We start from the raw sequence: 51,550 nt of genomic DNA on the forward strand, positions 1-51,550 counted from the left end.
AGGTCGAGACCGCGCTGCGTCACGCCGATCGGGCGCTTGAATATATGTGTGGTGGGCGTCAGGCCGCGCGGCTTCACCCAATCCTCTCCCTGCCGCATGTAGGTCGTCTTCTCCTGGGCCCCCGCGAGCGAGATGCGCAGCGGCTCCCCGCCTTGAACGATCCCGAGCGGATCGCGCGTCAGGTGGCGGAGCGTCTCGGCTATCTGCGCCTCGCTCTGCACCTCCCCCGTGATGACGAAGGGATTCCCCGCGTCCTGGCCGTGCGGCACGAACTGCATCGCCCCCACGCAATTATCGGCCGCATGACCTATCCAATTGAAAAACACAGCAAAATAATATCTTCAAAAAGCAATATACCGTCGCGCTTACCGTCGAAAGGCCACCGCTTATGAAAACATTGGGTTTTTCGGCTGATTGGAATGTGAAAAACTTCGCCATCTATCGCCGATGACGGCAAACACGATTTTTGAGCGTTCCAAGGCCGAAAGTCGCCGCCGCCACAGCATCCTATCGATTCTCGCCCCAATTGGCCATATGGAGCGAAAGATTTCCGCCGGTGGCATCCATCCGTCAACTCGTCGAAGGATGCCGGGCAGTCTCTAGTTTTACCAGTCGTTCCATTTGCCTGACATAGAGGGATGAGCCATCTGTTATGTTCAAAGGCTCAGCGCGGCTTCGGTCTGATCGTTTACAAAGGCAGGCTCGTAATCACGCACCAGCGCCCCCGACACGCCGACTTGCCGCAGCGCTTCACGCCAGCCATCAGAAATGCGTTGCGCCGTGTCACGGATCACCTGCCGCGCTTCATCTTCTGCAATTTCGAAAAACTCGCAGGCTTCGAGCGCGAGCGTGATCGACCGGTCATGGGCGCCGCCCTCGATGATCGCTGTCTCGAGATGCGGATTTCGGTCGGGCGCAGGGTTCACGTCAAAGACCGGCGACAATCGCCATTGCCCCCCACCCACATAGAGGAAGCCATGATTTTTCAGATGATCGTCCTTGTTGGACACGAGGATCGTGAAAATCAGACGCAGATAAAGTTCGCGGAAGTCGGCTTCCGGATCAGCGGCGCTGGCGCGGATGAAATCGACCATCTCCGTGTAGGAGCCGAGTTCCGTACCGGTCTTGCCAAGCGCGGTGCGAGCCGAGATATAGGGTATACGGGACGGCCCCCGTCGATCAAAGCGTTGCACAAGCGCCACCGGAAAGGGAGTATCGGCCAGTTCCAGTCTGGCGGTAGGTGTACGAATGCCGCAGGCTTCAGCCAGGCGAAGCGTCGCCACCTCGACCCGCTCTATCGGCTGCTGATCGTGGACCGAGGTGAACTTGGCCAGCCAGAGCGTATCGCCATCCCGCACATTGGCTTTCGGGCGTGCGCCGCCGGAGCCGCCCGCGCCCGCCAGAGCCTGCATCTCCTCGGAAGAGATTTCCTTGCCCTGCTCATAAGCGCGGGCGATGGCCGTGAAGGCTTCCAGTTCGACGAGGCGCGGCACCGCATCGGCCGCTTTGCCCCTGATGATCTCTCCATCCTCGTTCTGAAAGCGCAATGCGCCCTGACGGCAGGCGTCACCGGACAGTGTCAGATACTCGAACTCGCTGAGGCCGTTGCCGTAGGCGCGTTCCAGAAGCCTTCGCCCCCAGCTATCTGGAGCGGCATCAGCGAACACCCCCGCCAGCGCATCGCGCATATGTCCTGGCTGACCTGAAGTATGAAAGGGACCGCCTTCCAGCGATAAAGTCGGTTGCACGGCAAAGGCGCGCGGATTCTCGATCCACGCGGGACTATAAGCAAAGGTCGAGAACTGTCGCGGTCCTGCATGGGTAAAACGCAACTGACCAACCGTCGTGCGGCTTTCACCGAGAACGACATTGGCAAGATATTCCGCCATCAGAAGGAAGCCCCATCGGGGTCAACGATGTCCTTCCGGTCTTTCGCTGCCGCCGGTTTACCACTCTGCTTCCGAACCTTGGCGGTGAATGACTTGCCTCGTCGCGGCAGATGCTCAGTTGAGAGCGCGAGCCCCAGATCATCCTTGCGAACATCGATCAGATCGGCCAGCCGCTCCAACAGCCCGAGAACGACGAGCACGTCGGCGAGCGTGCCGATTCCGACGCCGGGATCGCCCTTTTCGAGTCGAGCGATAGAGCTCGGTGATGTTCCAGCCCGAACTGCGAGATCGGCGACAGCGACATTGCGCCGCAAGCGCGCATTCCGAATATCCTGGCCGAGCCGTTCAAGAGCCGGACCAACTTTGGGAGACCCCATGATAATACACCATATATGACCGAATACAGCGTATTATATGTCATATTTGCTGAGTTAAATCAAGATGCATGATAGCTGATGTGCAATAGTCTCGGCATCGACTCCCCACGCGGGCAGGAGCACGCGCATCTCATATGCACTCATAATGCGTCGTTTCTCCATGTTTTCAATCGGCGTGAATACTGCTCTCCAGGCTGTCGAGCCGGAAGAGCAAAATCAGGACCTGCATGATTCCCAAGGGCCAAAGAGCACATCCGCAGGGTAAGGGAGCGCCAGCCTTGGCATCTCGTCACGGCTCAGGAATTTGACGCGGCGGGTTTCCGGAGGCGTTGTTGCAGAACTCTCGTCGTGAAGGATTCACATCACGAATCCATGCGGTTAGACGGGCGGCATGAGCAAGCCCAAGCCCGCTCGCTACCGCACGACGAACTGGTCAGCCTATCGACCATTGATGCGCCATGATCCGAGCACAATGGCGTGGGCTGCGCTCCGCAAGCGCGGGTCGTTGCTGATCTGGCTGGACAAGGAGATGGGCTGGCACGCGCCGCATGAGGGGCGCCCAGGGCGCCCGCCGGTCTTCTCCAATGCAGCGATCCAGTTCTGCCTGTCGATCAAGGTGCTGTTCTAGCTGCCGCTCCGGCAGACAGCCGGGATGATCGCGAGCCTCCTACGGCTCGCAGGACTGGACTGGCCCGTTCCCGACTACTCGAGCCTGTGCCGCAGACAGAAGACCCTCAAGGTGCAGATCCCCTATCGCCGCGCCGACGGGCCACTGAATCTGCTGGTGGACAGCACCGGGATCAAGTTTCTCGGCGACGGCGAATGGCAGGCCCGCAAGCATGGCGTTCAGGGCCGCCGCCAATGGCGCAAGATGCATCTGGCCATGGACACCGCCACCTCGGACATCCGCGCCATCGAGTTCACGCCCAGTCGGGAAGGCGACAGCCCCGTCCTGCCCGGCCTGCTCGACCAGATCCCCCAGGGCGAAGACATCGGCACCGTGATCGCGGACGGCGCCTACGACACCAGCCGCTGCCACTGCGCCGTCATCTCGCGCGGTGGCACTGCGATCATCCCAATCCGCAAGAACGGTCGTCCGTGGAAAGAGGACTGCCCGGCCGCCAGGGCGCGCAACGAAACCCTCCGGGCCACGCGCCATTATGGACGCGCGTTCTGGAAGCGCCTGACCGGATACCATGCCCACAGCCGCGTCGCATTGATCAACCGCTTTAACGCCCTCGGAACCGCAAAGATCGTCCGTGTGGCCTGAGCCTGAAGGGGAAAGGGGAAGTCACGCCTCAGCCCGCATTTCTGCACTGCCGTACGAGAGGGCCATTTCGACATGGCGACCTCGGTCTTCGAATTCGGTTGTGGCACCGGGCGGCTGGCTACCCGTCTGCTCGAGACGACCCTGCCGGACGCGAGGCGGGGCCCGCCGATACTGCGTGACGGCGCGATAGACCCATCCCTTCTGAGACGACTTGTTGGCATTCGACCTGCTGCGATAGGTCATGCCGATGCTCTCCGAATCCAGCGGGCGGACGAGCACTGTGCTTGTGCCCACGACGGCGGGCGAGGCGGCCTGGACGGGATCTCGGATTAGAGGTTCTTCGATTTGCGAGGCGTGGGCTTTCTCAGGGCGCTCAATGCCCATCTGGTCAGCCTGAAGGCGCTCGACCGTCGGAAACGAGAGCGGCCGGCGGTGATAGAGAAAGCCGCCGCCTGATCCCGGCGGCGCCTCCTTGAGCGATAGGAGAAAGGTGAGGCGGCGGTGCCGCCCCGTCCTCAGTGACGGCCCCCGGCCGCGACCCTGCGGCGGCCGTAATAGCCCGCCGCGCCATTGTCCATCGGGGCCTCCTGGGCCGCCCGCGTCGCGCTGCGGATGGCAAGGTTGAGCGAGTGCAGCGCCGTCCGGCCGGAGCGGACCTGACCGACCCGGATCGGGTGACCGACGCAGATAGTCACCTCCAGGTCATGTGGCACGTCGGCCGCGTCGCGCGCCTCGGCGAAGCGAGCATTGGCGTCCTCGGCAATTTTCTCCAGTTCGATATCCCCGGTCGAGCGCGCCACGCAGAGCAGCACCCCATCGCCGGCATGAGCCAGAAACAGGTCTCGCGGTGCGAGGCTAGCGATAATCGCCCGTGCGCCGGCATCGACGATGCGGTCGAACTGCGGCCCCGCATGGGGCAAGCCGCGATGGTTCAACGCCACGATCTTGAAGGCGAAAATCTGCCGCGTGAAGAGTCCGGCAAGCGAGAGCCGCTTCACATAGTTCTCCAGCGCCAGGTAGTCGATCATTCCAGCAGGGCGCGGCGCCTCAGCTAACGCGGGCACGGCCTGCGGGCCGAGGGTCTTCTGCCCCTCGATGAGGCGCCGGATCGTCGCCGCCTTCTCGTGGATCTGGCCCTTCACAATGGGCTTGGTTGCGTAGTCGAAGGCTCCGGCAGCAAAGGCGCGGTCGACATATGAGATGTCCGACAGAACCGTCAGCATCACCACCGGCGCTTTGGCATAGGCCGGCTGCGACTTGATCCAGCCGCAAAGCTCGATCCCGTCACGGCCCGGCATCTGGATGTCGAGGAAGAAGCAGTCGAAGGGAATCCTCGCCTGGCCTATCAGCTTCTCCGCCTCGTCGGCCGAGTCGGCCAACGCTACATTGCGATAGCCCTTCATGTGCAGGATGTCCCGGACCAGCTCGCGCACAAGCTCGTCGTCATCCACCACCATGATTTTCATCGCGTTCTCCTGTTCGAATCGCGTGGGGTGCAGCTTCTGCCACACCTTGGTTCCTGCCAAACCCGCGACTGCCCCCCAGGCGCGAGCACTGCACTGCCTTCAACCCCCACCCAATTCCCTTCCGGAAGCTCAGTGAGCCCCGGTCTTCGACGCTGTTGCCCGCGCCATTTCGTCCATCATCGCATCGACCAGTTCCGTCACCTTGCGCGGCAACGGCCCCTTGGTCTGGCGTCCGTTCATCGGCGTCAGCACCGCGTCGACCTCCTGGGCCGCCTTGCCCAGCGAGGCGAAGCCGAGCGTCGCCGCGATACCTGTGGTCTTGTGGGCATCGAAGCGGATCTCGGTCACCGCCGCCTCGATCTCGACCGCCCGGTCCAGATCGCTGCGGACAGCCCGGATCCGGCTCAGCCGCTCTGCTGTCTCGGCCACGAACCGCGGCCGGATGCTGTCAATCGTTGATGTGAGGCTTGCTGCCCTACGCATGAGGTCCCCCTAAATCGCCCTGAGAAAACTGCCGAAAACGCCCATGCTCCAGCGCGCCGCCAGGGCGGCGGGCGTGGCCCGATGCGGCTGCGGCTGCAGCCGGTCGATCGCCACGCGCAGCGCGCTCACCGCCCCGCGTCCGGTCGTCTCGCCGCCAAGATGCGCGGGCGCGCCGGCGGTCAGCCGGATCCCCATACCCTCGCCGGCGCCGTAGTCCAGCCAAAGCTCTTCCGCCGCCTGGTTGACCGCCAGCTCGACCTCCGCAAGGTCAAGCGTATGGCCGCCCGAGACCACCGCCGCGAACACCCCCGACCCGGCATAGGAGACCAGCGGCCGATGGCCGAGAAGGGCCTCCAGCAGTGCTTCTGCCACGTCCGCCAGCATGTCGTTATACAGCGCCGGATGGCAACGAGCGAAGAAGGTCTCGATCCGGTCGATCCGGAAGGTGAAGAGGCTGGCACCGGCCAGGTCGCCGCGGTCGAGCCGCTGCAGATAGGTCTCCAGCGCGAGGTAATCGATCCCGTTTTCCACCTCGCGCAGTGTCACCGGCGCATCGAATCCGACGCGGCGCGTCTGCGCCAGCTCCGCCTTCAGTGCGACGACCGAGGCCGCCGCCGCACGCATCCGCGCCTCGACATCCTCCTGGCGCGCGGCCTTGAGCACCCGGGCGGCGAGCGCTTTCGGATCGCAGGGCTTGGTGACATAGTCCGTAGCGCCGGCCGCGAAGGCCTTCAGCAGGGCTGGTTGGGACGAGAGTGAAGTGACCATGATCACCGGCGTGCTGGCATAGCCCGGCATCCGCCGCAGCATGCGGCAGAAGTCGAACCCGTCGGCGCCGGGCATCTGGATATCGACGAGGAAGCAACCGAAGAGGTCCGTCGACGCCAGAACGATCTCGCGCGCCTCCTCGGCGCTGGCCGCCGGCGTGACATCGCCGAAACCCGCCTCGCGGGCGGCCGCCTCGAGCATAGCGAGGCTCAGCGGATCATCATCGACAGCCAGGATCTTCATTCGAGTCCAGATTCTCCCTCAGGTTGCCACGAGCTTCCCGGCTCGCCGCATCCGGGCGCTTTGCCGAAACGGCGCTTTAGCGCTGATTTTCCTCAAATTACACGTGATTGAGGCAACAATTAGGCATACTTACCGGTCTCGGCCAATTCCTGCGCCACATTCGCTTTTGGTAATCTCAATGCCTTGGGCAAAAAAGTCACGTGCACCGGCACAGGGACTGGATTTGCAATCAACAGTGGCAATACAACATAGTTTGCTCGATCATTAGGGAAAGCGCCGATCACGAAGCGCGGAGCAGGTATGGGTTCCGACGGATGACAACCGCAGAGGACGCGCCGCAGGTCGCGCCCGTCTCGCCAGACATCGTCTGGTGGGAATGGTGTCTTTACGCTGTGGGGTTTCTTCTGTTTTGCACTGCCGGACTGGTGGCCAAGCCCGCCTACGCCGACGCGGTGGTGATGCCGCGCGGGGCTGGTATAGCGCTGGCGCTCCTGCTGGTGCTCGGCCGTCGCCACTGGCCAATGATCCTGGCAATCTCGCTGCTCGGCTGGCTGGCGGTGATGCGGGCGAGCGGCATCGCGTTCGACGCGGTCCACGTTCTGTCAGCCGTCGGGATCGCAGGCGTGCAAACGGCCCAAGCCTGGACCGGCGCCTTCGCTCTGCGTCGCCGCTTCGGCTTCCCAATGTGCTTGGACAGCGGGCGTGACGTGGCGCTGGCGGCTCTGGTGATTCTGCCGCCGATTTCGATGGCCGCAGCGGCGCTCGGGCTTCTGATCTTCCTGGCCTCCGGCGACGTTGCGCCGTCCGGCTTGCTGAGCAATTGGATAGTTTGGTGGGTCGGCGACCTGATCGGTATCTATATCGCATTGCCGCTGGCGCTCCTCTGGCCGTTCCGCGCGGCATCACATTTCTACTGGAAGGGCGGAGCGCTGCCGCGGTTCAAGACCTCTGCGATCTACTGGATCCTGCTCTCGCTCCTTGTCACCATGGCGGGCTGGCAGGCGGTGACTTCGCTCATCGTCAACTTCAACAAGGGCGAGTTCGAGACCCTCGTGCACGACAACCGCGGCGCGCTGGACAACAGACTGCAGAGCATCGCCTTCGCGCTGGATGGTGCAAAGGGGCTGATCGAGGGTTCGCAGTCGGTCAACGCGCAGGAATGGCGCAAGTACTGCCAGACCCTGAACGTGCAACGCCGCCTGCCCGGCGTGATGGGGATCGGGCTCGTAGTGCCGGTCGCCAACGCCGACCTGCCGGCCTTCGAGGCGAACGAGCAACATCTCGGAGCGGGTGATCTGAAGATACATCCGCCAAGCGACCGGCTTGAGCATTTCGTCGTGCAATATTTCGAGCCGCTCGCCATCAATCCCGGCGCGCTCGGGCTCGACATCGCGGCCAATCCCGACGGTCACGCCACTGCACTGGCCGCCCGCGACAGCGGGGATCCGCGCATTACCCGTGGCATGAGCCTGATCGGCGAGCCCGACGTCGGGCCTGGTTTCCTTCTGTTTGACCCGATCTACAAATCGACTATCGCCCCGACGACCCAGGCCGGTCGCATCGCTGGCTTCTACGGCTGGGTCTATGCCCCGATCCCGGCCGCCGCGCTGGTCAAAGACCTGTCTTCGAGCCAGCATAAGAACCTCGCCATCACGCTTTACGACAGTTCGACGATCGCACCCGAGCATCTGATCTACAGCGCTGCGAACGACCGCGCGCACCATCCGGCTTATCGCGTGGTGCAAAAACTGCCGGTCTTCGGCCGCACCTGGACCATTGTCTGGCAAAGCACACCTGCCTTCGAGAATTCGGTCAACCGGGCCACGGCCTCGGTCACGTTGGCCGGCGGACTCGCCTTCACCGCGCTGCTTGGCTTCTACCTGCTGACGCTGACCCGACGGGAGGACAAGATCAGCGCCGAGGTCGCCGCGCGTACCCGCGAGCTGGCTGCGCAGATCGAGGAGAACCGCGCTATCATTCAGACCCCCAACGCCAATATCGCGATGATGGACGCGCAGGGGAGGATCCTCTTCACGAACGAAGCCTTCACTCATCTCTTTGCAGCGCCTGGTACCGAGCTGCGCGGCCGACCGCTCGCCGCGCTTCTCGACGGGGCGACAGCGGATTACTTTGGCTGGTCCAGTCAACGCAGCGAGCCCACCAGCTTCCGCGCCGAGGTTCGTGCCACGGATGCCCGCGGCGAGCGAGTGATCCTCGATGTGCTGATCAACGCCTGGCTCTCGGCCGAAGGTGAGCGGCGCTACACAGCGCTGATCACCGACGTGACCGACAAACGCAGGGTGGAGCAGGAGTTGCGCCACGCTCAGCACCGGCTGGATGTCGCACTCACCGGCGCCAAGATCGGCGTGTTCGAGCTCGACCTGGCCACCAATGTCTCGATCGTCTCGCCCACATGGAAGCTGCTCTTCGGCTTCGCGTCGGATCAGGAGATCGATGCGCAGGCGGAATTCTTCGCCCGCATTCACCCCGACGACCGCCCCGCGCTGGAGGAGGCCGACCGCCAGTGCATTGAAGGCAAGACTGAACGTTCGATCTCCGAGATCCGGCTGCGCGTTGTCGACGGCAGCTGGCGTTGGTTCCGCTCGGAAGCGGTGGTGGGCGAGCGCGACGCCTCCGGCCGCGCTACTCGCCTGATCGGCGCGATGACCGACATCCAGGAGCTGGTTGCAAGCAAGGAGGCGCTACGCACCAGTGAGGAACGCTTCCGCTCTGCAATTGAGGCCGCACCGGTCGGCACAGCCCTGATCGCGCTAGATGGCCGCTTCCTGAAGGTCAACAACGCGCTAAGCGGCCTCGTCGGCATGCCCGAGGCGGAAATTCTGAAGATACCCTTCCACCAATTTCTGCATGCAGATGACCGCCCCGCCGTGCGAGAGCAGGTGGCAGAGCTTCTCGCCGGCAAGTGCGAAAACTTTGCCGCGGAAATCCGTTGCCTGCATGCCGAAGGCTACGAGGTCTGGGGCAATCTCTCGCTCGCGCTGGTCCGCGACGGCATGGGCCGACCGGACAATTTTGTGGCACAGGTCCAAGACATCACCGAGCAGAAGAAGGTGGAGCGGATCAAGAATGAATTCGTCGCCACCGTCAGCCACGAGTTGCGCACGCCGCTGACCTCGATCAACGGCTCGCTCGGACTCGTGCTGAACGGCGTCGCGGGCACGGTGCCCGAGAAAGCACACAAGATGCTTTCCATCGCCCACAAGAACTGCAGCCGGCTGATCCTGCTGGTCAACGACATTCTCGATATGGAGAAACTTTCCTCCGGCAAGATGACCTTCGATCTCGTCGAGGCGCCGATCGGCCAGCTCGTCGCTCAATCGGCGGCCGACACCCGGCCCTATGCCGAGCCGGCCGGCGTCCGCTTCGTGCTGACAGAGCCGGAGGAGGAGCTCTACGCCCGTGTCGACACCAACCGCTTCCAGCAGATCATGGCTAACTTACTGTCGAACGCGGTGAAATTCTCGCCTCCGGGCGGCGCGGTGGAAATTGCCACCGAACGCCTCGGCGGGCTGGTTCGCGTCACTGTGACAGATCACGGCTCTGGCGTGCCGGTAGAGTTCCGCTCCAAGATCTTTGGGGCCTTCAGCCAGGCGGATTCCTCCTCCACGCGTAAGAAACCCGGCACCGGCCTTGGCCTTTCGATCACCCGCCAGATGGTGGAGCGGATGGGCGGCACCATCGGCTTCGATTCCGAGCCGGATGTGGAAACCACCTTCTGGTTTACGCTGCCGCTGTCTAACACTCACGAGGCCGCGACGACGCCGCTGGAGAAGACCGAACCGATCCCCGCCGTTGACCGCCCCCGCATTCTCCATGTCGACGAGGATTCGGACTTCTCGCATATCCTCGCCGCCTCCTTCGGCACCCGGGCAGAGATCGTCCATGCCCGCTCGCTGGTCGAAGCCCGGGGGCTGATCGAGGCCACGCCCTTCGACCTCGCCATTCTCGACGAGACCGGCCAAGACGGCGATTGTGGCCGAATTATTGCGCTTCTGTTGGAACGCAACCCCGACATTCCAGTGATCGCACTAACCGCCAACGATGTGCCCTGGCCTAGCCATCTGGTGCGCCGCACCTTCGTGAAAACGCGCACACCTGAGCAGAAGATCGTGGTGGCCTGCCTCAATTACATCCGCGCGCGGCCCAGGCAGACCAGACAAGCTGCGGAATAACCGTCAGGTGGCTGCTCAGCCTTAACGGCACATTTTGGATAAAAGTTGCCACAATTTCCGCATATTTGTGCGGGAAGGTTTCGGCTGGCGCAGGATATTTTCGGGGCCCCAACCCGTCAGCCGGGGCGCAAATAGGCGGAGAGGGCCGGGGAAACCGGCAACGAGGGAGTGACGATTATGAATGGGGGTCTCGCACATTTCGCGAGCACGCTGGGTAGTGACCTGACAACGCCTGTTGCAATTGCCGTTCTCGCCTGCTTCGTGGCAATTTGTGCCGTCGCAGCCGTCGTTTACCTGCTGATCAACCGCCCTCAGGTGGCTTCGCGCGCCGCCGAGGCCGAGCTAGAGATCCTCTGGCAGGCCATGGACGCCCATGCGATGGTCAATATTTCGGACCAGGACGGCCGCATCGTCTATGTCAATGAAACCTTCCTAACGCTGACAGGCTATCCGCGCGAGGAGCTGATCGGCCGCCGTATCCGCGACTTCCTGCTGAGCGCCGAATCGAATGATGCCGATGCCGTCGCCGGTGTCGTCAGCCGGGGCGCCACCTGGGTTGGCGAGACCAAGTTCCGCCGCAAGGATGGCAGCCTTTTCTGGACCCGAACCACCATCGTCGCGCTGCGCGACCGCAACGGAGGCATCGTCCGCACAGTCTCGATCCGCACCGACATCACGGAGAGCAAAATGCGCCAGGCCGAGGCGCACAGCCGCGCCTTGCTCGACGCACTCCATGACGAAGTCTATATGTTCTCGCCCGTCGACCTGCGATTAATCTACCTCAACCGTCACGCTCGCGCCTTCCAGGGGTGGACCGACGAGGAATGCCGAACAAAATCACTCTTCGACACCGACGACATGTTCGACGAGGGCGAGTTCCGCGCTCGTGTCCAGCCGCTTTTGAACGGCGACACCGAGGTGTTAACCTATGAAAGTGCTCATCGCGGCCGACCGGTGGAGATTAACCTTCAGCTTGAGGGCAGCTACGACGGAAAGGCATATTTCCTCGCAGTTGTGCGCGACATAACCCAGCGCAAGGAAGTGGAGGCTGCCCGCACTGCCTTCGTGGCCACCGTCAGCCACGAGCTGCGCTCGCCGCTGACCTCGGTTATGGGAGCGCTGAAGCTGATCACCGCCGGCGCCTTCGGCGCGCTGCCCGAAAAGCCCTCGGCGCTCCTGGATGTTGCACTGCGCAACGTCGACCGAGTGGTTTTGATGATCAACGACCTTCTAGACCTTGAGAAGCTCGACGCCGGCAAAATGGAGATCGAGCTGGAACCGACGGATCTCTCCGCCCTGGTCCAGGAAGCGATCGCCGGCAACACCGCCTATGCCGAAGAGCTTGGCGTCTCAATCACCAGCGAGGGACTGGAATGCCCCTGGATCTTCAATGGCAACCAACAGCGCATGATTCAGGTGATGAACAACCTTTTGAGCAACGCCGCGAAGTTCTCGCGCCCCGGCGGCGAGATTAAGGTGTCAGTCCGCGAGCGGGACGATTCCCTTCAGCTTCTTGTGCAAGACAGCGGCGTGGGCATCCCGAAGGAGGCCCAAGGGAATGTGTTCGAACGCTTTGCTCAAGCCGGCAGCAAAGATCAGGGCCGCCGTAGGGGAACCGGGCTTGGCCTTTCCATCTCAAAGGCGATTGTCGAGCATCATGGTGGCGTGATCCGCTTTACCAGCGAGGTCGGAGTCGGTACGACGTTCTGGATTGATCTGCCGAAGCGGGACGAGTTTCGGGGGGCTGCCTGAGCAACCGCCCATCCAAAGTCCCTCGCCGGCCGTCCCGGACCAAGACCGACAGAAGGGGGCTCCATGAGTTTGCCGAAGATCCTGCATGTTGAAGACGACCCCGACATCCGCGAGATCGCGCTGTTGGCCCTCGACACCGTTGGCGGGCTCGACGTGGTGCAGTGCCCTTCCGGCCAGGAAGCGCTCGACTGCGTCGCCGACGTGGCGCCGGATCTCTTCCTGCTTGACGTGATGATGCCCGGCATGAACGGCGAGGAGACCTTCCTCGCTCTACGCGCGATGCCTCAATTCGCGGGCACTCCGGCGGTCTTCATGACTGCAAAGGCCCAGCCCACGGAAGTGGCCCGGCTACGCGAGCTAGGCGCCGACGACGTGATCACCAAGCCCTTCGACCCGATGACGCTCGCTCAGCAGATCGTAGAGATCTGGAACCGCACCAAGACTAATTGAACCTCCCCGGCCGGGCGGCTGTGGCGCCCGGCCGAAGCGGCTGCGCCTCAGCGCAGGTCTTCGGGCAGCAGCGCCTCGGGGATCGCCTGGTAGCAGACCGGACGCAGGAAGCGCCGGATCGCCAGCGTCCCTACGCTCGTCGCGCCGAAGTTGGTCGAGGCCGGGTAGGGCCCGCCGTGAACCATCGCATCGGCGACTTCGACCCCGGTCGGGAAGCCGTTGGCGAGGATCCGACCCGCCTTGCGCTCCAGCACCGGCATCAGCCGCCCGGCGAGCGCCGTGTCCCCCGCATCCATATGCAGCGTGCAGGTGAGCTGTCCGGCGAGGCTTTTGGCCACCGCCACCATCTCGGCCTCATCGGCAACCCGCACAATCAAGCCGAGCGGCCCGAACACCTCCTCGCCCAGCTCCGCATTGGCGAGCCATTCGGCGCCGGTGGTCTGGTAGACATAAGGCGTCGCGTTGCGCCGGTCGCAGACCGAGGTCAGCACCTCCTGCACCCCGGCGGTCCCTGCCACCCGCTCCACGCCCGCGCGATAGGCCGCCGCGATCCCGTCGGTCAGCATGGTCTGCGCCGGCACCTTGGCAAGCGCTGCTTCCGCCGCCGCCACGAAGCGGTCGGCATCACCGCCGTCGATCGTCACCACCACGCCCGGGTTGGTGCAGAACTGCCCCGCGCCCATGCTGAGCGAGCCGGCCCAGCCGGTCCCGACCGCATCGGCCCGCGCCGCCATCGCCTCGGGCAGCAGGAACATCGGGTTGACCGAGCCCAGCTCGCCGAAGAACGGAATCGGCTCCGGCCGTTGCGCGCATAGGTCGAACAGGGCCCGCCCCGCGCCGAGCGAGCCGGTGAAGCCCACCGCCCGGATCAACGGATGCTGCACCAGCGCCGCGCCCAGATCCCGCGTCGAGCCCTGGATCAACGAGAACACACCCCCCGGCAGGCCGCAGGCAGCCACGGCCTCGGCAATCGCCTCGCCCACGATCTCGCCGGTGCCGGGATGGGCCGGATGGCCCTTCACCACCACCGGGCAGCCCGCCGCCAGCGCCGCAGCGGTATCCCCGCCCGCGGTGGAGAAGGCGAGCGGAAAATTCGACGCGCCGAAGACCGCGACCGGACCGATTGGCCGCTCGATCATCCTGAGGTCGGGGCGTGGCAGTGGCGCACGGTCCGGCAGCGCCTTGTCATGGCGGCGGTCAAGATAGGCGCCGTCGCGGATATGCGCCGCGAAAAGCCGAAGCTGCCCGGTGGTCCGCCCACGCTCGCCCTCAAGGCGTGCTGCGGGCAGGCCGGTCTCGGCCGTACCGATGGCGGTGATGTCCGCGCCGCGCGCCTCGATCGCATCTGCGATTTTTTCCAACAGCTGGGCCCGCGCCTCGCGGCTGGTCCAGCCAAAGGTCTCGAAGGCGACTTCTGCTGCCTCGACGGCGGCGGCCACCTCGGTCACGCCGCCCTCGGCGACGGAAAAGCCCGCCCCCTCGGCGGGCGAAGAGGTGAAGCGCTCATCCGAGGCGACGTGTGCCCCGGCGATCAGGTGGTTGCCATGGGGAACGAAAGTCATGCTGTCTTCCTCTCGAGATCTATTCGATGAAAGCCGCTACCGGCACACGGTCGCCCAGCAGGAAGGCATCCGCACAGATTCGCAGCGGCGCGATGTCGACATCGCTTTGGCGGGTCGCGATCAGCTCCGCGAAGCGCCGATAGATGCTCGGATATTCGCTCTTCCCGCCGACATCAACCGCTTGGCCGTCGATCTCCAGCGTCCCGCCGCCGTGGGAGAGCTTGAGGCTCCGTCCATCGGCTACCACCTCGATGTCCCAGGTCTGCGGCCCCTCCTGGCGCCAGTCGAAGACAGCGGAAACAGGCACGTTCTCCGGCCCCCGCATGGCGAGCTCGGCGCCGATCGGCATGGCGCAGTTCTCCGGCACCTCCAGCCGCGCCGCGGCAACATGCATCTGCCCCGGGAGGATCTCGGTGAGGATGGAAAGCGCGTTGATCCCGGGATCGAAGACCCCGAACCCGCCCGGCCGCCAGACCCAGTCCTGTCCAGGATGCCAGCGCCGCACATCTTCCTTCCAGGTGATCGCCACCCGCTCCACCGCGCGGCCCTTCAGCCAGTCGGCGGCGGGCGCGACACCCGGGGCGAAGCGCGAATGCCAGGTCGCGAACAGTACAACGCCCGCCGCCTCTGCCGCCCCTCGGATCGTCTCGATCTCGCCCAGCGTGGCCGCCGGGGGTTTCTCGATCAGCAGGTCCCGCCCTGCCGCGATAGCCTGAAGCGAGGCCTCGAGTCGCGCCGAAGGCGGGGTGCAGAGCGCGACCGCCGCCTTGGGCCCCGCCGCGAGGTAGGTCTCGAGATCGACGAAATTCGGCACCCCGTCGACGGAAGCGTTGCGCGAGACGGCAGCGGCCAGCCGCATCCGCGGCTCCCCGGCAATGGCGGGGAGGTGCTGGTCGCGGGCGATCTTGCCCACGCCCACCACGGCGACGGGGATCGGATCTACGGCCTCAGCCATGATGCATCCTTTCCTAGAGCGCGCGCACCGTGGCCGGCCGAGCCGGCGCCACCGCGAGCGGATTGACCAGCGGCAAGCCGAACTCGGGTGCCGAGATTTCGAAGGCGTCACCGGGCTCCGTCTTCACCCCGTCGGCGAAGCTCAGCGTAGCGGTGCCGAACATATGGATATGCACATCGCCCGGGCGGCGGAAGAGGTCGTATTTGAAATGGTGGTGTTCCAAGTTGGCGATCCAGTGGGACATGTTCGCCTCGCCCGACAGGAACGGCTTTTCCCAAATTACCTCGCCGCCGCGCCGGATGCGCGAGGTGCCGCGGATGTCCTGGGGCAGGGGGCCTGCGAGCAGCTCTGGCCCCACCGAGGCGGGGCGCAGCTTGGAATGGGCGAGCCAAAGGTAGTTGCCCTTCTCGGTCACATGGTCCGAGAATTCATTGGCCAGCGCGAAGCCGAGCCGCCAGGGCGTGCCATCTGGCCCGATGATGTAGAGCCCTGCGATCTCAGGCTCCTCGCCGCCGTCCTTGGCGAAGGAAGGAGAGGTGAGTGCCGCGCCCGGCGCCACCAGCCCGTCGCCATTGCCCTTGTAGAACCACTCCGGCTGCACGCCTTCCGCGCCGCCGACCTCGCCACCGGCCGGCTTACCGCCCTCGATGCCCATCTTGAACATCTTCATCGAGTCGGTCAGCTCCGTCGCCCCGTGCATCGCGTCCCGCGCCGAGGCGGAGCCGAGATGGGTGAGGCCAGTCCCGGTCAGATGCAGATGCGCCGGATCGGGATGGCGTAACGGCGTGTCGATCTTTCCCGCGGCCAGCAGCGCCGCAGGATCCTCTGCCGGGCCGTCGCCATGGGCCGTGACGACCTCGGCAAGGGACCGGCCCGCGCCGATCGCCTCCATGGCCAGCGCATAGACCGTCTGGGCGCCCAAGACGCGATGCGCCGTGCCGTCCCGACGGCAGATCACGCCGCCATCCTTCAACTGAATGAGATGCATTCGATCCTCCCCGGAGCCGCGCGCGTCCCCGCCGCGGGCGGGCGCAGAGTAGACAGGAGACGGTATACCATTCAAATTACAAGTCGGACGATCTTCATATCATTTCTGGTATACACATGCCCCAGAGTCTCTCCACCCGCCTGCAGATCAAGCACCTGCGCCTGATCACTGCCGCTGCCGATCTCGGCCAGCTTTCGCTTGCTGCTGAGCGGGTCGGCATCACTCAGCCGGCGGCCTCACGGATGCTCTCGGCAATCGAGGACATGGCCGGCGCCCCTGCCTTCGAACGTCACCCGAAGGGCCTAACGCCCACACCGCTGGGCGAGGCGCTGCTGCGCCATGCCCGCAACGTTCTGGACGAGCTGAGCGAGGCTGCGCAGGAGATTGAAAAGCTCACTCAGGGCGGCGGCGGGTTGGTCCGCGTCGGCGCCGTCACCGGGGCTGCGGTCAGCGCCGCCGTCCCGGCCCTGCGCCGGCTGAAGGAGCTGGCACCCGAGGTGGAGTTGCACATCGACGTCGCGTCCAGCGAGGAGCTGGTGAAGGGTCTGGTCGAGCTGCGCCACGACATGGTCATAGGCCGCCTTCCACCCGACGCAGCACCCGCGGATTTCACGCTAATGCCCGGCGCGACGGAGCGGCTCAGCATCGTCACCAGCCGGCGCCACCGGCTTGGTGGCCGCAAGGTTCCGCTGGCCAATCTCTCGGGTGAGCCTTGGGTGATCCAGGGCCCCGGCGCGCCAATCCGACAGGCATTGGAACAGGCCTTCGTGGAGGCGGGCGCGCCGGTGCCTGGCAACGTTGTAAATACCGGATCGCTTCTCGTGACCCTTACCCTGCTGGCCGAGACGGCGGTTCTGGCCCCAATGGCCCGCGAAGTGGCAAACCTTCTGACCGCCCGCGAGCCGAGCCTGACGACCGTCCAGATCGATCGCGAGATCACAGTAAGCCCCTATGCGTTGATCACACTGCGCGGCCGCCGCCTGTCACCTGCCGCGATGCGCTGCCGGGGGCTTTTGTCGAACATGATGCAGGTCTGCCGACAGGCGGGTTGACCCTCTTGCCGCGGTCGCGCGGAAGGCGTACCGGCGGAGGGAAAGGAGTCCTCCCCATGTACAGCCATATCCTGATCGCGACGGATGGAACCGAGCTCGGCGAGCGCGGCCTCGACCAAGGGCTGAAGCTCGCCAAGGCGCTTGGCGCGAACGTCACAGTGCTGACCGTGGTAGAGCCGATCACCGGCCTCGCGATGGAGGCGCTGGTGCAGGGCGAGGCCTTCGACACCTACGAGACCCGGCTCAATGACGCGCTGGCCGAGATCGAGAACGCGGTGCAGGCGAAGGCATCCGAAGTCGGGCTTCCGGTCGAGTTCCTCCGCGAGACCGACGGCGCGCCCGCAGCGGCGATCATCCGCACCGCCGAGACGAAGGGCTGCGACCTGATCGTGATGTCAACCCATGGCCGCGAGGGCATCGAGCGGCTGGTCAGCGGCAGCCAGACCGCCCGGGTCGTGGCGCATAGTACGCTGCCGGTGCTGGTGGTTCACTGAGCCGCGGCGGCTCTGTCTGGTCGTAGCCAGCAGCCGGTCGCCCCCCCGAAGGGTAATGCGCGCCGGAGCGCGCATTACTGTCATTCAGTGCTTCAGGCAGGTGTTGGCATTCGCCCAAGTGCAAGTGTCGAGGCCGGTGTAGTAGATCGGCTTGACGGTCTTGCCGGTAGCAAGGTCGTGCATGACCATCGCCGCCTGGTAGCCCATTTCCTCCGGCCTCTGGCCGACGAGCACGTTGACCTTATGGTCCTTGAGCGCGGTCAGCTCCGGCCCGAGCGTATCGGCCGAGACGATCACGAACTTGCCGTCCTTGATCTTCGACATGAGCGGCGCGACGACCTGCGAATAGGCCTGTGGCGCAAAGAGCGGCCAGCCACCCTCAAGCACGAAGGCCTGCAGGTTGGAATTCGCGGTCAGCGTATCCTGCATCATCTGGTTGGCCTTGGCCGCGTCGTCGTTCACGTAGAGCGGGCAGGCGTTGATCTCCTTCCAGCCGTTCTGGCCGGTCAGCTTGTCCACGCCCTTCTTGCCGGCCAGCGTATCCCGCGTCCCCGCAGCGCGTTGGTTGATGTTTTCGGCCGCCGGGTTGCCGAGGACGAGGCAGATATTGCCGCCCTTTGGCATCAGCTTTTTCAACTGTTCGCCAAGCTTCACGCCCAGCTCGTAGTTGTTGGTGCCGACATAGGTCTTCCGCAGCGCTGCGTCCTTCGGCAGCAGGTCTGCGTCTGCGGTAATGATCGGCGTCTTGCCGGCATCGCGCTTCAGGGTCTCAGCCACAGCTGGCGCATTCGAGGGCGAGATAGCCATTGCGGCGACGCCCTTGGTCAGCAGGTCGTTGATAATGCGGACCTCGGCGCCTTCATCGGCTGCCGTCGCGGGGCCGGTGTAGTAGCAGCTGTAGCCCTCTTTGTGCAGCGTCTTGTTGGCGCGTTCGCAGCCTTGGTGCATGAGGTCGAAATACGGGTTGTCGAGCCCCTTCACCACAAGCGCGAGCGTCTTGTAGTCCTTCGCCGATGCCGATCCCGCCATGATGGCGGCAGCGCCGAGCGCCGCAAAGCAGATGGACGATATCCTCATTGTCTCCTCCTCCTCAGGTTGGTCTTCGATCGCGCGTAACTCCCGTGTGTCGGGAAGGGTATTGGCCGGCGCGAGCGCGCGTCACATCCCGCCGGAAGGTCAAAAAGGTTGGGCAGCGCCCGATAGGAGAGCGGCGGGCGCTGCCCGGCGGCTGGCGGTCGCACGGACGGAGCAGGCGTTAGGGCGCTCACTCGCCACGGCGATCTCCTCCCAGCCGGTTGAAGAGGACGGCAAGGATGATGAAGCTGCCGACGAAGGTGCCCTGCCAGAAGGAATTGACCCCGAGCAGGATCAGGCTGTTGCGGATCACCTCGATCAGCGCCGCGCCAACGACTGTCCCAAACGCGCCGCCGATGCCGCCCATAAGGTTGGTACCGCCCACGACCGAAGCCGCAATGACGCGAAGTTCGTCGCCAGTGCCGAGGCCCGTTGTCACGGCGCCGAGCCAGCCCACTTCCAGGATTGCCGCCACCCCGGCCATCAGCCCGCAGATCACGTAGACCGAGCAAGTTATCGCCCGCACTGGCACCCCGGTCAGGTTGGCCGCCTGCCGGTTGCCGCCGACCGCATAGACATAGCGCCCCCAGCGAGACCAGACGAAGGCCACAAAGAAGATCACTGCGAAGACCAGCAGGAACCAGACAGGGTTGGCCACGCCCAGGAAGGAGCCTCCGCCGAGCGCCAGAAGGCTGTTCCCACCCGGCCCGAAATCGAAGATCGTCCGGTTGTTGGAGATCACCATAGCAAGGCTGCGGGCCACGCTGAGCATGCCGAGCGTGACGACGAAGGGCTGCATGTCGAGATAGGCAATAAGGATCCCGTTCACGAGGCCGACAAGACCGGCGGTCAGAAGGGCCATGCCGATCCCGGCCCAGAGCGGCCAGCCGGCATTCATCACCACGGCCAGCACGATGCCGCTGATCCCGATGGTCGATCCGACCGAGAGGTCGATCCCGCCAGTGATGATCACTGCGGTCATCCCAAGCGCGACAAGGGCGACGAAGGCGAAGTTCCGTGTGACGTTGAACAGGTTCTGCGAGGTGGCGAAGGTCGACGTGACGATGGACAGCAGAACGCAGGCCACCACCGTCGCGATTACCACCCAAAAGACATGGTTGGAGACGATCGCGCTCCAGCGGGTATGGGTCTGCGGGTCCTGCGGCTCGTCGGAAAGTGTCGTCATCCTTTGCTCCTGTCCGGCCCCGGCGGTCTTGCTGCTGTCATCCCGCATGGCTCAGGCCGCCTCGATCGCACCGGTGATGAGGCCGGTGACCTCCTCTGGAGAGGAGTTGGCGGTGGGCTTGTCGGCGACCTTGCTGCCCCGTCGCATGACCACCACGCGGTCGGCCACCGTGAAGACGTCCGGCATGCGGTGGCTGATCAGGATCACCGCGATCCCCTGATCGGATAGGCGGCGGATCAGATCCAGCACCTCTGCTACCTGCCGGACGGAGATTGCCGCCGTCGGCTCGTCCATCAGCACCAGCCGCGCCTCGGCGAGGCGGGTGCGCGCGATGGCCACCGCCTGCCGCTGCCCGCCCGACATCTGGCGGACGAGGTCGCGCGGCCGGGTCTCCGATTTCAGTTCCTTGAAAAGCGTGGCGGAGCGGCGATACATCTCCTTGTGATCAAGGAAACGGAAGGGCCAGACTCCGAAGCGCGGCTCCCGCCCGAGAAAGACATTGGCCGCCGCCGTGAGGTTGTCGCAGAGTGCGAGGTCCTGGTAGACCACCTCAATCCCCTTGGCGCGGGCGTCGATCGGCTTGTGGAAATGGACTTCCTCGCCGTTGATGCGCAGTTCGCCATGCGAGGGTGGGAAGTTGCCCGCGATGATCTTCACCAGGGTCGACTTGCCGGCGCCATTGTCGCCCATCAGCCCCAGCACTTCACCCGGTTCCATATGCAGCGTGACATCCGTCAGGGCGCGGATCGCGCCGAAATGCTTGGAGACGCCGTTCAGTTCCAGAAGGCTCATTCCCGTCTCTTCCCTTACCCTTACGTGCCCACTTCGCCCTCAGTGGCTGTGCCGCCCTACGGCCTTGCCGCGGCTTCCTTTGAGAAAATCCATGTCGGCGCCGGCCTCGGCACCCTCGACGTGATCGTGGTAAAGCTGCGCCCAACCCCCCGAGGGTCGCTCGACATTCGGGGACCAGCTCTCCAGGCGCGCGTTCAACTCCATGTCGGAGATATCGAGATGCAGCCGTCGGTTCGGCACGTCGAGCTCGATGAAATCGCCGGTCCGGACGATCGCCAGGGGCCCGCCCCGCGCGGCCTCGGGCGCGGCGTGAAGGACGACCGTGCCGTAGGCGGTGCCCGACATCCGCGCGTCGGAGATCCGCACCATGTCCGTGATCCCCTTGCGGAGCACCTTCGGCGGCAGCCCCATGTTGCCGACCTCGGCCATGCCGGGGTAGCCGCGCGGGCCGCAGTTCTTCAGGACCATCACGCATGTCTCATCGATCTCGAGGCTCTCGTCGGCGATCCTGGCCTTGTAGTCGTCGATATCCTCGAACACGACGGCACGGCCGCGATGGACCATCAGATGCGGGCTTGCCGCGGAAGGCTTGAGCACTGCGCCGCGCGGCGCGAGATTGCCGCGCAGAACGACGATGCCGCCATGGCTAGTCAATGCCTTGTCGAGCGGGCGGATGACGTCCTCGTTCCAGTTCCGGACCTCCTTCACCTCGTCCCAGATCGGGCCGCCGGAGACGGTCAGCGCCTCGCGGTGGAGATGCCCGGCCTCGCCGAGGGCGCGGATCACCACCGGCAGCCCGCCGGCATAGAAAAACTCCTCCATCAGGTATTTGCCCGAGGGCATGAGATTGACGATTGTTGGGATGTCCCGGCCGAGCTCGTCCCAGTCGTCCAGCGTCAGCTGTGCTCCAACCCGGCCGGCAAGCGCAAGAAGATGGATAACCGCATTGGTCGATCCGCCGATCGCGCCGTTGACCCGGATCGCGTTCTCGAAGGCCTGCCGTGTCAGCACATCGGAGGGCTTCAGGTCGTCCTTCACCATCTGCACGATCCGCCGCCCCGTCACCTGGGCGATCATCCGGCGTCGCGCGTCCACTGCCGGGATCGCCGCATTGCCGGAAAGCGCCATGCCGAGCGCCTCGGCCATGGAGGCCATGGTCGAGGCCGTGCCCATCGTGTTGCAGGAACCGGGCGAGCGGCTCATCGCCGCCTCGGCGTCGAGAAAGTCGGCCTCCGTCATCGTGCCGGCCTTCACCGCCTCCGACATCTGCCAGAGCGCCGTGCCGGAGCCGACCCGTTCGCCGCGGAACCAGCCGTTCAGCATCGGCCCACCGGAGACGACGATCGCGGGCAGATCGACGCTGGCCGCCCCCATCATCAGGGCGGGAGTGGTCTTGTCGCAGCCCGCCATCAGGACGACACCGTCGACCGGATTGCCGCGCAGCGCCTCCTCGACATCCATCGCGGCGAGGTTGCGGAACATCATCGCGGTGGGTCGGAGCGAGCTCTCCCCGGTCGAGAAGACCGGGAACTCTACCGGGAGACCGCCCGCCTCGTAGATGCCGTGTTTCACCCGCTCCGCCAGATCCCTCAGATGGGCATTGCAGGGCGTCAGGTTCGACCAGGTGTTGCAGATACCGATAACCGGGCGACCGTCGAAGAGATCGGCCGGCAGGCCCTGGTTCTTCATCCAGCTGCGGTAATAGATATTGTCCTTCGCGGTTCCGCCATACCACTCCTGCGAGCGCAGCTGCCGCGGCCAGGATGCGGGAACGAAACTCATTGCGCACTCTCCGCCGCCGGGCGCCCGACGGTCGCGTCGCGCGCGGCCCGGGCGCCGTTGCGCTTCTCGCGGAAGCGGCCCCATTGCTGGTCCAGCGTGACCCCGATCAGGATCACCCCGCCCATCACCGCGAAGTTGAGCGAGGAGGGAATGCCAAGCAGGTTCACGAGGTTCTGCAGCTCCTGAAGCAGCACAACACCAAGGATCACACCAACCAGCGAACCCTCGCCGCCCAGCAGCGAGAACCCACCGAGCACTGCCGCAGCGATGGCGTAGAGCTCGTAGAAGTTGCCGTGCGAGGCCGGCGCGATCGAACGGGTATACATCGCAAAATAGAGCGCCGAGATCGTGTTGAGGATCTGGCAGATGACATAGGCCCAGACGATCACGCGATCGGTCTTGATGCCGGAGTAGCGCGCCGCCTCCTCGTTCTTTCCTACCGCGTAGAGGTATCGCCCGAAGGTCGATCGGTGGAGCACGATCCACATGATCGTGCCCACGATCGCCAACGCGATGACCGAGGCGGGAATACCCCAGAGCTTGCCGGTCGTGATCCCCTGGAGCACCGGAAAGTTCTGGTTGAAACCGAAGCCCGCGGTTGCGTCATGCGTGTAGAACCGGGCGATCCCGCGATAGATGAGAAGGCCGCAGAGCGTGACCACGAAGGGCTGCAGCTTCACCTTGGTGATCAGGTAGCCATGGGCAAGACCGATCAGCACGCCAAGGGCCAGCATCAGGACCACCGCCACCGGCCAGGGCAGACCCTCGGTCGCGACAAAATCGACGAAGAGCACACCGATCAGCGCCATCATCGACCCCACCGAAAGCTCGATGCCGCCGGTGATGATCACGAAAGCCTGCCCGAGCGCCGAGAGCCCGAAGAGGCCTACGAGGTTCGAGGTGTTGGAGATGTTGATCGGTAGGAGGAAGCGCGGGTTGAGAACCGCGACGACGGCGCCCACAGCGAGGATCAGGAGGAGAAGGCCAAGGTCTTTCTTGTTCATGCTATCGCTCTGGCGGTTAGGTTTCGACCCACGGCGAGGAGCAGGATGTTCTCCTCGCTGAACTCTTCCGGCGCCAAGACGCCGGTGATTGCGCCCTCGTGCATCACTGCGATGCGGTCGGAGACGCCGATGACCTCCTCCATGTCCGAGGAGATCATCAGAACTGCCACACCTGCATCAGCGAGCCGCCGCATCAGTCTGTAGATCTCGGCCTTGGCGCCGACATCGATACCGCGGGTCGGTTCGTCGAAAATCATCACGCGCGGCTTCATGGAGAGCCACTTGGCCAGCACGACTTTTTGCTGGTTGCCTCCCGAAAGCGTCTTGGCCGCGACCGAGAGCCGCGCCGCGCGGATGTCGAGTTCGGCCTGCTGGCGCGCGGCGGCCGCCGTTTCACGCTGGCGCGACACGATCATCCGGCGGGAGTAGGATCGCAGATCTGGCAACGAGACGTTCTCTGCGATGGACATGTCGAGCAGGAGGCCGGTCGACTTGCGGTCCTCAGGCACCAGGAAGATGCCGCGCGCCACCGCATCGGCAGCCGAGCCGAGCGCGAGCGGCGTGCCGTCGAATTCGAGGACCCCCGCCAGCATAGGGTCGACGCCGAAGAAGGTGCAGGCGAGCTCAGTGCGCCCGGCTCCGACCAGGCCGGCAAGCCCAAGGATCTCGCCCCGATGCATATCCAGATCGACGGGCTTGCCCGGATGGGCATTGGTCTGCACCCCGCGGGCGCGCAGGATGACCTTCCCAGCCCGCACCGAGCTCGCCCGCACCTGGGCCTTCAGGTCGCGTCCGATCATCAGCTTGACCATGGCGTCGTGGGTGATCTCCTCCCGCGCGAGCGTTCCGGCCAGCGCCCCGTCACGCAGCGCCACGACACGATCCGCTGCCCGCTCAATCTCGTGCAGGCGGTGGGAGATGAAGATCACCGAAATGCCGTCGGCCCGAAGCCCTGCAATGATATCGAGCAGCTTCTCTGTTTCGGCGATCGGAAGGCTCGAGGTCGGCTCGTCCAGGATCACGAGCCGGGCCTTCATCGAAAGCGCCTTGGCGATCTCCACCATCTGCCGTTGCGCGAGCGAGAGGGAGGAGAGCGGCGTATCGGGCCGGAAATTCGCGCCAATCCGCTCTAGAAGTGGGGCGACCATCGCCCGCATTTTATCTGTGTCTACGAGGTTCAGCCAGCCGGCCTTCCGCGGCTCGCGGCCGATGAAGACATTGGCGGCGACATCCAGATTGTCGAAGAGGTTCAGTTCCTGATGCACGAAGGCGATGCCGGCGCCGATGCTCTCGGCCACGTCGAGCGCCTCGTGCGGCACCCCGTCGATCGTGATCGTGCCGCTGTCGGGCGCAACAATCCCGCCGAGGACCTTCATCAGGGTCGATTTGCCCGCGCCGTTTTCGCCAACGAGTCCGATGACCTCGCCGGGGGCGACGGTCATCGAGAAGCGGCTCAGCGCGACGACGCCGGGGTAGGTCTTGCGAATGTCGGCGAGCGTCAGGAACGGCTCGGCAGGCCGGCTCGGCGCGATCGGTCTATCAGGCATGGTCATCCTGCTCAGGCGGAAAGGGGCAGGCTGCGCCGGCGGGCTTTCGCCTCCGGCGCAGCCATTCAATGGGTCGGGTCGCGCGCTGCGCGGCCCTCCGAGGTCCGTCAGGAGCCCTTCATCATCTTTTCTTGTTGCGCCGCGTAGGCATCAACATTGGCCTTGTTGATGATCTTGGTCGGGATGATGATCAGGTGATTGGCGGGCACGCCGGACTTGTCGCCTTTGACGTATTTTGCCATCAGCTTCATGCCCTGGTAGGCCCATTGGTACGGCTGCTGCACCACGGTGCCTGCGATCACGCCTTGCTTGATGCCGCCGAGGGTGACCGGATCGCCGTCAAAGCCGACCACGGTGATCTTGCCGAGTTCACCCGCATCCTTCAGCGCCGCATAGATTTCCGGCGTGTTGTAGGAATAGATCCCGACGAGGCAGTTGACGTTCGGGTCGGCAACCAGCGTGTCGGCCACGTTCTTCTTCGCCGCCGTCTGGTCCATGTTGTCGCCGCGCACGTCGATCAGCTTGATCTTGGTGCCTTTGATCCCCTCCTTGAAGCCCTCAATGCGCTCCTGGGAGTTGGCGGCGCCGGGCAGGCCGACGAAGCCCATGCAGGTGCCGCCGTTCGGCATCGCCTTCTTGGCAATCTCGGCCGCCTGTTTGCCGGCGAGCACGTTCGACGAGCCGATATAGGCGATCCGGTTCGACTTCGGTGCGTCGCTGTCGGTGGTGAAGAGGTCCGTCTCGCTCGCGATCTTGTTCAGCATCCCCGTCGCCGTGTTGGGATCGATGGTGGACATCATGATCCCCTTGGCACCGGCGGTGACGAGGTTGTCGAGGAGCTGTTGCTGCGCAGCCGATGTGGCCTGGTCAGGATACTGCAGTGACATGTCGAAATTCGGCAGTTCCTTCTGCGCGGCCTTCACGCCCGCGGCGGCCGCCTTCCAGAAATCGGAAGAGCCGTTGGTGACGAAAACCAGCATCGGTTTTGACGCGGCCATTGCCGGTGTCTGCGCAACAGAAGCCAATACGAGACCGGCCGCCGCCGAAGCGGCGATTCTGGTAGTGAATTTCATATTTATCCTCCCTTGGAGCAGGCCTCCCCGGCCGCTCTCTCCCTTCGACCAATTCCACAACAAGCGCAAAACCTTGCGCATGGGTTCGGGTAAGACACGCCGGAAGTTGTACTTCCCATTCGCCCCTTGTCCCACACTAGTCACACTAAGTTTCTGGATTGAGACGAGTCAACAGGCTAGAATTCAGTATGATTTTGGATAAATTCCGTTTTCAGTATAAATAAACTATTGATATTTATCAGTTGCTTAAGATGACGACGTGCAAGCGATGCCAATTCCGATTACCGGAGCGCGAGCTATTCGGATTACTAATATTAAGTGGTGTATGGACGGGGAGGGGAGACTGAAATGGGACGAAAGCGAAGCCAGGCGCCGACAATGAATGACATTGCCGCGGCCGCCGGATGTTCACAAACAACGGTGTCGTTCGTTCTGAATAACGTCCCCGGTCATTCGATTCCGGAAGAGACTCGCAGACGCGTTGCGGAGGCCGCAGTTGCGCTCGGTTATTCGGCAAGATCAGAAAAGCCGAAACAGGGCGCAGTGCGAGCGGGGCGTCAGGACCGAACCGGCCAGGGCACCAAGCCGCGGTCAACTACGGCGCGCGCCGCCGCCATTTCCTACACCGACAAGGTGGCGCGCGCGATCGCAATCGACATCCTGTCGGGCCGGTACCCCGAGGACCGGACGCTGCCACCGGACCTCGACCTCAGCTCCCGCTTCGGCGTATCCCGCACAGTCCTGCGCGAGGCCGTACGCGTCCTGACCGGAAAGGGGCTGCTGGAGGCGAAGCCTGGGGTGGGGACCAAGGTTCGGCAGAGGTCCCAATGGCACATCTTCGACCCCGACGTGCTGATCTGGCAGGCCGATGCGGGTCTCGGGAAGGAGTTCATGCGCCATCTAGGCGAGATGCGGCTGATCCTCGAACCCGAGGCGGCCGCCCTGGCGGCCCGGCGGCACGCTGATTTCGACGTCGACCACCTGTTCCGGCTGACCGAGAGAATGGCCGCACGAGGAATTGTCGCAGAGGCTTTCGCCCGGGCGGACCTGGAGTTTCACCTTGCTGTCTCTGCGGGCTCTGGGAATCCCTTCCTGAGTGCGATCAGCGCGTTGATCGAAGTCTCGCTGACGGCCTCCTTGCGGCGAAGTTGGCCCGGCGACGACCCTGGTGGATCACAGCACTCAGCCATGGCGCACCGAGCCATCGCGGAGGCGATCTCCGTCGGCGACAGCGACGCGGCCCGAGAGGCGATGCGGAACGTCATCAACGAGGGTATCAACCGGTCGGTGCGCCGCTAGCGGTCGTGGTCGCGGCCTGTGAAGGTTTTTGCGCCCGATCTTGGGCATTACCACCAGGCTGATATGGACGCATCGAGCCTGAGCCGGCAGGCCTCAAACCCGCCGGGCTCATACCATTCGAAGCCGCGCCCTAGCGCATCTGCAGCACGATCACCTGCGGGCTCGCCGGGTCGGTCTTCTTGCGCAAATCGGCCACGGCCTTCGCCGTGACCGGCCCGCCACGGTTCCCCCAGGCACTGCGCACGAAGCTGAGGACCTGCGCCACCTGCTTGTCCGACAGCTGCGCCCGGTAAGGTGGCATCCGGTAGGAGTCCGGCATCCCATTCGCCATCACCCGGCCGGAGCCGTTCAGCACGATGTTGATCTGCGAGGCGGCATCCGGGACCAGCGACGAGGTCGACCCCGCCAACGCGGGGATCCACGGGCTCTGCCCCTTGCCGTCGGGCTGGTGGCAGAAGCTACACTTGGCCGCGAAGGTCTGAGCTCCTGGCACCGAGCTACGCTTGGCGGGCGCGAGATCCGCCACGGCCGTGGCGCTGTAGGCCCAAGGCTTGCCATCCCGCGCAGGATCGCCCGGAAGCGACTTCAGGTAATGCGCGATCGCATGCAGGTCGGCGTCGGTCAGAAACTGGGTAGAGTTGTTGTAGGCATCCAGCATGGAGCCGAAGACAACCCCGTGCCCGTTCCGGCCGTTCTTCAGGAAGGCATAGATATCCGCTTCGCGCCAGCGGCCGATCCCGGTGTTCGGATCGTTCCGCAAGCTCGGCGCGTACCAGCCGTCCAGCAGCGCCCCGGAGAGATAGAGCTTGCCGCCCTGGTCCATCGCCTTCTCATTGAAGGCGGCTCCGCGCGGGGTGTGGCAGCTGCCGCAATGGCCCGGCCCCTGAACGAGGTAGGCCCCGCGGTTCCATTCGGCGTCCTGCGTCTTCACCGGCTGATAAGGCGTGTCGGGGGCGAAGACGAGGTTCCAGAGGGCGATGGGCCAACGGATATTCCAGGGCGAGGGGATTTCCGAAGGCTTGTCTGCCACCGCGGCCGGCGCCACCTCGTGCGTGAAATAAGCGTAGAGCGCCCGCACATCCGCATCGCTCATCTTCGAATAGGACGGATAGGGCATTGCCGGATAAAGCCGATGCCCATTGGCCGCCACGCCGTGGCGCACCGCGCGGTCGAAGTCGGCCAGTGTGTATTTGCCGATCCCGGTCTTCGGATCGGGCGTGATGTTCGTGGTGTAGATCGCCCCGAGTGGCGTGCCCATCTTCAGCCCGCCTGCAAAGGGTTTGCCACCGGGTACGCTGTGGCAGGCGACGCAATCGGCGGCGCGGGCTATGTATTTGCCCTTCGCAATCAGATCGGGTGAGGGCGTGGCAACGGCCGCGACGGCGTCGAAGGGAGAGGCGGGCTTGCGCGTGACATACCAGGACAGCCCAGCGGCCACGACAAGGACGATCGCGATGAGGGTGAACAGGATCTTTTTCAAAGGAAGCTCCGGCTATGGGAGGGCGCCACTCCGGCGGACGGGGACGCCCGCCGGGTCGAGGACCAGCGGCATGGCCGTGAGGCCGGCCATGCCCGCAAGTGACGCCGTCAGGTCGCGAGGGACAGCTTGTCGAGCGGCATCGAGCGCACCCGCTTGCCTGTCAACGTAGAGACCGCATTGGCGATGGCGGCGGGCACGGCCGGCAGCGGTGGCTCGCCGATCCCGCCCATCTGCGCCCCGCTTTCCACCACCTTGACGTGAATACGCGGCGCGCGGTCCGGCGGCAGGATCGGGTAGAGGTCGTAGTTGCGGGCCTCCGGCTCGCCGTTTTTATAGACGACCTGCTCCATCAGCACCTGCGAGACGCCGAGTGTCGCCGCTGACATCGCCTGCAGCTTGATGATCCCTGGGTTCACGATGCTGCCTGGGTCGATCGCTTCCCAGACATCGTGGACTACGACCTTACCGGCAGCGTTGAGCGAAACTTCCGCAATCGCAGCCGCCTCGCTTCCGAAAGGCGAGGCCATGGCGACGCCGCGCGCGCGGCGGCTGCCATCGGGCGCGGTGAACGGCCCGCGCTTCCAGCCGCCAGACAGCTCGCCCACGGCCTTCAGAAGCGTGGTGAGGCGGTCGTTCCCCTCCAAGAGCTTCAGGCGCAGGGCATAGGGATCCTTGCCGCCGGCATCGGCCATCTCGTCGAGGAAGCCTTCGTAGAGGAAGTCGTTCATCGAATGGCCGACCGAGCGCCAATAGGCCAGCGAGGTCGGGTTCTTCACGTAGACCTGCGCGATGCGACGGTTGGGGATGGCGTAGGCCTTCCCCGTCAGCCCCTCGACCGCGTTGGAGTCGACCTTGTTCGGGTTGTGGCCATTGAGGGATTCTGCTGGGCCTTCGCAAGCACTGATGGCTTCGATCGCCACCGGCATTCCGCTGGCGTCGAGGGCGCCGCGAAAGCGGACGGCAGCCATCGGGCGCAGCGGGTCGCGCAGGAACTCCTGCTCACGCGTCCAGATCACCTTCACCGGGCGACCCGTGGCCTTGGAGAGCGCGACGGCCTGCGGGTAAGGGTTGGCGCCCGGATAGAGGAAGTGTCGCCCGAAGAAGCCGCCGAGGATTGGCGAATGAATGTTCACCTGCTCCAGCTTCAGCCCCGCGGTCTTCGCAATCTGGGCCTGGAACTGCTCCGGCGCCTGGTTTGGCAGCCATATGTCGAGCGTGCCATCGGCATTGAACCGGGCGAGCGTAGAGGCGGGCTCGAGCTGGGCATGGTGGACGTACTGGCTATGGTAAGTGGCCGAGACCGTCTTTCCGGCCGAGGCGAAGGCGCTCTTTAGGTCGCCATGGGTTTCCGCCTCCTTGCCGTCACCCTTGGTCTCCATGAGCTGGCGGGTGAAGGCCTCAGTCGAGAAATCGGCCGGCATGTAGCGGATCTTTGCCTTCTCGGCCGCGCTCGGCTCTTGCCAGTCGACCTGCAGCGCATCCGCGCCCAGCTTGGCGACCCAGAAGCGTTCAGCCACCACGGCGACGGCGCCGTCGAGCTTGTGGACCGAGTGGACGCCTTTCATCGCCTTCACTTCGTCGAGGTTGCGAACGACGCCGGGTTTCAGCCCAAGCCGCGGGGCGTGCTGGACGGCGGCATGCAGCATGCCTTCGACCTTGCAGTCCATCGCGTAGATCGCTTTGCCGGTCGATTTTTCCGGCACGTCGAGCCGCTTCAGCGGCTGCCGGATCCAGCGGAAGTCCTTCGGGTCCTTCAGCGTCACGCTCTTCGGATCGGGCACTGGCAGGTCCAGCGCGTCCTTGGCAAGATCACCATAGGCGATCTTCTGTCCGGTGGACTTGTGGATCACGTGACCGGGCTCGGTCGTGAGTTCCCCGATCGGCGCATTCATCCGGGTTGCGGCGGCCTGCAGCAGCATGTTGCGGGCCAGCGCCCCGAGCTTGCGCATTGTGGTGTAGCTCGACCGGGTGGAGAAGCTGCCGCCGGTGATCCGCATCTTGCCGAAGACGACGAGGTAGTCATGCCCCGCCGGGGCGTTCTCGACGATGAAGCTTTCGGGATCGGCGTCGAGTTCCTCGCCGACGATCTGCGCCATGCCGGTGAAGATGCCCTGGCCGCCCTCGTTGAACGGGCTCAGGAAGCGGACGCGGTTGTCAGGCCGGATCTCGAGGAATGCCGGGACGTTGGTTCCCGGCGCCATCTGCGCGGCGCCCGCAGCGCGGGCGGGCTGCAGAGGGATGCCCATGCCGATGACCAGCGCGCCTGTAGCGACGCCGGCAGAGGTTTGCAGGAAGCGACGGCGGGAGAGGTTCTGCGGGCTGTCGCCTGCGAGATCGCATGCCGGGGTCGGATCGTGATCGTTCACAGCGTCTCTCCCTTGTTGGCGCCGAGACCGGCGAGGTCGAGCATGGCGTCGTTAATCACGTTATAGGTGCCGCAGCGGCAGAGATTGACCATCGCGGCGGCGATCTCATCACGAGAGGGTTTGGCGTTCTCCTTGAGCAGTGCCGTCGCGGCCATGACCTGACCCGACTGGCAGTAACCGCATTGCGGCACCTGGTGGGCGATCCATTTCTCGACCACGCGCTGGCCCACCGGATCAGCTTCGATCGCCTCGATCGTGGTGACCTGGGCATCGCCCACACTGCTCAGCGGCGTGACGCAGGAGCGCACGATCTTGCCGTCCAGCATCACCGAACAGGCACCGCACTGCGCCAGGCCACAGCCGAACTTGGTGCCGGTCATGCCGAGCTCGTCCCGGATGACCCAGAGGAGCGGCGTATCCGGATCGGAATTCACCTCGACCATCTGGCCGTTGACATAAAGCTGCATGAAACTCCCTCCCACACGTATCGCGCCGGGAAAACCCGGTCGTTGTATGATGCAACTTAGTGCGAGGTCGGGATTTGGCACGGCTCCTTTCAAGTTTTTTCCATGGCTTGGGTCGGACGGCTCGGCACACTGGTGCAGGGCGGTCATCTCGGAGCGGGGTGACGCCTGGGCTGCATTGCCGAGCAAGGAGAGTGGCCTTCGGGAACCCTTCTCCTGACACGCACGGAGAGCAGCCCAGATCCCGCCGGTCTTCACAGGCATATCATAGTGTTTCCGTCGGGATTTATTGATCTGACAGATTTTGTCGGGTAATGAGGTGTCAACGAATCCTCAGATAAGGTGCGCACGATGTCCCGGATGTTCCAATTTGCTGCGGCGGTCGTGGTCGTCATGGCCCATCCCGTCTTCGCCGCGGGGACGGGACCGGTGGTGACCTTCAAGGACGGCGTGATCTCGCCGCAGGTCATCGAGGTGCCGGCCGGGCAGGCCGTCAGGCTGACCGTCAAGAACGAAGGCAAGGGACCGGCGGAATTCGAAAGCAAACGCCTGCACATCGAACAGGTCATCGCCGCCGGGACCAGTGCCGAGATCGAGTTGCGGGCCTTGCCGGCGGGGCACTATCCCTTCGTCGAGGAATTTCACGAGAACCTGGCCACCGGGCGGGGCGAGATCGTCGCCAAATAGGTTGCAGACCCTACGTGGGAGGGTGTCATGAACGGACAGATCATCTTCATCCTATGGCGCGAGAGCATCGAGGCGCTTCTGGTGATCGGCATCCTTGCCGGCTGGCTGGCCCACGAGCGTGCCGGGCGCCGCGCCACGCTGTATTTGTGGGGTGGTGTTGCGGCTGGACTTGCTTTGGCCCTGGGCTTCGCGCTGACGATTCTGGGCTTTTCCCAAGTGCTGTCCGCCGGGCTGCGCCAAGACATGCTGACCGCAATGGTCTTTCTCGCGGCCGGGTTGATCGTGCAGATGGTCGTCTGGATGCGCGCGCACGGCCGGACGTTGAAGCGCGACATCGAAACGGGACTGAGCGCCGCTGCCGGGGCCAACCACTGGTGGGCGGTCTTCGTATTGGCAATGCTTGCGGTCGCCCGCGAAGGTAGCGAGACGGTCGTGTTCCTATACGGCTCCATCGCCGCGGCGCAGGGCGAGGCGTTGACGGGCGTCCTTTCGTCGGTGGTGATCGGGATCGGGGCCGCGATTGTCACCTATGTCCTCCTGCGGGCCGGGACGCGCATCCTGCCGTGGCGTGGCTTCTTCCGGCTGTCAGAGGTGATGCTGTTGCTTCTCGGCTGCGCACTGTTCGTCACCGGCGTCGGGGACCTGGTGGCCGCAGGGTTCTTGCCGTTCCAGGCCCCTCTCTGGAACACCGGCGCCATCCTCGACGACAGCACCCGCCTCGGAGGCCTGGTTTCGGCACTGACAGGCTATCGGTCGGCACCGGATGGGGTGACGCTGGGGGCCTGGATCGTTTACTGGGGGACGGTGCTCGGCATCCTGCGGCTTCAAAAACGCGCCAAGAGAGGAGGCGGCACCCAAATGTCCGCCGCCGAATAGACGGCAACGGAAACGTCGACAGGCCTCGCGATCCAAGTTGACCTTGGCCTGGTTCGACGGTTCGGCCATTTGAGGGTAGCCAGGAATGATATAGCCTAGCAAGGAATGGTCTAGCGTTGCTCGTGCTCTGGAGGACTGGCTTCATCCCCGGTAGAGCAACCGCCCCGCATTCAGCCAGAAGGACGGCAGGCGAAGGGGCGTCCCGACAGCCGCCGGACCAACTCCTTCAGCGCCCCGCAGATCTCATCTCTCAGGAACCGGTGCCTTGCCGCACCTCACGATAGAGCGCAGGTCAGGTTAGTGGCGGCCAGACGGCCAAGTGACCAAGGGCCAAGGCTGGTTACGCAGGGCACGGGACGACCGCGGGCGCGTATCTTGCACCTCCCGACGACCGGCTTGGCGTAGGTCGTGCAGGGGATCTGGTCGGCAATCACCTAGATACGCTTGGGTAGGTTGCGTTTGCCGCCCAGCCGAACCGCAACTGGAAAGACTAATGAAACAGGGGTTTACGCGAAGTTCATGAAGCTGCTCCAGCGGCTCGCCTTCCTCGAAACGCTTCATGAACGTATCAGTCAATCAGCTCCAAATCACAAACATGCATTTTGGATCCACCTTTCTATTGCAATTTGCAAAGATAGACTCCGTTATTGGAATGAGATGAGGGCGCTGCAGGGGGAGCTGCGCTATGGCTTACGCAGCAGTAGGATCTGCATTCATTGAACACGCGGTTACCGGCGTGATCTGTGGGGTTGCCTCCGACGATCTGAATTGGGTCGTTCAGGAGGTCCGCTTTGACGGACAATTGGAAACGGTCCGCTACGGCCAGTGCAACCACCCCAATCTGGGCCTTCTCAAATGGGCGATCTGGGAGCTACTTGACGGGACGCTTGACGATTTCCAAGCCGACGTCGGACCGCACAAGCTCGTCATGGATTTTGCGCTGGAGCAAATCTAACACGTGCGTCCGTCAGGTGTCTCAAGCCAGTTTCGCGCCTCGCCGCAGACCTCCGTCGGCCCAACGCAAAGCACGGAAATCGCGAGTGGCAAGTATTCCCATCAATCAAATTAGCAGACGACCTCGGCTATGGCCGTACAGATGCCGGGCAGGGGGGCGGGCAGGGCGCCCGCATATGCCAGCACGATGGGCTCTTCAGCCTCGGGGTCTGTTATGCGTGCAGATCCGAGCGGCGTTCCGTCGTAGCTAAGCAGCCCAGCCGGGGACGTATAGCTGATTCCCACACCTTCGCCGTTCGCAGCGAGGCTCCGCAAGATTTCCACCGTCGCGGCCCTGTGGCTTATCCGAGGTAGAAGCCCCTTCGCCCGGAACAGTCGCAGCATGTGCTGGCTTGAAAGGCCCTGTTCCGCAAGGATGAGCGGGCGTTCCGCCAGATCGGCGAGACAGACGTCCTGGAAAGCCGCCAGAGGGTCGTCATCCGCAAACCACGCGCGAGGCGCGACCCGGATGCAGGTTCGGCGTTCGAAGCTTGCGTCCAGTCCGAGGTCGTAGGTCAAGGCGAGGTGGATCTGCCCGGCCAACACACCCTTGGTGAGGGCCTCGAAGGACTCGATCCTGGTTTGGACATCAATATCCGGAAAGTACTGACGCAATCGCCGGAGCACAGGCGCAAGGTAGTGCGGGGCCAAGTCTTCGAAAAACCCGATGGTCACCTGCCCAACCCGTCGGCTCCCAAATGCGCGCGGGTCCTCCAGCCGGGCGGCATCAGCCAGGAGCGTTGCTGCGTCCGCGAGAAACAACCGCCCGAAGGTGGTTGGCGAGATCGACGCTCCCTGACGGCGGTTGAAGAGCCTTTGCCCGAGATGCGTCTCCACTTGAGTGAGAGCGACCGAGAGGGCGGGCTGCGAAACATTCAACTGGCGGGCCGCAACAGTCAGACTGCCGGCCTCCGCAACCCCGACGACATATTCAAGCTGTCTAAGCGTAAGATATAGCATGTGCTAATATGTATCTTATCCATATATTATTTGAAATTAACATCTGCTTTGGCACATTGGAAACAAGCCAAAGGGGACCCCCAAATGTTGCATGCGCTCTTGACCCCAGAACATGTGGATAGCTTCCAGCGCGATGGCGTGGTTCTGGTTCGCGGCTTGTTCAAGGATCATGTTGACCTGCTCCGCAGCGGGATCGAACGGAACATGGCTCAGCCAAGCGAATATGCCGCTGAGAACCTCAAAGCCGGTGAAGGCGGCCGTTTCTTCGACGATTACTGCAACTGGCAACGAATCTCGGAGTTCAAGGAGGTCATCACCACCTCTCCCGCGGCGGCGGTGGCGGCCGATCTCATGCAATCCGCTACGGTCCAGATGTTCCATGACCATGTGCTGGTGAAGGAGCCCGGCACGTCCAAGCCGACGCCCTGGCACCAGGATGGTCCCTACTATTTCGTCGAAGGCCGGCAAACGATCAGTTTCTGGTCGCCGCTTGATCCGGTGCGCGAAGCCTCGCTACGATGCGTTGCGGGCTCGCACCTTTGGGAGAAGCCGGTTCTTCCAACGCGCTGGCTGTCCGAGGAGAATTTCTATCCCGATGAAGATGCCTACATGCCGGTTCCGGACCCAGACGCCGAGGGGATGAAGGTCCTCGAATGGAATATGGAGCCCGGTGATGCGGTCGCTTTTCATTATAGCACGCTTCACGGCGCCCGAGGCAACGAGACGGCATCACGCCGACGCGCCTTTTCCCTGCGCCTTCTGGGAGATGACGCCCGCTATGTAGAGCGACCGGGCCGAACTTCGCCGCCGTTCCCCGGTCATGGAATGAAGGCGGGTGACCGACTGCGGGAAGATTGGTTCCCGGTAGTGTACCGGCGCTAGCGGCCCGAATTGACTCCCGCAGAAGCATTCTGCCGCCACATTCTAAGTACTGAGTATCGGGCGCCCACCCGACGATCCAGCATCCGCGAAATGGCAGTTCTGCTCAACTTGAGCTCTTAAATGAGTTGGACAGAACAATGCCCCAAGCGCCACCGAGGCATTGATGCTGTTCTCCGAGCCGAGATCCAAGCATGCGAACAATGGGACGCGGCTGAACGCCGAGCTAGAGCAATAGAGCAAACCAAGAAACGAGGGTGTCTACGAAACGCGGCCCCATTCAATTTGGATTTCCAGAGCGAGTGCACCGAAATCACCGGCTCTCCGACTCCTCCACCTATCCAATTGATTTTAAATAGTTTATAGCGACCTCTCCAAATTAGACGACAGCCATCGCCCCAGTTGTTCCGGATCGTCCGATCCTACGAGTGGGGCCATCCAAGCGGCGGCTTCATCCTGAGATAAAGTCGGAAATATGCTACTCTCCTTCCGGAGGCCAGATAACTCGGCCAAGATGCCGAACATGCGCACAACACCATACGCTGCCAAGTTGTTGACGTGGACTGCAATTGGAATATCACGAGTTGCGTCGGCTACAGCGCTCCGCTGCATTATGAATCTCCGCAAGTCGCTCTCGGCAAGCTTTGATACGCTGACGCCCCGCAGGTCCAGATAGGCGGCCATTCTAACACAATTTTCAGTTAGATTCTGCTTGGCCCATTCAGAGACGCGTTCATGGAACGAATGAAGATTAAATGGATCCCATGCGGCAACCATAATCACAGCTGAATTTCCAAACTGATCAATGCGTATCACTTCCTGACTTCCCAAATCCCCAACTTCACGCACCTTATAGTAGAAAAACACGATTCGAAATTTCCGAATTTTCTTAGACTGTATGAAACTCTTTCAAGGAAAGTGAGCGCCCAGACCAATAGTCGTTTGCCGATGCAAACCCCAAAGCAACCACGCTTCGGGCCAACGCATTTGAAAGGAGATAAAAGGGGATAAGATTAGGGTCCACGTGGCACCCAGTCCTGGCCATTCACCGCCCAATTCGGCGTCGTTGCATCGGCCTGGCGGCGAGCCACGATCTACGGAACACCATATAAGGATCATTTGAGATGACGTTCGAATTGAACGGGTGAGCTGTGATCTTTGTTGCTGTTCAGACAGGCGACTGAATTAGGTGTGGCGGTAGGGCCGGCGGCCACATGTCGCAAGTCTTTGGACGGGGCGGCGCGAACCCTACTGACGCACTTCTGTCAGGTGCCAAGTGCGCGAATTGGGAGAACGGACAGACACGCCAGGGACGTGCCCTGGCGGATGATATCCGACGTGCCCTAAGGCGGTCCACCGCGGTCTTGCAGAGCTCTTATCTGCGCGAAAACGGTATCATCTCATTATGCATCAGTCAGGGCGAGCTCTTCACCGATGCCGAGAAGCGCTTCGCCCTCGTTCACCGACAAGCTCGTAAGACGATAGAGCAACAGACCATCCTGCCCGGCGTTAACCTGCGCAAGTACCTCGCCAAAGATGGAACGAATTTCGCCTAGCGGCTCTCCTTTAGCAACGGGATCATCCGGTTCCTTGAAGCAATACCAAAGGCCTCTGCAAGGGGCGACCGGAACGGACATGGTAACAAGACGCGGTACAGCTTCCCCATTGGCGGGGGCCGTGCGGATCATTCCAAGATGCGCCATAACTCGAGCAATCCCGTCGGTGATACGAGTCACCTTGTCATCGTCCCACAGGCCATTGCCGCTGACCTCCGGCAGGATACTTGGCACGCCCAGCTGACGCGCAGCCGAAACCGTGTGGCCCGGACTCCCGGAGGCAATGATCGTAGGCAGGCCAAAGGCCCGTGCAAGCGCGAGGGATGCGGCACAGCCATGCGGATAGATCACAAAAGGTGAAAGGGACTCGTCAAGGTCCCCTCCGTGCAGGTCCAGATAGGCATCCGCCAGCGGATAGACGCAAGTGACAAGCCAGTTCGCGAGTCTTTCGCTCGCACTACCGTCCGGCCGGCCGGGAAAGACTCGGTTTAAGTTCTGTCCATCCTCCGGCATCACGTAAATGCTACGTTTCCAAAAGCCATTTACGTTGAGGATCGGCAGCACCAGAAGAGTCCCCTCCAACTCTTCGGGCTGCATCGTCGTCATGCGCGTAGCGGCTTCTATCGAACAGAACTCTGACCCGTGAACGCCGGCGGTAATGACGAGAACCGGGCCGGGCCGAGTGCCTTCGATCAATGTATAGGGTATTTCGAGGTCATGGTCGGGTTTCAAATGGCCCTGAAGTTTGCGTGCTGAGCCAGTCTTCAGATTCGGTAGCGCCATCATATTCATTCTCTGCTGGTTTTGCGGACTGCGCCTTGCGAGGCCACTGCACGTATGTCTTCCGGGGCCATGCCTCCCAGACGGTCCAGCAGCCTTACCCAGGCAACGAGGCCCTGGCGCAGACTGGATAACCGGAAGAACTCGTTCGGTGCGTGGTAGTCCTCGTCTGCCGTCGAAAAGGAGAAGAACACCGTTCCCACCCCCAGCGCGCGACGAAACACGTCGGGAATGGGGATCGTCGCCCCCATGGCGACCCGTAGCGGCGGTGCACCCAGAACTTTGCCCAGAACCTCTTCGGCAAGGGCAAGCGCGGGATCGGCCGGGTCCAACGCGAAGGCTGCGCTACCCGGCCCGTGACGAGTGAATTCCAGCCGGTACCCGGTGGGCGTAAGGCGGCGTAACTCTGCCTCCAGCGCCCGGGCCGCGCTGTCGGGCGTCTGTCCGGCGACGAGGCGGCAGGTGATCTTCACGCTTGCGTCGGTGGGGATGACAGTCTTGGTGCCGGCGCCGGCGTAGCCGCCGGAGATACCATTGAACTCCAGCGTCGGCTCCAGCCATTGACGGCGCAGAAGAGTCTCGGCGTCGGGCAGGGGGTCAGGCAACTCCGCGCCAATCGAGACAAAATAGGCCGCGGGGTCGAAGTTTGCATGACGGATCGCATTGAGGATGGCGGGATCGGGCACAGCGGTCCCGTCGGAAAAGCCCGGGACAATGACACGGCCTACATCATCGTGGAGGGCTGCAAGCATACGTGTCAGCACTCGTATCGGGTTCGGGGCACTTCCGCCGTGACGGCCGGAATGCAGATCCTTTCCGGCGCCGGTCAGCCGCACCTCAAAAGCTACAAGGCCGCGGCCCGCGACCATCACGGATGGCAGGTCGGCCCGCCACATTGCGCCGTCGGCCGAAAGCACGAGATCGCAGGACAGACGCTCGCTTAGGCGCGCGACAGTCTGGGCAAAATGTGGGCTACCGGATTCCTCCTCGCCTTCGATTAGGAATTTCATGTTCAACGGCAGGCTGCCGCGCACGCGGGTGAAGGCCGCCGCGGCCTTGATAGCGATCAGCAACGGGCCCTTGTCGTCCGACACGCCGCGCGCATAGAGCCGGCCGTCGCGCAGGGTCGGATCGAACGGGGGCGACTGCCAGGCCTCCAACGGGTCGGGGGGCTGCACGTCGTAGTGTCCGTAGACCAGAACCGTGGGCGCACCCGGCACGTCGCAGCGCTCTGCGTAGACCGCCGGATGGCCACCGGTTTCTATCCGTTCGACCGTCTGGAAGCCGGCCCCGCGCAGCTGCGCGGCAACGAAATCTGCCGCGCGGGCAATCTCGGGCGCATAGGCAGGATCGGTACTGACCGAGGCGATCCGGCAATAATCCATCAGGTCGGACAGGATGGCGGGCTCATCCGCCAGAAGCGCCGTTTCGACTTCGGTCATTTGCCCCCGTCCACGCTCAGGATCTGACCGGAAATCCAGCCCGCCTGTTCGGAGGCGAAGAACAGCACGGCATTAGAAATGTCGTCCGGATCGCCAAGCCGCTTCAGGGCGATACCTTCCAGCACGCGCTTCTGTCCATCGGGGCCCATGGCGTCCCATTGTCGTTCGGTCGTGGGGTTTGAGCGGACGAAGCCCGGCGCCACGTTGTTGACCGTGATGCCCCATGGGCCAAGCTCGTGGGCCAGTTGCCGGGTCAGGCCGATCTGGCCCGCCTTGGCGCTTGCATAGGCCTGGATCCCGGTCAGGCTGATCCCGAGGCCCGCGCCCGAAGAAATGTTGACGACGCGTCCCTTGCCTTTGGCCTTCATGCCGGGTGCCACGGCCTGCGTCATGTAGAAGGCGCCGCTCAGGTTCACGTCGAAGATGACCTGCCAGTCCTTCTGGCTGATCTCCTCGATCGGGCGTCCTGCCTGTCCGCAAACGCCGCCTGCGTTGTTGACGAGGACATCGACTGCGCCGTCCACCTCCACGATCCCGGCGACAAGGCGCTGCACCGCGTCGCGGTCGGTCACGTCAAGGGTGTGAGCGGTGGTGGAGGCGCCGCAAAGGCGTTCCGTCTCGGCGAGTTCGTCGGCAACGACATCGCAGGCGTGAACCTTTGCGCCGCGGGAGGCGAAGGCCAGCGCGATGGCGCGGCCGAACCCGTGTGCTGCGCCGGTGACGATGACGGTGCACCCGTCGAAGCGGATGTTCATGCCTCGATCTCCCGTGCAGCCGTGCCTGCCAGCTCTTCAATGTTGGTGCTGGACAGTGGGCGTTCCGCCCGTTCGATCTCGTGGATCAGTTCGATGAGACGCGCCGTGATCTGGCAGGGCAGCCCCCGGCGTGTACCCGCCTCGACGATCGGGCCAAGCTGCGCATCGACCTCGGTCGGACGCTTCCGCACGGCGAGGTCGCGCCAGATCCCGGAATGCGACTTCAGCGACCGGCGATTGTGCGCGACCATCAGGTCGAAGGACCGCGTCGTTTCCGACGCCGTGGCTGTGGGCGTGAAGGCTGTCGGCTCAAACCCGTCGAAGCCCTGCAGCGCGACGCCTTCGGCCGCGGCGATGCGGCCAACCTCAAGCGCAAGCGCGGTCAGGACAGGCCTGCTTTGCGGATCGTCAAGCACATCGGCGATGCTGTCGTTGGTCACGGCCGTTCCGAACAGCAGCGCGCCGTAGATCAGCTTGCCCCAAAGGTAGCCCCAGATGTTATCGGTCAGAACGGCGTTCGGTTCGAACGTCTTCAGCTGTTTCCAGATCGCCTGCACACGCGGGCTGGTGCTTCCGTCCAGTTCGCCCACTACCACTGCGCCACGGCCGCTGTAGTGCACGACGCCGGGTTCCAGGTAGTCTGCGCCGAAATTCACGAAACAGCCGATGGTGCGGTCCGCGCCGATCTCGGCAGCGATAACCTTCTCGTTCAGGCCGTTTTGGGCGGAAACGACATGCCCGTCCGCGGCGATGAAGGGGGCAAGGGAACGGATCGCCTCGGCCGTATGCTGGGCCTTCACGCAAAGGTAGACATTGCGAAAGGTGCCCGTCAGTTCCTCCGGCAGGCAGGCCGCGGCGGTCACTGTGTCTTCAAAGATCGGCCCCTCGATCCGGAGGCCCTTTGCCCGGATCGCCTCCACATGGTCGGCCGCGCGGTCCACGAAGACGACCTTCTGGCCAGCGCGCAGGAAAGCCGCGCCAAGCGACCCGCCGATGGCGCCGGCGCCCCAGATCAGGGTGGTGTCGTTCATGCCCATGGCCCCTCGAGCAGCGCGCGCGTCTCTTCGACCGCGACATCCCAGATCGACTGCATCTCTTCATCCGAGCGCTGGTAGTAGCCGCCGAAATTTCCATCACCGAGGTAGGCGCGCACACCCTTCGGGTCCATCACACGCATCCGGCCAAGGTCGATCATCGGCTTTTGCTGGGTTGGCAGTTCCACGCCCGGCAGGCGCGTCCAGGGGAAGTTTTCCATCCAAGACGCGTGCGAGGCGACAGTGTCGATCTCCTGGACGCGAGCAAAGGTCTTGGGGGCGTTCCACCAGTTGTGGAACTTCACGGCGACGCCCGGATTCTCAGCCATCCATTCGATGGCCAGCGCCCCGGCCGGTTGATTGCCGCCATGCCCATTCACGATCAGGATGCGCCGAAACCCCTGGGCGGCCATACAGTTAAGGATGTCCCGCACGATCCGGGTATAGGTGTCCACGCGCAGGCTGATCGAGCCCGGATAGCCAAGGAAATAGGGCGTAAGCCCATAAGCCACTACAGGGAAGACCGGCACGCCAAGCTGTTCGGCAGCATCGGCCGCCACCTTTTCCGACAGGATTGAATCGACCGACAGCGACAGGCCGGCATGTTGTTCGGTGCTGCCCAGTGGCAGGATCGCGCGGTCGTCGCGCTCGAGGTAATCCTCGACCATCTGCCAGTTCATGTCGGTTATCTTCATGGCTCCGTCTTCCTCCTCGTCGGTTTCGATACACCGGCCTTATTGACAAAGGGCCGGACAAAACGGTCCACGTCGCCGGGGTCGGGGATGTGGCTGTATTCGATGAATTGCGCGCCTTCTCGTGCGGATCGGGTGACGGCATCCGCCCCGGTTGCGAAGACGATGACGTCGCGGTCCGCCAGAAGTTCGGGGGCGGCCGGGTCATCTTCGTTCAGCGCCACAATATCGCGCACGTGAGGCGCGAAGCGTTGCACGCCCGACCGGATGATCGGCAGGAAGTCGATGAATTTCGACGCAACCGCCACCCGCGCCATAGGGCTCAGGGAGGCCAGCCGAAGCCGTGTTTCTTCCGACGGGATGAAGCGTAGAGCGACGACCTTAGTGGCCGGAAACATAGTCGCGACATCCGTGCGCAGGTTGGAGAAGGTGATGATGAGGTCAGCGCCGCCCGCGGCCGCCTTGGTCGCGGGCTCCTTCTGGATCGCATCCATCGTCATCGGGCGCACAGAGGCGATCTCGCCCAGTTGCTGTTCAACCTGCCGGGCGTAGCGCCCAGTCGCCTCGGCGAACAGGCCGACGATGACGATGCTGGCCTGGCGCCCGACGCTATTGCGCAGGGCCACGCGTTGCGACAGCAGAGCCGCCAGTTCTGTCGCCTGCACCCCGATGCTTTCGCCGTAGTCAAGGATGCGGTCGATTTCCCAATGCAAGTTGTCGATTTCCGGGCGCATCGCCATCTGCGCCTTCACGCTGTCAGTAACGTAGGTGCCAGAGCCAGCCCGCGCCTCCACTAGCCCCTCGCGCTTGAGTTCGGCATAGGCCTGGTTGATCGTCATGGGCGCCACGGCCAGATCCTCGGCCAGTTCGCGGACCGAGGGGAGGCATTCGCCGATGGCAAGCTCGCCGCAGGCGATGGCGTATTCGATCGTTCCCTTTATCTGCCGCCAGACTGGCGTGCCCGAGGCGCGGTCGATTGAGAAGTCCATGCATCACCATCAAAAGTGTTATATTAGAATAGAACAGCTTATGCTTCGCGGCAAGGCGTTTCTGCCCAACCAGTAATCATGTTGTGCGGCCCCCCCTTGGATTTTCTGATTATTTTATTGACATGCCTTAGTACGATATGAAAGCCTAATCTGTGCTATAACACTTTAACCAATGACAACGTCAACAGGAAGGTGCGAGATGAAGAAGACTTTGGCCGGCGCGTTCGCGGCAGCGCTGATGCTGAGCGCCGCGCAACCAGCTCTCGCCGTCGAGCGGGGCGGGACCCTTGTTTATGGGCGCTATGCGGACAGCCTGTTCCTCGACCCCGTTCTCAACGATGCGAACGTGGACATCTGGGTGCTGTCCAACCTTTACGACACGCTGCTTTTGCCGACCGACAACGGGCAGGGGGTCCAGGCCGGGATTGCCACGAAATGGGATGTGTCGGCAGACGGCATGTCCGTGACGCTTCAGCTGCGTAAAGGAGCGAAGTTCTCCAACGGCCGCGACATCACCCCCGAGGATGTCATCTGGTCGCTGGAGCGCGCCGCCAACCCTAAGAACGGCATCTGGAACTTCCTGATCTCGTCGATCGACAAGGTGGTTCCGGATGGGAGCGACGGCGTCAAGATCATGCTCAAGCATCCTGACCCAGCCATTCTGCATGCGCTGACCGTGTTCAACACCGCGGTCATGCCGGAGAAGGAATTCGAGGCTGAGCCCGGCAATACGGACGAGGCAAAGGCCCGCGAATTCGCCAAGGACCCGATCGGGTCTGGCCCCTTCGTGCTAAAAAGCTGGGTACATGGCCAGTCTATGACGCTGGTGCGCAACCCTTATTATTGGGCCAAGGGTTCGGACGGAAAGGCGCTGCCCTACCTCAACTCGGTTGTCTTCAAGGTCATCCCGGACGATGCGACCCGGATCCTTCAGTTGCAGTCCGGCGCGCTGGACGGGGCGGAGTTCATCCCCTACGCCCGTGTGCAGGAGCTCAAGAAAGCTTCAGGCATCAACATGGAACTCTACCCCTCCACTCGGGTCGAATACGTGACGATGAACGTGCGCAAGGATGTGGCTGGCAAAGCCAACCCGCTGTCGAATCCTGAGGTGCGGCAGGCGCTGAACTACGCCACAAACAAGAAGGCGATCATCCAGATCGTTACGCATGGTGTGGGCTCGCCCATGTCCTCGTTCATGTCCTCGGCCACGCCACTGCACGCGGGCAAGGGAGAGCTTTACCCCTATGATCTCGCCAAGGCGAAGGCGCTGATGGCGAAGGCGGGCTACGGCAAGGGGTTCTCGACCTCGCTGCTGGTTCTGGCCGGCAATCAGGACGAGCTTTCGATCGCCACCATGCTGCAGCAGATGTGGGGGCAGATCGGCGTGAAGCTACAGCTTCAACAGGTCGACAACGCGACGCGCACGGATGAATACCGCAAGGGCGATTTCTCGATGCGGCTGTCAGCATGGACCGATGACATCGCTGACCCGAGCGAGATCACATCCTATTTCGCCTATTCGCCGACGATCCAGTCACTCCATACCGGCTGGAAGAACGACACGGTCGACAAGCTCTTTGTGCAGTCCCAATCTCAGATGGACGCGGCCAAGCGCAAGGAGGAATACGCAAAGATCCAGCAGATCTTCAACACGACCGGGCCGACCGTTTCTCTGTACCAGACGCCCTATCCAGTGGCGCTGCGCAAGGATGTCCACGGTTTCGTGCAGATCCCGCTGGGCAACAACATTTTCCGCGGGGCCTGGGTGTCGAAGAAGACCTCCAACTGACAGGCTGATCGGGCAGGCGGCATCACGCCGCCTGCCCATGTCCGACGATCGGAGGGACATTCTTGCATCTGTTGCTCTACGTCCTGCGCCGGATCATTCAACTGATCCCGACGCTTCTGTTCATCGCCCTCGTGGTGTTCCTGCTTGTCCACCTGCTGCCGGGCGATCCAGCTAGCGCTATGCTGGGCGACAGGGCCCTGACGGCGGACGTGAACCGGATCAACCATGAGCTTGGGCTTGACCGGCCGCTGCCGGTTCAGTTTCTGCTGTTCCTGCGCAATCTCCTGCACGGCGATCTTGGCCGCTCGATCCAGTTGCATCAGTCGGTGGTGTCGCTCATCGAGCAGCGCCTGCCGGTAACAATCCTGCTGACCGTCATGTCCGCGCTCGTCGCCGTCGTCCTCGCGCTGCCTTTGGCCTTTGTCGCCGCCCTGCGCCGCGACCGCGAGGCCGACGTGCTGATCCGGGGCACGTTCCAGATCGGGCTGTCGATGCCGGTCTTCTACATCGGCCTTCTGTTGCTGACCTTTTTCGGGGCCTATCTGCGCTGGTTTCCCGTGGGTGGCTATGGCGACACGTTCGCGAGCCACCTTTATCACCTTTTCCTTCCGGCCCTGACGCTGGCGCTGAGCCTGTCTGCGGTGCTAATGCGCAACCTGCGTCAGGCTATACTGTCGGTAATCGGGGCCGAATACGTGGATTTCGCGCGCGCCAAGGGGTTGCCTGCGCGGCTGGTACTGTTGCGCCATGTACTGCGCAACGCGTTAATATCGACGGTGACGCTGTTCGGGCTTCAGATTGGCACGCTTCTGGGCGGCGCGGTGGTGACCGAGACAGTCTTTGCCATCCCGGGCGCCGGACGCCTGATGATCGAAAGCATCTACGGCCGCGACTACCCGGTCGTGCAGGGCACGACCCTGTGCCTCGCCGTGGTCGTTTCACTCACCTTCCTTCTGACGGACCTCATCCAGGTCATGCTTGATCCGAGGCTTTCACGATGACCTTCGCCCTGTCGTTACGCGGCCAGCGCCGGAAGACGCGAGCCCGCCGCATTCCCGTTTCGTTGATAGTCGGGGGCGCGATGCTGGCAATCCAGCTTCTGCTGGCGGTCTTCCCATCGGTCTTCGCGCCATATGCGCCAGACAGCTTCGACTACAACGCGCTGATGCAGCCACCTAGCCTTGCGCATCTGTTCGGCACCGACAACTTCGGACGCGACGTGCTGAGCCGTGTCATCCATGCCTATTCGGTGGACATGCAGATCGCCTTCTTCGCGACAGTCCTTCCATTCCTTTTCGGCACCTCGATAGGGGCGGTGATAGGCTATACCGGCGGGCTGGCCGAGACGATCTTCGGCCGGCTGGTGGATGCGATCATTACATTCCCCTTCCTCGTGCTGGTCATCGCCATCGTGGCCGTCCTCGGGCCAGGGCTCAATAACATGTATATCGCCGTAGGCGTGGTGGACTGGGTGTTCTACGCGCGCCTCGCCGTGGCAGAGGTGAAGGTGCAGAAGCGCCTCGACTACGCCGAAGCGGGCCGGGCCATGGGCTACAGCCCCGCGCGGATCGTGTTCCGCCACCTGATGCCGAACATCATCACGCCTCTAATCGTCTATTGGATGACAGACATGGCACTGGCGATCCTGCTGGGGTCGAGCCTTGGTTACCTTGGCCTCGGCGCGCAGCCGCCGATTGCCGAATGGGGCGTGCAGATCGCAGATGCGAAGAACTTCATGGGGACGGCTTGGTGGATGTCGGTCTTCCCCGGCGTAGCGATTGTCGTGGCAGGGCTGAGCTTCAGCCTGACCGGTGATGGCGTGGCGGAAAAAATGAGAACGCGGCGATGAAGGCTGGCCTTTCCCTTGAAGTGAAGAACCTGTCTACGACGTTCGAAACGCCGCTCGGTGCCGTGACCGCCGTCGATGGTGTGAGCTTTGACGTGCATCCAGGTGAGGTCCTGGGGCTAGTAGGGGAATCCGGGTCCGGCAAGAGCGTCACACTGCGGTCTCTGATCGGATTGATCCATCCGCCGGGCAAGGTAACCGGGCAGGTGACATGGAACGGGCAGGACCTGCTTTCGGTGCCGCCGGGCCGCCTGCGCCGCGTGCGCGGGGGAGAGATCGCGATGATCTTCCAGGAGCCGATGACCGCGCTTAACCCTGTCCTGACCGTCGGCCTGCAGGTCGAGGAAAACCTTCGCGCTCATACCGCGCTTGATCGGGGCCAGCGCCGGGCGCGGGCGATCGAACTGTTCGATCTTGTCGGCATTCCGGACGCGAAGCGGCGGCTTGAGAACTACCCCCACCAGTTCTCGGGCGGGATGCGGCAGCGTGTGATGATCGCGATCGCATTGGCTAGCAACCCCAAGCTTCTCCTGGCGGACGAGCCGACGACCGCGCTGGACGTGACGATCCAAGACCAGATCCTGAAGCTGATCCTGTCGCTGCGCGATGAGTTGCAGATGGGCGTCGTACTGGTCACGCACGACCTTGGGGTCGTGGCGGGCACCTGCGACCGCATTGCAGTGATGTACGCCGGGCGGATCGTTGAGTCGGGCAGCGTGCTGGAAATCTTCGACGGACCCCGCCATGCCTACACGCGGGGGCTTCTGGCGTCGGTTCCGCAGGCGGGGGCCGAGCGCGGGCCACTTCTGGCAATTGAGGGCACGCCACCGGCACTGTCGGCCCTTCCCACCGGTTGCGCCTTCGGTCCGCGGTGCAGTTTCGCAAACGATGCCTGCCGGGCCACCCGGCCTGAGTTGGCGGAGATCGGGCCCGGTCGGCAGGTCGCCTGCCTGCACCATGAAACCGTTGCGGCAAGCAAGGGGCAATTCGCATGACAGATCCCACGCTGATCTCGCTCGAGGACGTGGGCAAGGTCTTCCCGATGAACAGTTCGCTGCTGCGCTTCATGCGGGGGCTGCCGCAATCGAGGGTAAATGCGCTGAACGGCGTGACCTTCGAAATCCGACGCGGTGAGACGGTCGGCATCGTCGGCGAAAGCGGCTGCGGCAAGTCCACGTTGGCGCGCTGCCTCGTGCGTCTGCATGACTGCGATTCCGGCCGGATCCGGTTCGAGGGCAATGACATCGCCGAGCTGGAAGGAGCGAACCGGCGGCAGTTCAACCGCCGTGTGCAAATGATCTTCCAAGACCCATACAGTTCGCTCAATCCCCGGATGAGGGTGCGTCAGATTCTGGCCGAGGCGCTGTCGGTCCACCGGATGCGCCCGAAGGCCGAGATCCCCGCCCGGATAGCGGAGCTTCTGGACACCGTGCGGCTGCCCTCAGACGCAGCGGACAAGTTCCCGCACGAATTCTCGGGTGGGCAGCGCCAGCGCATTGGCATCGCTCGCGCCCTTGCTGTGGAACCCGAGGTACTGGTGGCTGACGAGCTGGTCTCGGCCCTTGACGTGTCGGTGCAGGCGCAGGTGGTAAACCTGCTGCTGCGGCTTCAGACAGAGCTTGGCCTGACCGTCGTCTTCGTGGCCCATGACCTACGGCTGGTGCGCCACATCTCGCACCGGGTCGTCGTCATGTACCTTGGCCGCGTGGTCGAGATCGGTCCGACCGAGCGGATATTCTCGGCCGCGGCGCATCCCTATACGCAGGCCCTTCTGGCCGCTGCGCCTGAAATGGATCCACGCCACCGCAATACCAAACCTGCCGCGCGGGGGGAACTGCCCAGCCCATTGAACCTGCCACCGGGCTGTGCCTTCAATACGCGCTGCCCGTTGGCGACGGGCCGCTGTTTCACCGAGCGTCCCGAGCTTCGGGCAACGGAATACGGCCATATGGCCGCCTGCCACCTTGTCGATGCACATGCCGTTTCAGCCTGAGGTTTCCCGATGAGCTACACCGATTTCACCGCCGAACTGGCGGCCGTCAGCGATCTGCTAAGCGCGATCAACCTGCTGAACTGGGATGCCCGCACGCAGATGCCGCCGGACGGCGCGCAAACGCGCTCCAAGCAGATTGCGACTCTGACCGCGATCGCGCGGGACGCGGCGGCTTCGGACCGGATGAAGGAGATCATCGCACGCGCTGAGGACGCTTTGAGCGATGCGCCAAAAACCGACCTGCGCCGCCGCGCGCTTGCGCAGGCCCGGCGCGAAATCGACATCCTGCGCCGTATCCCCGCCGCCCTGATTACCGAGACGGCGGAGCTGAGCGCGATAAGCCATTCCCTTTGGGCCAAGGCGCGGGCGGCGGATGATTTCGCCCTGTTCGCTCCGGTGATCGAGAAGACCTTTGCCCTGCAACGCAGCATTGCCGAGGCGATCGGCTATGACGACCATCCCTATGACGCGCTGGTTTCGCGCTATGAACCGGGCATGACGCGGGCGAAGCTACGCCCGCTCTTCGACGCTTTGCGCAGCGGGATCGCGCCGCTGGTGGACCGAGCGCGGGGGGCGGAGGTGCGTACCGACTTCCTTTCCCGCGGGTTCCCAGTGGCGGCCCAGAGGGCGTTTGGCATCAAGTTGGCCGAACGGATGGGCTATGACATGACGCGCGGCCGCGTCGACGATACCGTGCACCCGTTCGAGATCTCGTTCACGCGGCAGGACGTGCGCATCACCAGCCGCTTTCGCGGGGATGCGATCTCGGCCGGGTTCTTCGCGCTCTGGCACGAGGCGGGACATGGGATGTACGAACAGAACATAGCGCCAGAATTCACCCGCAGCATCTTCGCAACGGATCTGGTCAATCTCTACGCCGTTGGCGGCACAAGCTTCGGTGCGCATGAATCCCAATCGCGGCTGTGGGAGAACCGCGTGGGCCGCTCGCCCCGGTTCTGGGAACATCACTACTCCGAACTGCTCGCGGCCTTCCCGGACCAGCTGGCCGATGTCAGCGTCGAGGAGTTCTGGCGCGCCGTGAACCGCGCGGAGCCGGGCCTGGTACGCGTCGAGGCGGATGAGCTTACCTACGACATGCACATCATTTTGCGGGCCGAGATCGAGATGGCGCTGCTCACGGGCGATCTATCGGTGGCCGACCTTCCAGACGCCTGGGCTGGGAAGATGCGCGACTACCTCGGCGTCACAGTGCCTTCCGACCGGCTGGGCGTATTGCAGGACGTGCACTGGTCGCATGGGTACGTCGGATCCTTCCCGACCTACACGATCGGCAATGTCATGTCGGCACAGTTCTTCGAGGCCGCCATGGCGGCGCCTGGTGTCGCCGACGGGCTTGTGGCGGGGGACTACACTGAGCTGCGGGCCTGGCTGACAGAACACGTCTATCGCCACGGCCGGTCGCTTCTGCCGGACGAATTGCTGGTGTCTTCCACGGGCCGCAGCCTTGACACTGCGCCCTACCTTGCCGAGCTGTCGGCCAAGGTCGACCGGCTGACGGCCTGACATTGCCGGGGATATTTCCATGACTGACACCAGCCAGACCATCGTGACGGCCGACCTCTACGACGCCCACCATGACATCGTTCAAGTCTGCACCTTGCAGTTCCGATCCTTCGGTCGCCGCACAAGCTTCTGTGGCCCCTGTGAGACTTTGAGGGTTTTTCAGGATCACACGCCTGTTCTCGCCGCAGTGGTGGAGCCGGGCAGGGGCAGAGTGCTGGTCGTCGATGCGGGCGGTGAGCTTAAGATTGGAGTGATGGGAGACCGCATTGCCGGAAAAGCGCAGGAGAATGGCTGGTCGGGTGTGGTCATCAATGGCGCCGTGCGCGACACAATGGGGCTGAACGCGATTGATATCGGGGTAAAGGCTCTTGGCGCCACTGCGCGGCGAAGTTGGGTCCCCGCTTCGTCCAGCCGCGGTCAAGAACTTAATTTCGGGGGTACCCGGTTTCGCGCGGGTGACTGGATCTACGCTGATCTCGATGCCGTCATTGTCTCCAATGAGCCACTCACCATAGGGAGATGACGCTTTCATCCGCGTCCGACAAGTGAACCCTCAACGACTCCAGCGCGTGAGTCTGGTTGCCCAAAGCCGTTCAAAGGCTGCGATCCGCGCTCGTAGTCCTGGATGCCGCAACAGCATCCGCTATGCCTCTGGCAGACATTTATATTACATAATCTCTATTATCGCCTTTTGCATGTGCACGCGGGCACATTCTAAACTCGGTTGCGACAAATCCCCTATCCTG

43 protein-coding genes and 3 pseudogenes are annotated in these 51,550 nt (G+C 63.5%); 19 read left to right on the forward strand and 27 right to left on the reverse strand.

The features are described from left to right. The 3 genes and pseudogenes from EIP85_RS19645 to EIP85_RS19655 all read right to left on the reverse strand — a co-directional run. Nucleotides 1–278 (reverse strand): annotated as a pseudogene (locus EIP85_RS19645) (type II toxin-antitoxin system HipA family toxin); the annotation flags it as partial. Nucleotides 279–656: 378 nt separating this feature from the next. Then, nucleotides 657–1,889, reverse strand: a complete 1,233-nt coding sequence (locus EIP85_RS19650; protein ID WP_127903923.1) for a type II toxin-antitoxin system HipA family toxin — start codon at nt 1,887–1,889, stop codon at nt 657–659. After that, nucleotides 1,889–2,266: a helix-turn-helix domain-containing protein gene (locus tag EIP85_RS19655; protein WP_127903924.1), complete on the reverse strand. Its 378-nt coding sequence runs from the start codon at nt 2,264–2,266 to the stop codon at nt 1,889–1,891. Before EIP85_RS19655 ends, EIP85_RS19650 begins: the two co-directional genes overlap by 1 nt. A gap of 391 nt (nt 2,267–2,657) precedes the next feature. Between EIP85_RS19655 and EIP85_RS19660 the strand changes: the two are divergent. After that, nucleotides 2,658–3,536: pseudogene (locus tag EIP85_RS19660) on the forward strand (IS5 family transposase). 515 nt (nt 3,537–4,051) lie between these two features. On the opposite strand, the gene EIP85_RS19665 reads toward EIP85_RS19660, so the two are convergent. The 3 genes from EIP85_RS19665 to EIP85_RS19675 all read right to left on the reverse strand — a co-directional run bounded on the left by EIP85_RS19665 (nt 4,052) and on the right by EIP85_RS19675 (nt 6,496). Continuing rightward, nucleotides 4,052–5,002, reverse strand: a complete 951-nt coding sequence (locus EIP85_RS19665; RefSeq protein WP_127903925.1) for a response regulator — start codon at nt 5,000–5,002, stop codon at nt 4,052–4,054. 129 nt (nt 5,003–5,131) lie between these two features. Beyond that, nucleotides 5,132–5,485: an Hpt domain-containing protein gene (locus tag EIP85_RS19670; RefSeq protein ID WP_127903926.1), complete on the reverse strand. Its 354-nt coding sequence runs from the start codon at nt 5,483–5,485 to the stop codon at nt 5,132–5,134. Between the two features lie 9 nt (nt 5,486–5,494). Continuing rightward, a complete protein-coding gene (locus tag EIP85_RS19675) occupies nt 5,495–6,496 on the reverse strand; it encodes a response regulator (protein WP_127903927.1) in 1,002 nt (333 codons plus the stop codon). Nucleotides 6,497–6,810: 314 nt separating this feature from the next. Between EIP85_RS19675 and EIP85_RS19680 the strand changes: the two genes are divergently transcribed. From EIP85_RS19680 to EIP85_RS19690, 3 genes are all read left to right on the forward strand, one after another. Further along, a complete protein-coding gene (locus EIP85_RS19680; protein ID WP_127903928.1) occupies nt 6,811–10,689 on the forward strand; it encodes a CHASE domain-containing protein in 3,879 nt (1,292 codons plus the stop codon). Between the two features lie 177 nt (nt 10,690–10,866). Continuing rightward, nucleotides 10,867–12,441, forward strand: a complete 1,575-nt coding sequence (locus tag EIP85_RS19685; RefSeq protein ID WP_127903929.1) for an ATP-binding protein — start codon at nt 10,867–10,869, stop codon at nt 12,439–12,441. 63 nt (nt 12,442–12,504) lie between these two features. Beyond that, nucleotides 12,505–12,891, forward strand: coding sequence for a response regulator (locus EIP85_RS19690; protein ID WP_127903930.1), 387 nt, complete (start codon nt 12,505–12,507; stop codon nt 12,889–12,891). A gap of 47 nt (nt 12,892–12,938) precedes the next feature. On the opposite strand, the gene EIP85_RS19695 is transcribed toward EIP85_RS19690, so the two are convergent. From EIP85_RS19695 to araD1, 3 genes are read right to left on the reverse strand one after another with little or no spacing between them, the layout of a single operon-like run. Then, nucleotides 12,939–14,453 carry an aldehyde dehydrogenase (NADP(+)) gene (locus EIP85_RS19695; protein ID WP_127903931.1) on the reverse strand — a complete coding sequence of 505 codons (1,515 nt, stop codon included), beginning with the start codon at nt 14,451–14,453 and terminating at the stop codon, nt 12,939–12,941. 19 nt (nt 14,454–14,472) lie between these two features. Beyond that, nucleotides 14,473–15,408 (reverse strand): Gfo/Idh/MocA family protein, encoded by a 936-nt coding sequence (locus EIP85_RS19700; RefSeq protein WP_127903932.1) that lies wholly within the window; start codon nt 15,406–15,408, stop codon nt 14,473–14,475. A 13-nt stretch (nt 15,409–15,421) separates the two neighbouring features. Beyond that, nucleotides 15,422–16,396: an AraD1 family protein gene (gene araD1 / locus EIP85_RS19705; protein WP_127903933.1), complete on the reverse strand. Its 975-nt coding sequence runs from the start codon at nt 16,394–16,396 to the stop codon at nt 15,422–15,424. Nucleotides 16,397–16,512: 116 nt separating this feature from the next. Here araD1 and EIP85_RS19710 point away from each other — a divergent pair, with 116 nt between their 5' ends. Together EIP85_RS19710 and EIP85_RS19715 are read left to right on the forward strand one after the other, a co-directional pair. Then, nucleotides 16,513–17,448, forward strand: a complete 936-nt coding sequence (locus EIP85_RS19710) for a LysR family transcriptional regulator (protein WP_127903934.1) — start codon at nt 16,513–16,515, stop codon at nt 17,446–17,448. 56 nt (nt 17,449–17,504) lie between these two features. Next, nucleotides 17,505–17,942: a universal stress protein gene (locus EIP85_RS19715; RefSeq protein WP_127903935.1), complete on the forward strand. Its 438-nt coding sequence runs from the start codon at nt 17,505–17,507 to the stop codon at nt 17,940–17,942. Between the two features lie 84 nt (nt 17,943–18,026). On the opposite strand, the gene EIP85_RS19720 is transcribed toward EIP85_RS19715, so the two are convergent. The 7 genes from EIP85_RS19720 to EIP85_RS19750 form a co-directional block, all read right to left on the reverse strand. Next, the gene (locus EIP85_RS19720) at nt 18,027–19,019 is read right to left on the reverse strand and encodes a sugar-binding protein (protein ID WP_127903936.1); all 993 of its coding nucleotides are present in this window, start codon (nt 19,017–19,019) and stop codon (nt 18,027–18,029) included. 187 nt (nt 19,020–19,206) lie between these two features. After that, nucleotides 19,207–20,202, reverse strand: coding sequence for an ABC transporter permease (locus EIP85_RS19725; RefSeq protein WP_127903937.1), 996 nt, complete (start codon nt 20,200–20,202; stop codon nt 19,207–19,209). Nucleotides 20,203–20,253: 51 nt separating this feature from the next. Further along, entirely contained in the window at nt 20,254–20,994 is a 741-nt protein-coding gene (locus tag EIP85_RS19730) for an ATP-binding cassette domain-containing protein (protein ID WP_127903938.1), read from the reverse strand. Between the two features lie 39 nt (nt 20,995–21,033). Beyond that, a complete protein-coding gene (araD, locus tag EIP85_RS19735) occupies nt 21,034–22,776 on the reverse strand; it encodes an L-arabinonate dehydratase (RefSeq protein ID WP_127903939.1) in 1,743 nt (580 codons plus the stop codon). Then, nucleotides 22,773–23,780: an ABC transporter permease gene (locus EIP85_RS19740; protein ID WP_127903940.1), complete on the reverse strand. Its 1,008-nt coding sequence runs from the start codon at nt 23,778–23,780 to the stop codon at nt 22,773–22,775. Before EIP85_RS19740 ends, araD begins: the two co-directional genes overlap by 4 nt. After that, complete coding sequence (locus EIP85_RS19745) at nt 23,777–25,327, reverse strand: sugar ABC transporter ATP-binding protein (protein WP_127903941.1); 1,551 nt, start codon at nt 25,325–25,327, stop codon at nt 23,777–23,779. Before EIP85_RS19745 ends, EIP85_RS19740 begins: the two co-directional genes overlap by 4 nt. A gap of 107 nt (nt 25,328–25,434) precedes the next feature. Then, nucleotides 25,435–26,481, reverse strand: coding sequence for a sugar-binding protein (locus EIP85_RS19750; RefSeq protein WP_241560108.1), 1,047 nt, complete (start codon nt 26,479–26,481; stop codon nt 25,435–25,437). Nucleotides 26,482–26,778: 297 nt separating this feature from the next. Between EIP85_RS19750 and EIP85_RS23515 the strand changes: the two are divergent. Both EIP85_RS23515 and EIP85_RS19755 read left to right on the forward strand, forming a co-directional pair. Continuing rightward, nucleotides 26,779–26,901: pseudogene (locus tag EIP85_RS23515) on the forward strand (LacI family DNA-binding transcriptional regulator); the annotation flags it as partial. 42 nt (nt 26,902–26,943) lie between these two features. Beyond that, the gene (locus tag EIP85_RS19755; protein ID WP_241560109.1) at nt 26,944–27,699 is read left to right on the forward strand and encodes a FadR/GntR family transcriptional regulator; all 756 of its coding nucleotides are present in this window, start codon (nt 26,944–26,946) and stop codon (nt 27,697–27,699) included. 130 nt (nt 27,700–27,829) lie between these two features. Here the strand turns inward: EIP85_RS19755 and EIP85_RS19760 are convergent, their stop codons facing one another. From EIP85_RS19760 to EIP85_RS19770, 3 genes are all read right to left on the reverse strand, one after another. After that, nucleotides 27,830–29,179, reverse strand: a complete 1,350-nt coding sequence (locus EIP85_RS19760) for a cytochrome c (protein ID WP_127903943.1) — start codon at nt 29,177–29,179, stop codon at nt 27,830–27,832. A 107-nt stretch (nt 29,180–29,286) separates the two neighbouring features. Next, nucleotides 29,287–31,545 (reverse strand): xanthine dehydrogenase family protein molybdopterin-binding subunit, encoded by a 2,259-nt coding sequence (locus EIP85_RS19765; protein WP_241560110.1) that lies wholly within the window; start codon nt 31,543–31,545, stop codon nt 29,287–29,289. Further along, entirely contained in the window at nt 31,542–32,012 is a 471-nt protein-coding gene (locus tag EIP85_RS19770; protein WP_127903944.1) for a (2Fe-2S)-binding protein, read from the reverse strand. Before EIP85_RS19770 ends, EIP85_RS19765 begins: the two co-directional genes overlap by 4 nt. Before the next feature lie 357 nt (nt 32,013–32,369). Between EIP85_RS19770 and EIP85_RS19775 the strand changes: the two genes are divergently transcribed. The 3 genes from EIP85_RS19775 (at nt 32,370) to EIP85_RS19785 (ending at nt 34,527) form a co-directional block, all read left to right on the forward strand. Further along, nucleotides 32,370–32,696: a cupredoxin domain-containing protein gene (locus EIP85_RS19775; protein WP_206615600.1), complete on the forward strand. Its 327-nt coding sequence runs from the start codon at nt 32,370–32,372 to the stop codon at nt 32,694–32,696. Nucleotides 32,697–32,723: 27 nt separating this feature from the next. Continuing rightward, entirely contained in the window at nt 32,724–33,572 is an 849-nt protein-coding gene (locus EIP85_RS19780; RefSeq protein ID WP_127903946.1) for an FTR1 family iron permease, read from the forward strand. A 685-nt stretch (nt 33,573–34,257) separates the two neighbouring features. Next, on the forward strand, nt 34,258–34,527 hold the full coding sequence (locus EIP85_RS19785; RefSeq protein WP_127903947.1) for a hypothetical protein: 270 nt from the start codon (nt 34,258–34,260) through the stop codon (nt 34,525–34,527). Nucleotides 34,528–34,637: 110 nt separating this feature from the next. Here the strand turns inward: EIP85_RS19785 and EIP85_RS19790 are convergent, their stop codons facing one another. Beyond that, nucleotides 34,638–35,525, reverse strand: a complete 888-nt coding sequence (locus EIP85_RS19790; RefSeq protein ID WP_127903948.1) for a LysR family transcriptional regulator — start codon at nt 35,523–35,525, stop codon at nt 34,638–34,640. Between the two features lie 84 nt (nt 35,526–35,609). Here EIP85_RS19790 and EIP85_RS19795 point away from each other — a divergent pair, with 84 nt between their 5' ends. Beyond that, nucleotides 35,610–36,407 carry a phytanoyl-CoA dioxygenase family protein gene (locus EIP85_RS19795; RefSeq protein ID WP_127903949.1) on the forward strand — a complete coding sequence of 266 codons (798 nt, stop codon included), beginning with the start codon at nt 35,610–35,612 and terminating at the stop codon, nt 36,405–36,407. A 357-nt stretch (nt 36,408–36,764) separates the two neighbouring features. On the opposite strand, the gene EIP85_RS19800 is transcribed toward EIP85_RS19795, so the two are convergent. The 7 genes from EIP85_RS19800 to EIP85_RS19830 form a co-directional block, all read right to left on the reverse strand. Continuing rightward, the gene (locus tag EIP85_RS19800) at nt 36,765–37,271 is read right to left on the reverse strand and encodes a hypothetical protein (protein WP_127903950.1); all 507 of its coding nucleotides are present in this window, start codon (nt 37,269–37,271) and stop codon (nt 36,765–36,767) included. Nucleotides 37,272–37,807: 536 nt separating this feature from the next. Beyond that, on the reverse strand, nt 37,808–38,743 hold the full coding sequence (locus EIP85_RS19805; protein WP_164871821.1) for a succinylglutamate desuccinylase/aspartoacylase family protein: 936 nt from the start codon (nt 38,741–38,743) through the stop codon (nt 37,808–37,810). Nucleotides 38,744–38,748: 5 nt separating this feature from the next. Beyond that, entirely contained in the window at nt 38,749–40,182 is a 1,434-nt protein-coding gene (locus tag EIP85_RS19810; protein ID WP_127903952.1) for a M20/M25/M40 family metallo-hydrolase, read from the reverse strand. Next, nucleotides 40,179–40,937, reverse strand: a complete 759-nt coding sequence (locus EIP85_RS19815; protein WP_127903953.1) for an SDR family NAD(P)-dependent oxidoreductase — start codon at nt 40,935–40,937, stop codon at nt 40,179–40,181. The genes EIP85_RS19810 and EIP85_RS19815 overlap by 4 nt, the downstream gene beginning before the upstream one ends. After that, nucleotides 40,934–41,968, reverse strand: coding sequence for a ketopantoate reductase family protein (locus EIP85_RS19820; protein WP_127903954.1), 1,035 nt, complete (start codon nt 41,966–41,968; stop codon nt 40,934–40,936). Before EIP85_RS19820 ends, EIP85_RS19815 begins: the two co-directional genes overlap by 4 nt. Further along, nucleotides 41,965–42,666, reverse strand: a complete 702-nt coding sequence (locus EIP85_RS19825) for a creatininase family protein (RefSeq protein WP_127903955.1) — start codon at nt 42,664–42,666, stop codon at nt 41,965–41,967. Before EIP85_RS19825 ends, EIP85_RS19820 begins: the two co-directional genes overlap by 4 nt. After that, complete coding sequence (locus EIP85_RS19830; RefSeq protein WP_127903956.1) at nt 42,663–43,652, reverse strand: GntR family transcriptional regulator; 990 nt, start codon at nt 43,650–43,652, stop codon at nt 42,663–42,665. The genes EIP85_RS19825 and EIP85_RS19830 overlap by 4 nt, the downstream gene beginning before the upstream one ends. A 199-nt stretch (nt 43,653–43,851) precedes the next feature. Between EIP85_RS19830 and EIP85_RS19835 the strand changes: the two genes are divergently transcribed. From EIP85_RS19835 to rraA, 7 genes are all read left to right on the forward strand, one after another. Beyond that, nucleotides 43,852–45,441: an ABC transporter substrate-binding protein gene (locus EIP85_RS19835; protein ID WP_127903957.1), complete on the forward strand. Its 1,590-nt coding sequence runs from the start codon at nt 43,852–43,854 to the stop codon at nt 45,439–45,441. Between the two features lie 62 nt (nt 45,442–45,503). Next, nucleotides 45,504–46,442, forward strand: coding sequence for an ABC transporter permease (locus tag EIP85_RS19840; RefSeq protein ID WP_127903958.1), 939 nt, complete (start codon nt 45,504–45,506; stop codon nt 46,440–46,442). Then, nucleotides 46,439–47,290, forward strand: a complete 852-nt coding sequence (locus EIP85_RS19845) for an ABC transporter permease (RefSeq protein WP_127903959.1) — start codon at nt 46,439–46,441, stop codon at nt 47,288–47,290. The genes EIP85_RS19840 and EIP85_RS19845 overlap by 4 nt, the downstream gene beginning before the upstream one ends. Then, nucleotides 47,287–48,282: an ABC transporter ATP-binding protein gene (locus EIP85_RS19850; protein ID WP_127903960.1), complete on the forward strand. Its 996-nt coding sequence runs from the start codon at nt 47,287–47,289 to the stop codon at nt 48,280–48,282. Before EIP85_RS19845 ends, EIP85_RS19850 begins: the two co-directional genes overlap by 4 nt. Then, nucleotides 48,279–49,280: an ABC transporter ATP-binding protein gene (locus EIP85_RS19855; protein ID WP_127903961.1), complete on the forward strand. Its 1,002-nt coding sequence runs from the start codon at nt 48,279–48,281 to the stop codon at nt 49,278–49,280. Before EIP85_RS19850 ends, EIP85_RS19855 begins: the two co-directional genes overlap by 4 nt. Nucleotides 49,281–49,289: 9 nt before the next feature. After that, nucleotides 49,290–50,804 carry a carboxypeptidase M32 gene (locus EIP85_RS19860; RefSeq protein WP_127903962.1) on the forward strand — a complete coding sequence of 505 codons (1,515 nt, stop codon included), beginning with the start codon at nt 49,290–49,292 and terminating at the stop codon, nt 50,802–50,804. Nucleotides 50,805–50,823: 19 nt separating this feature from the next. Next, nucleotides 50,824–51,327 (forward strand): ribonuclease E activity regulator RraA, encoded by a 504-nt coding sequence (rraA, locus tag EIP85_RS19865; RefSeq protein WP_127903963.1) that lies wholly within the window; start codon nt 50,824–50,826, stop codon nt 51,325–51,327. Nucleotides 51,328–51,550 lie beyond the last annotated feature (223 nt).

The organism is Solirhodobacter olei, assembly GCF_004010155.1.
GTDB lineage: Bacteria > Pseudomonadota > Alphaproteobacteria > Rhodobacterales > Rhodobacteraceae > Solirhodobacter > Solirhodobacter olei.

What these genes read in the sequence shown, in the direction of transcription:
- EIP85_RS19670 (WP_127903926.1), bottom strand. Translation starts at nt 5,485, where the DNA reads ATGCGTAGGGCAGCAAGCCTCACATCAACGATTGACAGCATCCGGCCG.
- EIP85_RS19725 (WP_127903937.1), bottom strand. Translation starts at nt 20,202, where the DNA reads ATGACGACACTTTCCGACGAGCCGCAGGACCCGCAGACCCATACCCGC.
- EIP85_RS19770 (WP_127903944.1), bottom strand. Translation starts at nt 32,012, where the DNA reads ATGCAGCTTTATGTCAACGGCCAGATGGTCGAGGTGAATTCCGATCCG.
- EIP85_RS19855 (WP_127903961.1), top strand. Translation starts at nt 48,279, where the DNA reads ATGACAGATCCCACGCTGATCTCGCTCGAGGACGTGGGCAAGGTCTTC.
- EIP85_RS19825 (WP_127903955.1), bottom strand. Translation starts at nt 42,666, where the DNA reads ATGAAGATAACCGACATGAACTGGCAGATGGTCGAGGATTACCTCGAG.
- EIP85_RS19850 (WP_127903960.1), top strand. Translation starts at nt 47,287, where the DNA reads ATGAAGGCTGGCCTTTCCCTTGAAGTGAAGAACCTGTCTACGACGTTC.
- EIP85_RS19790 (WP_127903948.1), bottom strand. Translation starts at nt 35,525, where the DNA reads ATGCTATATCTTACGCTTAGACAGCTTGAATATGTCGTCGGGGTTGCG.
- EIP85_RS19710 (WP_127903934.1), top strand. Translation starts at nt 16,513, where the DNA reads ATGCCCCAGAGTCTCTCCACCCGCCTGCAGATCAAGCACCTGCGCCTG.
- EIP85_RS19775 (WP_206615600.1), top strand. Translation starts at nt 32,370, where the DNA reads ATGTTCCAATTTGCTGCGGCGGTCGTGGTCGTCATGGCCCATCCCGTC.
- EIP85_RS19745 (WP_127903941.1), bottom strand. Translation starts at nt 25,327, where the DNA reads ATGCCTGATAGACCGATCGCGCCGAGCCGGCCTGCCGAGCCGTTCCTG.
- EIP85_RS19665 (WP_127903925.1), bottom strand. Translation starts at nt 5,002, where the DNA reads ATGAAAATCATGGTGGTGGATGACGACGAGCTTGTGCGCGAGCTGGTC.
- EIP85_RS19740 (WP_127903940.1), bottom strand. Translation starts at nt 23,780, where the DNA reads ATGAACAAGAAAGACCTTGGCCTTCTCCTCCTGATCCTCGCTGTGGGC.
- EIP85_RS19810 (WP_127903952.1), bottom strand. Translation starts at nt 40,182, where the DNA reads ATGACCGAAGTCGAAACGGCGCTTCTGGCGGATGAGCCCGCCATCCTG.
- EIP85_RS19750 (WP_241560108.1), bottom strand. Translation starts at nt 26,481, where the DNA reads ATGCGCAAGGTTTTGCGCTTGTTGTGGAATTGGTCGAAGGGAGAGAGC.
- EIP85_RS19715 (WP_127903935.1), top strand. Translation starts at nt 17,505, where the DNA reads ATGTACAGCCATATCCTGATCGCGACGGATGGAACCGAGCTCGGCGAG.
- EIP85_RS19860 (WP_127903962.1), top strand. Translation starts at nt 49,290, where the DNA reads ATGAGCTACACCGATTTCACCGCCGAACTGGCGGCCGTCAGCGATCTG.
- EIP85_RS19675 (WP_127903927.1), bottom strand. Translation starts at nt 6,496, where the DNA reads ATGAAGATCCTGGCTGTCGATGATGATCCGCTGAGCCTCGCTATGCTC.
- EIP85_RS19835 (WP_127903957.1), top strand. Translation starts at nt 43,852, where the DNA reads ATGAAGAAGACTTTGGCCGGCGCGTTCGCGGCAGCGCTGATGCTGAGC.
- EIP85_RS19845 (WP_127903959.1), top strand. Translation starts at nt 46,439, where the DNA reads ATGACCTTCGCCCTGTCGTTACGCGGCCAGCGCCGGAAGACGCGAGCC.
- araD (WP_127903939.1), bottom strand. Translation starts at nt 22,776, where the DNA reads ATGAGTTTCGTTCCCGCATCCTGGCCGCGGCAGCTGCGCTCGCAGGAG.
- EIP85_RS19780 (WP_127903946.1), top strand. Translation starts at nt 32,724, where the DNA reads ATGAACGGACAGATCATCTTCATCCTATGGCGCGAGAGCATCGAGGCG.
- EIP85_RS19785 (WP_127903947.1), top strand. Translation starts at nt 34,258, where the DNA reads ATGGCTTACGCAGCAGTAGGATCTGCATTCATTGAACACGCGGTTACC.
- araD1 (WP_127903933.1), bottom strand. Translation starts at nt 16,396, where the DNA reads ATGCATCTCATTCAGTTGAAGGATGGCGGCGTGATCTGCCGTCGGGAC.
- EIP85_RS19695 (WP_127903931.1), bottom strand. Translation starts at nt 14,453, where the DNA reads ATGACTTTCGTTCCCCATGGCAACCACCTGATCGCCGGGGCACACGTC.
- EIP85_RS19730 (WP_127903938.1), bottom strand. Translation starts at nt 20,994, where the DNA reads ATGAGCCTTCTGGAACTGAACGGCGTCTCCAAGCATTTCGGCGCGATC.
- EIP85_RS19820 (WP_127903954.1), bottom strand. Translation starts at nt 41,968, where the DNA reads ATGAACGACACCACCCTGATCTGGGGCGCCGGCGCCATCGGCGGGTCG.
- EIP85_RS19690 (WP_127903930.1), top strand. Translation starts at nt 12,505, where the DNA reads ATGAGTTTGCCGAAGATCCTGCATGTTGAAGACGACCCCGACATCCGC.
- EIP85_RS19700 (WP_127903932.1), bottom strand. Translation starts at nt 15,408, where the DNA reads ATGGCTGAGGCCGTAGATCCGATCCCCGTCGCCGTGGTGGGCGTGGGC.
- EIP85_RS19720 (WP_127903936.1), bottom strand. Translation starts at nt 19,019, where the DNA reads ATGAGGATATCGTCCATCTGCTTTGCGGCGCTCGGCGCTGCCGCCATC.
- rraA (WP_127903963.1), top strand. Translation starts at nt 50,824, where the DNA reads ATGACTGACACCAGCCAGACCATCGTGACGGCCGACCTCTACGACGCC.
- EIP85_RS19795 (WP_127903949.1), top strand. Translation starts at nt 35,610, where the DNA reads ATGTTGCATGCGCTCTTGACCCCAGAACATGTGGATAGCTTCCAGCGC.
- EIP85_RS19815 (WP_127903953.1), bottom strand. Translation starts at nt 40,937, where the DNA reads ATGAACATCCGCTTCGACGGGTGCACCGTCATCGTCACCGGCGCAGCA.
- EIP85_RS19830 (WP_127903956.1), bottom strand. Translation starts at nt 43,652, where the DNA reads ATGGACTTCTCAATCGACCGCGCCTCGGGCACGCCAGTCTGGCGGCAG.
- EIP85_RS19685 (WP_127903929.1), top strand. Translation starts at nt 10,867, where the DNA reads ATGAATGGGGGTCTCGCACATTTCGCGAGCACGCTGGGTAGTGACCTG.
- EIP85_RS19805 (WP_164871821.1), bottom strand. Translation starts at nt 38,743, where the DNA reads ATGGCGCTACCGAATCTGAAGACTGGCTCAGCACGCAAACTTCAGGGC.
- EIP85_RS19680 (WP_127903928.1), top strand. Translation starts at nt 6,811, where the DNA reads ATGACAACCGCAGAGGACGCGCCGCAGGTCGCGCCCGTCTCGCCAGAC.
- EIP85_RS19650 (WP_127903923.1), bottom strand. Translation starts at nt 1,889, where the DNA reads ATGGCGGAATATCTTGCCAATGTCGTTCTCGGTGAAAGCCGCACGACG.
- EIP85_RS19655 (WP_127903924.1), bottom strand. Translation starts at nt 2,266, where the DNA reads ATGGGGTCTCCCAAAGTTGGTCCGGCTCTTGAACGGCTCGGCCAGGAT.